This is a genomic window from Streptomyces sp. NPDC050759 (assembly GCF_044456945.1).
Lineage (GTDB): Bacteria > Actinomycetota > Actinomycetes > Streptomycetales > Streptomycetaceae > Streptomyces.
The window spans coordinates 229,400-287,070 of record NZ_JBITGI010000007.1 but is presented as its reverse complement, the minus strand read 5'-3'; the positions used below and the strand labels follow the sequence as shown (position 1 = coordinate 287,070).

At 71.8% G+C, this 57,671-nt stretch carries 45 protein-coding genes and 1 tRNA gene (2 of these 46 running past the window's edge); 32 read left to right on the top strand and 14 right to left on the bottom strand.

Annotated features, from left to right (window positions below; translation table 11 throughout):
* The 18 genes from ACIBJB_RS22690 to ACIBJB_RS22605 form a co-directional block, all read left to right on the top strand.
* Nucleotides 1-419 carry the final stretch of a hypothetical protein gene (locus tag ACIBJB_RS22690; RefSeq protein ID WP_398932901.1) on the top strand. 550 nt of this gene lie to the left of the window's left edge, so only the last 419 of its 969 coding nucleotides appear in the window; its start codon lies off the left edge, out of view; the stop codon is at nt 417-419.
* Nucleotides 412-1,134, top strand: coding sequence for a hypothetical protein (locus ACIBJB_RS22685; protein WP_398932900.1), 723 nt, complete (start codon nt 412-414; stop codon nt 1,132-1,134). The genes ACIBJB_RS22690 and ACIBJB_RS22685 overlap by 8 nt, the downstream gene beginning before the upstream one ends.
* A gap of 33 nt (nt 1,135-1,167) precedes the next feature.
* The gene (locus ACIBJB_RS22680; RefSeq protein ID WP_398932899.1) at nt 1,168-2,091 is read left to right on the top strand and encodes a DUF4255 domain-containing protein; all 924 of its coding nucleotides are present in this window, start codon (nt 1,168-1,170) and stop codon (nt 2,089-2,091) included.
* Nucleotides 2,092-2,124: 33 nt separating this feature from the next.
* A complete protein-coding gene (locus tag ACIBJB_RS22675; protein WP_398932898.1) occupies nt 2,125-4,149 on the top strand; it encodes an ATP-binding protein in 2,025 nt (674 codons plus the stop codon).
* On the top strand, nt 4,140-4,436 hold the full coding sequence (locus ACIBJB_RS22670) for a hypothetical protein (protein WP_398932897.1): 297 nt from the start codon (nt 4,140-4,142) through the stop codon (nt 4,434-4,436). Before ACIBJB_RS22675 ends, ACIBJB_RS22670 begins: the two co-directional genes overlap by 10 nt.
* The gene (locus ACIBJB_RS22665; RefSeq protein WP_398932896.1) at nt 4,433-10,960 is read left to right on the top strand and encodes a DUF4157 domain-containing protein; all 6,528 of its coding nucleotides are present in this window, start codon (nt 4,433-4,435) and stop codon (nt 10,958-10,960) included. Before ACIBJB_RS22670 ends, ACIBJB_RS22665 begins: the two co-directional genes overlap by 4 nt.
* Nucleotides 10,961-10,967: 7 nt before the next feature.
* On the top strand, nt 10,968-11,690 hold the full coding sequence (locus ACIBJB_RS22660) for a hypothetical protein (protein ID WP_398932895.1): 723 nt from the start codon (nt 10,968-10,970) through the stop codon (nt 11,688-11,690).
* Nucleotides 11,687-12,373 (top strand): hypothetical protein, encoded by a 687-nt coding sequence (locus tag ACIBJB_RS22655; RefSeq protein ID WP_398932894.1) that lies wholly within the window; start codon nt 11,687-11,689, stop codon nt 12,371-12,373. Before ACIBJB_RS22660 ends, ACIBJB_RS22655 begins: the two co-directional genes overlap by 4 nt.
* A gap of 2 nt (nt 12,374-12,375) precedes the next feature.
* Nucleotides 12,376-12,744: a hypothetical protein gene (locus ACIBJB_RS22650; RefSeq protein ID WP_398932893.1), complete on the top strand. Its 369-nt coding sequence runs from the start codon at nt 12,376-12,378 to the stop codon at nt 12,742-12,744.
* Nucleotides 12,745-12,787: 43 nt separating this feature from the next.
* Entirely contained in the window at nt 12,788-13,879 is a 1,092-nt protein-coding gene (locus ACIBJB_RS22645; protein ID WP_398933044.1) for a hypothetical protein, read from the top strand.
* A gap of 67 nt (nt 13,880-13,946) precedes the next feature.
* On the top strand, nt 13,947-14,480 hold the full coding sequence (locus ACIBJB_RS22640; RefSeq protein WP_398932892.1) for a phage baseplate assembly protein V: 534 nt from the start codon (nt 13,947-13,949) through the stop codon (nt 14,478-14,480).
* A gap of 19 nt (nt 14,481-14,499) precedes the next feature.
* Nucleotides 14,500-14,841: a hypothetical protein gene (locus ACIBJB_RS22635; RefSeq protein ID WP_398932891.1), complete on the top strand. Its 342-nt coding sequence runs from the start codon at nt 14,500-14,502 to the stop codon at nt 14,839-14,841.
* Nucleotides 14,838-15,221 carry a GPW/gp25 family protein gene (locus ACIBJB_RS22630; protein ID WP_398932890.1) on the top strand — a complete coding sequence of 128 codons (384 nt, stop codon included), beginning with the start codon at nt 14,838-14,840 and terminating at the stop codon, nt 15,219-15,221. Before ACIBJB_RS22635 ends, ACIBJB_RS22630 begins: the two co-directional genes overlap by 4 nt.
* Nucleotides 15,218-18,301 (top strand): putative baseplate assembly protein, encoded by a 3,084-nt coding sequence (locus ACIBJB_RS22625; protein WP_398932889.1) that lies wholly within the window; start codon nt 15,218-15,220, stop codon nt 18,299-18,301. Before ACIBJB_RS22630 ends, ACIBJB_RS22625 begins: the two co-directional genes overlap by 4 nt.
* Nucleotides 18,301-22,023 carry a putative baseplate assembly protein gene (locus ACIBJB_RS22620; RefSeq protein ID WP_398932888.1) on the top strand — a complete coding sequence of 1,241 codons (3,723 nt, stop codon included), beginning with the start codon at nt 18,301-18,303 and terminating at the stop codon, nt 22,021-22,023. The genes ACIBJB_RS22625 and ACIBJB_RS22620 overlap by 1 nt, the downstream gene beginning before the upstream one ends.
* Nucleotides 22,020-24,158, top strand: coding sequence for a hypothetical protein (locus ACIBJB_RS22615; protein ID WP_398932887.1), 2,139 nt, complete (start codon nt 22,020-22,022; stop codon nt 24,156-24,158). The genes ACIBJB_RS22620 and ACIBJB_RS22615 overlap by 4 nt, the downstream gene beginning before the upstream one ends.
* Nucleotides 24,159-24,238: 80 nt before the next feature.
* Nucleotides 24,239-25,816, top strand: coding sequence for a DUF6519 domain-containing protein (locus tag ACIBJB_RS22610; protein ID WP_398932886.1), 1,578 nt, complete (start codon nt 24,239-24,241; stop codon nt 25,814-25,816).
* Entirely contained in the window at nt 25,816-26,697 is an 882-nt protein-coding gene (locus ACIBJB_RS22605) for a peptidoglycan-binding protein (RefSeq protein ID WP_398932885.1), read from the top strand. Before ACIBJB_RS22610 ends, ACIBJB_RS22605 begins: the two co-directional genes overlap by 1 nt.
* A 50-nt stretch (nt 26,698-26,747) precedes the next feature.
* Here the strand turns inward: ACIBJB_RS22605 and ACIBJB_RS22600 are convergent, their stop codons facing one another.
* The 3 genes from ACIBJB_RS22600 to ACIBJB_RS22590 form a co-directional block, all read right to left on the bottom strand.
* Nucleotides 26,748-28,118: a M1 family metallopeptidase gene (locus ACIBJB_RS22600; protein ID WP_398932884.1), complete on the bottom strand. Its 1,371-nt coding sequence runs from the start codon at nt 28,116-28,118 to the stop codon at nt 26,748-26,750.
* Between the two features lie 77 nt (nt 28,119-28,195).
* A complete protein-coding gene (locus tag ACIBJB_RS22595; RefSeq protein ID WP_398932883.1) occupies nt 28,196-32,059 on the bottom strand; it encodes a Pls/PosA family non-ribosomal peptide synthetase in 3,864 nt (1,287 codons plus the stop codon).
* A gap of 280 nt (nt 32,060-32,339) precedes the next feature.
* Nucleotides 32,340-32,427 (bottom strand) — tRNA-Leu (locus ACIBJB_RS22590).
* Nucleotides 32,428-32,625: 198 nt separating this feature from the next.
* On the opposite strand from ACIBJB_RS22590, the gene ACIBJB_RS22585 reads away from it, so the two are divergent.
* The 3 genes from ACIBJB_RS22585 (at nt 32,626) to ACIBJB_RS22575 (ending at nt 35,344) form a co-directional block, all read left to right on the top strand.
* Nucleotides 32,626-33,951, top strand: a complete 1,326-nt coding sequence (locus tag ACIBJB_RS22585) for a M20/M25/M40 family metallo-hydrolase (RefSeq protein WP_266526397.1) — start codon at nt 32,626-32,628, stop codon at nt 33,949-33,951.
* Nucleotides 33,952-34,097: 146 nt separating this feature from the next.
* Nucleotides 34,098-34,331, top strand: a complete 234-nt coding sequence (gene chpH / locus ACIBJB_RS22580) for a chaplin ChpH (RefSeq protein ID WP_007380902.1) — start codon at nt 34,098-34,100, stop codon at nt 34,329-34,331.
* A 149-nt stretch (nt 34,332-34,480) separates the two neighbouring features.
* Nucleotides 34,481-35,344 (top strand): chaplin family protein, encoded by an 864-nt coding sequence (locus tag ACIBJB_RS22575; RefSeq protein ID WP_398932882.1) that lies wholly within the window; start codon nt 34,481-34,483, stop codon nt 35,342-35,344.
* A gap of 61 nt (nt 35,345-35,405) precedes the next feature.
* Here the strand turns inward: ACIBJB_RS22575 and ACIBJB_RS22570 are convergent, their stop codons facing one another.
* Nucleotides 35,406-35,594 (bottom strand): DUF5703 family protein, encoded by a 189-nt coding sequence (locus tag ACIBJB_RS22570; protein ID WP_007380901.1) that lies wholly within the window; start codon nt 35,592-35,594, stop codon nt 35,406-35,408.
* A gap of 47 nt (nt 35,595-35,641) precedes the next feature.
* Here ACIBJB_RS22570 and ACIBJB_RS22565 point away from each other — a divergent pair, with 47 nt between their 5' ends.
* Complete coding sequence (locus tag ACIBJB_RS22565) at nt 35,642-36,334, top strand: hypothetical protein (RefSeq protein ID WP_398932881.1); 693 nt, start codon at nt 35,642-35,644, stop codon at nt 36,332-36,334.
* 62 nt (nt 36,335-36,396) lie between these two features.
* On the opposite strand, the gene ACIBJB_RS22560 is transcribed toward ACIBJB_RS22565, so the two are convergent.
* Both ACIBJB_RS22560 and ACIBJB_RS22555 read right to left on the bottom strand, forming a co-directional pair.
* Nucleotides 36,397-39,063 carry a helix-hairpin-helix domain-containing protein gene (locus tag ACIBJB_RS22560; protein ID WP_398932880.1) on the bottom strand — a complete coding sequence of 889 codons (2,667 nt, stop codon included), beginning with the start codon at nt 39,061-39,063 and terminating at the stop codon, nt 36,397-36,399.
* Complete coding sequence (locus tag ACIBJB_RS22555; protein WP_398932879.1) at nt 39,060-40,043, bottom strand: aldo/keto reductase; 984 nt, start codon at nt 40,041-40,043, stop codon at nt 39,060-39,062. The genes ACIBJB_RS22560 and ACIBJB_RS22555 overlap by 4 nt, the downstream gene beginning before the upstream one ends.
* 175 nt (nt 40,044-40,218) lie before the next feature.
* On the opposite strand from ACIBJB_RS22555, the gene ACIBJB_RS22550 reads away from it, so the two are divergent.
* Both ACIBJB_RS22550 and ACIBJB_RS22545 read left to right on the top strand, forming a co-directional pair.
* Nucleotides 40,219-41,274, top strand: a complete 1,056-nt coding sequence (locus tag ACIBJB_RS22550; RefSeq protein ID WP_398932878.1) for an LLM class F420-dependent oxidoreductase — start codon at nt 40,219-40,221, stop codon at nt 41,272-41,274.
* 252 nt (nt 41,275-41,526) lie between these two features.
* Nucleotides 41,527-42,315, top strand: a complete 789-nt coding sequence (locus ACIBJB_RS22545; protein WP_398932877.1) for a ferritin-like domain-containing protein — start codon at nt 41,527-41,529, stop codon at nt 42,313-42,315.
* Between the two features lie 171 nt (nt 42,316-42,486).
* Here the strand turns inward: ACIBJB_RS22545 and corA are convergent, their stop codons facing one another.
* Complete coding sequence (gene corA, locus ACIBJB_RS22540; protein ID WP_398932876.1) at nt 42,487-43,482, bottom strand: magnesium/cobalt transporter CorA; 996 nt, start codon at nt 43,480-43,482, stop codon at nt 42,487-42,489.
* A 61-nt stretch (nt 43,483-43,543) separates the two neighbouring features.
* Here corA and ACIBJB_RS22535 point away from each other — a divergent pair, with 61 nt between their 5' ends.
* The 4 genes from ACIBJB_RS22535 to mshC all read left to right on the top strand — a co-directional run bounded on the left by ACIBJB_RS22535 (nt 43,544) and on the right by mshC (nt 47,021).
* Nucleotides 43,544-44,230, top strand: a complete 687-nt coding sequence (locus ACIBJB_RS22535) for a histidine phosphatase family protein (RefSeq protein WP_398932875.1) — start codon at nt 43,544-43,546, stop codon at nt 44,228-44,230.
* An 87-nt stretch (nt 44,231-44,317) separates the two neighbouring features.
* Complete coding sequence (locus ACIBJB_RS22530; protein WP_398932874.1) at nt 44,318-44,908, top strand: DUF3090 domain-containing protein; 591 nt, start codon at nt 44,318-44,320, stop codon at nt 44,906-44,908.
* Complete coding sequence (locus ACIBJB_RS22525; RefSeq protein WP_398932873.1) at nt 44,872-45,690, top strand: SCO1664 family protein; 819 nt, start codon at nt 44,872-44,874, stop codon at nt 45,688-45,690. Before ACIBJB_RS22530 ends, ACIBJB_RS22525 begins: the two co-directional genes overlap by 37 nt.
* A gap of 101 nt (nt 45,691-45,791) precedes the next feature.
* Complete coding sequence (gene mshC, locus ACIBJB_RS22520) at nt 45,792-47,021, top strand: cysteine--1-D-myo-inosityl 2-amino-2-deoxy-alpha-D-glucopyranoside ligase (protein ID WP_398932872.1); 1,230 nt, start codon at nt 45,792-45,794, stop codon at nt 47,019-47,021.
* Nucleotides 47,022-47,097: 76 nt separating this feature from the next.
* Here mshC and ACIBJB_RS22515 read toward each other — a convergent pair whose 3' ends face one another.
* Nucleotides 47,098-47,667 carry a hypothetical protein gene (locus ACIBJB_RS22515; RefSeq protein WP_398932871.1) on the bottom strand — a complete coding sequence of 190 codons (570 nt, stop codon included), beginning with the start codon at nt 47,665-47,667 and terminating at the stop codon, nt 47,098-47,100.
* Nucleotides 47,668-47,716: 49 nt separating this feature from the next.
* On the bottom strand, nt 47,717-49,435 hold the full coding sequence (locus tag ACIBJB_RS22510) for a S8 family peptidase (protein WP_398932870.1): 1,719 nt from the start codon (nt 49,433-49,435) through the stop codon (nt 47,717-47,719).
* 273 nt (nt 49,436-49,708) lie between these two features.
* Between ACIBJB_RS22510 and ACIBJB_RS22505 the strand changes: the two genes are divergently transcribed.
* Nucleotides 49,709-50,638, top strand: coding sequence for an SMP-30/gluconolactonase/LRE family protein (locus ACIBJB_RS22505; protein ID WP_398932869.1), 930 nt, complete (start codon nt 49,709-49,711; stop codon nt 50,636-50,638).
* A 78-nt stretch (nt 50,639-50,716) separates the two neighbouring features.
* On the opposite strand, the gene ACIBJB_RS22500 is transcribed toward ACIBJB_RS22505, so the two are convergent.
* Together ACIBJB_RS22500 and ACIBJB_RS22495 are read right to left on the bottom strand one after the other, a co-directional pair.
* Nucleotides 50,717-51,727 (bottom strand): PAC2 family protein, encoded by a 1,011-nt coding sequence (locus tag ACIBJB_RS22500; protein WP_266526368.1) that lies wholly within the window; start codon nt 51,725-51,727, stop codon nt 50,717-50,719.
* 266 nt (nt 51,728-51,993) lie between these two features.
* Nucleotides 51,994-52,665, bottom strand: a complete 672-nt coding sequence (locus ACIBJB_RS22495; protein WP_057614348.1) for a FadR/GntR family transcriptional regulator — start codon at nt 52,663-52,665, stop codon at nt 51,994-51,996.
* A gap of 205 nt (nt 52,666-52,870) precedes the next feature.
* Here ACIBJB_RS22495 and mtnA point away from each other — a divergent pair, with 205 nt between their 5' ends.
* Nucleotides 52,871-53,902 (top strand): S-methyl-5-thioribose-1-phosphate isomerase, encoded by a 1,032-nt coding sequence (gene mtnA, locus ACIBJB_RS22490; RefSeq protein WP_398932868.1) that lies wholly within the window; start codon nt 52,871-52,873, stop codon nt 53,900-53,902.
* 51 nt (nt 53,903-53,953) lie between these two features.
* Here the strand turns inward: mtnA and mtnB are convergent, their stop codons facing one another.
* The 3 genes from mtnB to ACIBJB_RS22475 are packed head-to-tail and all read right to left on the bottom strand — an operon-like array spanning nt 53,954 to nt 55,874.
* Nucleotides 53,954-54,562, bottom strand: coding sequence for a methylthioribulose 1-phosphate dehydratase (gene mtnB / locus ACIBJB_RS22485; protein ID WP_398932867.1), 609 nt, complete (start codon nt 54,560-54,562; stop codon nt 53,954-53,956).
* On the bottom strand, nt 54,559-55,278 hold the full coding sequence (mtnC, locus tag ACIBJB_RS22480; protein WP_398932866.1) for an acireductone synthase: 720 nt from the start codon (nt 55,276-55,278) through the stop codon (nt 54,559-54,561). The genes mtnB and mtnC overlap by 4 nt, the downstream gene beginning before the upstream one ends.
* Entirely contained in the window at nt 55,275-55,874 is a 600-nt protein-coding gene (locus tag ACIBJB_RS22475; protein ID WP_398932865.1) for a 1,2-dihydroxy-3-keto-5-methylthiopentene dioxygenase, read from the bottom strand. The genes mtnC and ACIBJB_RS22475 overlap by 4 nt, the downstream gene beginning before the upstream one ends.
* 552 nt (nt 55,875-56,426) lie before the next feature.
* Between ACIBJB_RS22475 and ACIBJB_RS22470 the strand changes: the two genes are divergently transcribed.
* Both ACIBJB_RS22470 and ACIBJB_RS22465 read left to right on the top strand, forming a co-directional pair.
* A complete protein-coding gene (locus ACIBJB_RS22470) occupies nt 56,427-57,524 on the top strand; it encodes a substrate-binding domain-containing protein (protein WP_398932864.1) in 1,098 nt (365 codons plus the stop codon).
* On the top strand, nt 57,511-57,671 hold the start of the coding sequence (locus tag ACIBJB_RS22465) for a sugar ABC transporter ATP-binding protein (RefSeq protein WP_398932863.1). Its footprint extends 1,372 nt past the window's final position; 161 of the gene's 1,533 nt are visible here — the first part of the coding sequence; it begins with the start codon at nt 57,511-57,513; its stop codon lies off the right edge, out of view. The genes ACIBJB_RS22470 and ACIBJB_RS22465 overlap by 14 nt, the downstream gene beginning before the upstream one ends.

Sequence of the window (57,671 nt, the reverse complement as noted above, 5' to 3'; positions counted from 1 at the left end):
ACGGCTGGGACGTGGAGTTCCGGCTTCCCGGCGTGGCCGACCTGACCGCGGCGGCCCGTTCCGGCGACCCGCGTGCGGCGCTGCTCGCCCGGTGCCTGGTCTCGGCGGTGCGTGACGGGACCGCCGTGTCCCACGCCGAACTGCCCGCCGCCGTCCAGCAGAGGATTGCCGAGGCGGTCGAGGCGGCCGACCCGGGCGCCGATCTGACGCTCGACGTGGCCTGCCCGGACTGCGGGCGGGCCACCCGGGCCGAACTCGACATCGCCTCCTACCTGTGGACCGAACTGGACTCCTGGGCCCGCGACGTGCTGCTTGACGTCCATCTGCTCGCCACCGCCTACGGCTGGAGCGAGCCGGAGATCCTGGCGCTCAGCCCCACGCGGCGCCGCTACTACCTGGAGCTGTGCGCGGATGTCTGACTCCCCGGCCCCCGAGGGGCCCGACTTTCTCGACCGGCTGATCGCCCGGCACACGGCACCGGGGCCGACGGCGGTACGGGTGCGGCCCCGGCTGCCCGGCCCCTTCGAGCGGATCGAGGCGGTCCGGGCCGCCACGCCGGGTCCCGACGAGGACACGCTGCTGTGGCCCTCGGCCACTCCGTCGGCCGCACCGCCGGCGCAGGCGCCCCGCCCGGCCACCGGACCGACGCGCACGCACACCGAACGGGAGCGGACCGTCGTACGGGAGGAGCGGGCGCCCGAGCAGCCGGCGTCGCGTCCCTCGGAGCAGGCGGCCCGCACCGAGGTGCCGCTGCTGCGGCCCGCCGCCCCCGTGGCGCCGGGGCCGCGGCCGCTGCCCGATGTCGTACGGCGCGCGCCGGGGCGTGGGCGGGAGGAGCCGTCACGGACCGCGGTGGCCGGGACCGCCCAGCGGGGTACGGACACCGCGCCCGTCGTCGTGGCTCCGGCACCGCGGCCCGATGCCGCCGACACGACGGCGGCTCGGGACGCCGTACGGCAGGCCGCGGCACGGCGTCCGGGCCGGGCCGCCGAGCAGGTCGTCCAGGTGCAGATCGGACGGCTCGAGGTGACCGCGGCATCCGGAGCGCCGGGGGACGGTTCCCGCAGGTCCGCGGGGTCGCGACCCGGAGCGACCGTGAGCCTGGCCGACTACCTGGCACGGGGGCGTGAGTGAGCGGCACGACGAGAGAAGCGAGGAACTGACGTCATGAGCAACGCCCTGGCCATCGCCCATGTCACCCAGGCCCTCGCCCTGTTGATCGAGAACAACGTGGGCCCGGAGTTCGGCGAGGCCGTCAAGGTCGAGCCCCGCAAGCCGCCGGCCGATCCGCAGCTGGAGCAGCCCACCATCTCCGTGTTCCTCTACCAGGTCACGCCCAACACCTCGCAGCGCAACAACGACCTGCCGACCCGCGCGGCCGACGGCACGCTGGTCAAGCGGCCCGCCGCCGCGCTCGACCTGCACTATGTGATCAGCGCGTACGGCGAGGAGACCGAGCTGGTGGGGCAGCGGTTGCTCGGCTCGGTGATCCGCACCCTGCACGAGATACCGATCCTCCCGAAGGACGTCATCGAACAGGCCGCCGAGCGGCCCTACTTGAACGGCAGCGACCTCGCCGAGGCGGCGCAGCGGGTGCGGTTCACGCCGACGGTGATGGACATCGACGAGACCTCCAAGCTCTGGGGGATGCTCTACCAGACCCCCTACGCCCTGTCGGTGGTCTACCAGGCGGCCCTCGTCTTCATCGACGGCCGGGAGAGCCCCGTGCCGGGCAGGCCGGTCGAGCGGCCCGAGGTGCGGGTGCTGCCGTTCGGGGCACCTGGGGCGCCGGTCCCTCCGGGGCCGGTCGACGGCGGGGCGGCTGGGACCGCGGTGCCGGAATCGGGACCCTCCGGCGGGGAGCCTGCCGTGGACGCCGCCGTGTCTCCGGCCAAAGCCGTGTCCCCGGCCAAGGCCGTGGCGAAGGCGCCTGCCAGGACCGCGGCCAAGGCGCCGACCCGGGTGCGGAAGCCCGCACAGCCGGCCAAGCCCGCGAAGACCGCAGGCACGACCGCCGCGAAGAAGACGACCCGGAGCAGGGGCGGCGGCTCCGGCGCGCCGAGGGGCGACGGCGAGAGCACGGAGAGCTGAGACCACATGGGAGCGACGGGGGTGGGTGAGGACATGGGGACACAGGGAACGCACGGAACGATCGGCGGCGGCGGTGCGCGCGACGGCGGCTCGACGCTGACCGGTGAGATCCGGCGCGTCCTCGCGTGCGTCGACGCCCACGCGGCACGCGCGGACGCGGCGCGTGGCGGAGAGACGGGGGCCCCTGCCTCCGGATCCACGGGTGCCCATGCCTCTGGATCCAATGGTGCTCCTGACCCCGCATCCACGGGAGCCCCCGCCCTCCTCGCCCCCGGCACCGCCCCCCTCGACGCCCTCGTGGCCTGCTTCGGGCTCACCGCCTTCGAGCGGGACCTCGTAGTGCTCACCGCCGCCCAGGAGTTGGAGCCCACGGCCGGCGCGCGCTGTGCCGCCGCCTGTGGTGATCCCGAGCGGGCCCACCCCACCTTCTCCCTCGCGCTGGCCGCGCTCGCGGACCCGCACTGGAGCGCGCTGACGCCGGTGGCCCCGCTGAGGCGCTGGCGAATCGTCGAGCCGGACGACGCCTCCGGGCTGACGACGTCCCGGCTGCGGCTGGACGAACGCGTCCTGCACTTCCTGCTGGGCTCGCCCTACCTGGACGCCCGGCTGCACGGCCAGCTGCGCCGCACTCCGGTGCCGGAGGCGTTGCCGCCGTCGTACGACCTGGCCGCGAGCCGGCTCGCCGAGGGCTGGACGAACGGGACGCTGGTGGAGGTGACCGGCGGTGACCTGCGCAGCCGGGCCGACATGGCCGCCGCCGCTGCCGCCCGCTCGGGGCTCGGGCTCTACTCGATGAGTGCCGAGGACGTCCCGACCGACCCCGTCGAGCGCGACCGGCTCTCGCGGCTGTGGCAGCGCGAGGCGATCCTGCTGCCCGCCGCGCTGCTCGTCGAGGCGGGCGAACTGGACCGCGACCAGCGGGCGTCGACGGAGGCGTTCCTGGCCGGGGCGGCCGTACCGGTGGTGGTGTCGAGCGAGGACCCGCTGCGCTCGGAGCGGTCGTACGCGGCCCGGGTGGCCGTGCCGCGGCTGGACGACGAGGAGCAGTTCGCGCTCTGGGGCGACGCGTTCGACGAGGTCGCCGAGCTCGCCGACGGTGAACTGCGTTCGTTGGTCGCCCAGTTCCAGCTGCCGCCGCACGTCGTACGCTCGGCCGCCGCGAGCGTACGGCGCCGCCTCCCGCACGAGGACGAGCTCGACGCCGCCCAGCTCGCCTGGCGGGCCGGCCTCGACGAGGCCCGGATCGGCATGGACGAGCTGGGCCGTCGTATCGAACCGCAGGCCGGCTGGGACGACCTCGTGCTGCACGAGCGGCAGACGAGTGTGCTGCGCGAGATCGTCGCGCATGTGCGGCAGCGGGCAACCGTCCACCAGGAATGGGGCTTTGGGGCGACCCTGCGCCGCGGCCTCGGCGTCACCGCCATGTTCGCCGGCGGCTCCGGCACCGGAAAGACGCTCGCCGCCGAGGTGATGGCGAAGGAACTCGGCCTCGACCTGTTCGTCATCGACCTCTCCCAGGTGGTCAGCAAGTACATCGGCGAGACGGAGAAGAACCTGCGCCGCGTCTTCGACGCCGCCGAACGCGGCGGCGCGCTCCTCCTGTTCGACGAGGCCGACGCCCTGTTCGGCAAGCGCAGCGAGGTCAAGGACAGTCACGACCGGTACGCCAACCTCGAGGTCAGCTACCTGCTGATGCGGATGGAGGCCTACCGCGGCCTCGCGATCCTCACCACCAACATGAAGAAGGCCCTCGACACCGCCTTCCTGCGCCGCATCCGCTTCGTCGTCGACTTCCCGTTCCCCGCCGAACACGAACGGGCCGAGATCTGGCGCCGGGTGCTGCCGCCGCAGGCCCCGATGAAGGGCATCGACCCCGCGCTGCTGGCCCAACTCACCGTGGCGGGCGGCTCGATCCGCAACATCGCGCTGTCCGGGGCCTTCCTCGCCGCGGAGGAGGGCGACCGGCTGCAGATGCGGCACATGCTCGCCGCCGCCCGTACCGAGTACCTGAAGCTGGAGCGCTCGCTCACTCCGGGGGAGGTTCGCGGATGGGTGTGAGTCCTTCCCGGGACCGGGAACCTTCGCAGATCCGCGTCGAGATCGGGGAGTTGGTTCTGGACGGCTTCCGGGCCGACCCGGAACGGGTCTCGGCCGCCTTCGAGCAGGAACTGACACGTCTGGTACGGCAGCACGGAGTGCCGTTGGCCGCGGCCGGACCCCTCGCCGTCGCCGCCCTCTCCGGCCTGCCCCCGCTGCCCGCCGGACTCTCGGCCCGACGCCTCGGGCAGGAGCTGGCCCGCGCCGTGCACGAAGGGCTCAGCGGGCACGGGGAGGTGAGCCGGTGAGCTCCCCGACCCAGGACGCGCGCGCGGAGCAGACCGCCGAGCAGCGCCGCCGTAAGCGCAAGGAACGGGCCGCCAAGTCCCGTACTCCCGAGCCTAAGAACATCGTCAGCGGCGCCGGCCAGCCCCTCGACCCGGGCGTCCGACGGGAGTTGGAGGAGCAGCTCGGCCACGACCTGAGCCGGGTCCGGCTGCACACCGGCCGCGACGCCGGACAGTTGACGCAGCTCCTCGGCGCGGACGCCGTCGCCGTCGGCCAGGACGTCTTCTTCCGCGAGGGCGCCTTCAAGCCCGGCACGGACGAGGGCCGCCGTCTTCTCGCCCACGAACTCCTGCACACCGTCCAGAACCCGACCGGCCTGGGCGCACTGCGAGCCGGTCGTGACCTCGGCGCGGTGAGCCTGCCGCAGCAGGCGATCGAGCGGGAGGCGGAGTCGGCGGCCCAGGCGCTCGTGCGGGCCGGGGAGACGGAGGCGGGCGTCCCGGGGGCCGGCGGCGAGGTCGCGGCCGCGGTGGAGGAAGGGCAGGCGACACCGGGCTGGCTGCGCTATGCCACCGTCGACGCCGAACGGATGCGGGCCGAGGCCATCGACCCCGCGGCCCTCGTGGACCGGCTCGCCGGTGGCGTGCTGCGCTCCCTGCGCGGCGACCCCACCGACGCCTCCGGTCGGGTGCGGCTCCAACTCGCCCAGATGTCCGACCAGTTGGCGGACTCGGTCATCGAACGGCTGGAAGCACGGCTGCTCACCCCGGAGTACGAGCGCCTCCTGGACCTCGCCGAACAGGCCGACGCGCCCGGCCCGTCGGAGCTGCGGCCGGCCGACGTACCGCTGCCCGAGCCCGACCTCTTCGACGCACTCGGTGTCGAACGCGTCCAGTGGAAGAAGAAGCAGGAGTCCGGCCACGGCGCCAAGGACAAACGTGCCGCCGACGCCCGCGAGGAACAGCAGGACGCCCGGGCCCGCGACGAGAAGAGCGGCGACCGCAGCCGGGCGCGCGCGGACCTGGCCACCGAGGACCAGGAGGCCGCCCGGCGCAAGGAGCAGGAGGACGAACGCAACGCCTCCCGGCAGCGGTCGGAGCAGGAGCAGCAGCAGGAGGACGAGAGGGCCGCCGCCGACCGTGAGCGCACCGACGAGGCCGCCGACGAGCGTGCCCAGGGGCAGCAGGAGGGCGTGGAGGAGGCCAAGGAGTCGCGCAAGGAACAGCGCGAACGCGAGGAGGCCGACCCCGAGCAGGCCAACGCGCCCGGTTCCGACAAGCGCAGGCGCAAGGACGCCCAGACCCAGCCGGCCGCCGGAGCCAGACGGGAGGAACTGGACCCGAAGCAGAAGGGCCAGCCCGGTCCCGTACGGCCGGAGAAGGTGGACGAGCGGGCGGAGCAGCCCGATTCGGCGCTGTCCGAGCACGGGCTGAACGAGAAGGACGAGGACGAGCGCGACCCCCGCGAGGAGGAGCAGCCACTCGGCCTCGAAGCGGGCGCCGATCGCGAGGTCGCGGGCGGCGAGGAGGAGGCCGCGCACGCGCCCGGCGCCGAGCCCGAGCCCGCCATCAAGCCCGAGGACCACCTGCCCGAGACCGACCTCGACCTGTCCGCCGTACCGACCGCGGACCAGGTTCAGCCGGGCGCCGCCGAGCCGTCGCCGCCCTCCTTTCCGACTCCGCCGCCGACGAAGGCGGAGAGGATCGAGCAGGAGCGGGAGAAGAGGGACGGGGAGGCGGACGAGGAAGCCGCCGGGCCTGAACCGAAGGCTCCCGGTCAGGACGAGGGCCCTGTCGAGGGCGAGGCGCCGCCGCCGGAGAACGGACCGGCCGCCCAGGCCCAGGACCGCGGTACCAAGGACCTCCAGGAGACCGAGAAACCGCTCGACCAGGAGGTCGGCCCGGACCCCGCCACCGAGGACAAGGAGCGGTCCGAGCCGGAGGCCGAGAAGCCCGACGCCGAGCAGCAGCAGGAGAAGGAACAGAACAAGGACGCCGATTCCGACTCCGACGACTCCGGCGACGCCGGGGCCGAGGAGCGGCCCGACGCCAGGGACGCGCAGGACGAGAAGAGCGAGCGGCAGGAGCGTACGAGGGCTCAGGCGCGGTCCGTGCCGGGCCCGGTGGCGACCGGGGCGGGCCCGTCCCCGGCCGCGGTCACCACGAGCATGGTGACGGCGGCCGCCGTGTCGCGGCCCGCCGGCGCCCAGACCCCCAGGACCCCCGTCGAGGACCGCGAGCCCTCGCCCGCCGCCCGGCGCGGGGCCGAACCGCCCAAGCCCGAGCGCGAAGCGCCCCAGGCCAAGAGCCGCATCCCCAAGGAAAGTGGGCCCGGCGCCGCGCCGCGCGGAGCGGTGGGCGCCGCCGAGAAGAGCGGGCCGACCACCGCGGCCGGTCCCGGTGCCGCGCCGTCCGTCGCGCAGGCGGCGGTGAGCCCGGCCGCCGAGCAGGCCGGGTCGCCCGGCCAGAACACGGAGAGCGGTACCCCGCAGCCCGAGGCGTCCCTGGAGAAGGACGGCGGCGGCTGCGCGCCGCCCGAGCCCGCCGCGGAGAAGGACGACGGCGGCAAGGGCGGTTGCGGGGGCGGCGGGGCGGCAGCACCCGAGGAGAAGGAGCAGGAGCCGCCGGACGTCTCGGGCCAGGACCCCAAGGCGGCCGTACGGACCGTGGGCAAACTGGCGCCCGACCAGGCGGCCGCCGCCATGCCCGGCGTCGACAGGGCCGCGGACAAGAAGGTCGGCGAGGAGCAGCAGCGGCTCGCCGCCGAGCCGCCCACACGGGAACGCCCTTCGGGGGCACCGCAGACGCGTTCGGCGCCGCCCGAGGCCGCCCCCGCGGCGGCCCAGGTCACCGGCAGGGTGGAGAAGCTCGGCCCCAAGGACCAGGGCGAGAAGCAGAAGGCCAAGGGCAGCGACAAGGCCGAGGGCAAGAAGCCCACCGACGACGTGCCTCCGCCGCCGCCCCCGGCCGTGCCGGACAAGGGGCTCAGCGAGGCCGAGGCCTCCAGTGTCGAGGCCGCTGCCGACGCCGTCCCGACCACCGACCCCGAACTGCGGAACAAGACGGTCGGCCCCGCCCCCAAGATCCGGCTGGAGGGCGCCAGCGACCCCACGCGCACCGACGACCAGGCCAGGGCGCTCAAGGACAAGCAGTCCGACATCCAGCGCACCGGCCGTGACGACGCGGCCAAGCCCATGGGTGAGGACCAGATCTTCCCCGACGCGCCGCAGGAACAGCTCACCGGCAAGGCGTCAGGCGGCGCCGGCAAGCGCGGCAAGGGCGGCGCGCTCAAGGCCGCCTCCAAGCCCAAGGACGGCGTCGGAGCCGTCGCCAAGCAGGAGAAGGGCTCCGAGATCCAGGGCGCCGCGGGTCAGGCGCAGGGTGATCTCGGCACCAAGGAGCAGGAGCACCAGCAGGGCGAGCAGCGGGCCAAGCAGGAGAAGCAGGCCGAGATCGACCGTGAGGTCGCCCAGAACACCGAGAAGCAGACCGCCGAACGCGGCCGGGTCGCCCGGGAGACGCAGAAGCAGCGCGAGGACTGGCGGGCCGAGCAGGACAAGAAGACCGAGGACGCGGACAAGCAGTCCGAGGAAGAGCACACCACCAAGAACAAGGAGATCGTCAAGGCGCGCGACGACAAGGACAAGGAAGTCGCCGAGCGCAAGGACAAGGACAACGCGCAGATCGACACCGAGCGCGAGAACGCCGAGAAGGAGGCCGAGAAGAAGAAGGAGGAGGAGAAACCCTCCGGCGGCTTCTTCGGCTGGGTCGCCGACAAGGTGGGCGACTTCTTCAAGGGCCTGCTCGAAGCGGTCACCAAGGTCTTCGAGGCCGCTCGCGCCCTCGTCAACGGCATCATCGACAAGTTCAAGGAGTGGGCCAACGCGGCGATCGACTTCGTCCGCGACCTGGCCATCACGGCGATCAACGCGCTCGCCGACGCCCTGATCGCGATCGGTGACGTACTGCTCGCGGCCTTCCCCGAACTCCGAGACAGGTTCCGCAAGGCGATCGAGGGCCTGCGGGACGCGGCCATCGCCACGGTCAACCGGCTGGCGGACGGCTTGAAGAAGGCCGTCAACACGCTGCTCGACGCCCTCGCGGCGGGCCTGAACACGTTGCTGGACGTCCTGGAAGCCGGGCTCAAGGGGGTCATCAAGGCTTTCCAGGCCGTCATCGAGGGGGCGATCAAGTTCGCCCAGGCGGCGATCGAGGCGCTGGGCAAGTTCGCGGCCCTGGTGGCGGACATCGCCCCCGACCCGGGCGGCTGGATCTCGAAAGCGGGCTCGTCCGCGAAGACGGGCATCACGGACCACCTGTGGGGCGCCATCAAGGTGGGCGTGAAGCGGTGGTTCGACACCAAGGTGGAGGGCATCCTCGGTCTCGGCAAGGCCGTCATCGACGTCCTGGTCAAGGGCTGTGTCTCGATCAAGCAGATAGGCAAGATGGCGTGGGACGCCATCATCGCGTCCCTCCCGATGATGATCGCGTCCCTGGTCATAGAGAAGGTCGTCTCGATGATCGTCCCGGCCGCCGGGGCGATCCTGACCATCGTCCAGGGCTTGATGGCGGCCTGGCAGAGCATCAGCTCCATCCTGTCGGCCTTCTCGAAGTTCTGGGCGTACCTGAAGGCGGTCAAGGCGGGCCCGGCCGCATGCCTCTTCGCCGAGGCAGTCGCCGCCGGCGTCGTCGCCCTCCTCGACTTCATCGCCAACTTCCTGATGATCCGCCTGTCCTCGGCGACCAAGGGCGTGGGCAAACGGCTCAAGGCGATGTCCCAGAAGATCATGGACGGCCTGAAGAAGACGGGTAAGGGAGCGCGGTCGGCGGCGGGATCGGCGGTCAACCGGGCGCGGGGGGCGTTGCGGGACGCCAAGCAGAGGGTGTCAGAGCCGGCGGTGGCGCCGAGGCCGAAGGGTGCCCCGTCCCCGGGCCCGAAGGCTCCGGTGAAGCCGAAGGACACCCCTACCCCGAAGGGGCCTGCGAAGCCGGACCCGAAGGCGGCGGCGAAGCCCAAGGACGCGCCGGCGGAGCGACCGGGCCGGGACAGGAACCCGGAGCGGGACCCGACGAAGAAGCGGACACCCGACCAGGACGAGGGTCCCGTGAAGGACCGGGTGCCCGACAAGGACCAGGCTCCCGCCAAGGCACAGGAGCAGACCCCGCCCAAGGGCAAGGCGTCCGACACGGCCCCCAAGAAGAAGAAGGAGATCGAGGGGCCCAAGCCGACCAAGCCCAAGAAGCCCAAGTCACCCGTCGGCAAAGTCCTCGCGAAGGCCAAGGGAGCAGTCAAGTCCGCGGTCAAGAAGGTCGCCAACGCGGCCAGGACGCTCGGCAGGAAGCTGAAGAAATCGAAGGTCGGAAAGGCCTTGAAGAACAGCGCGGCGAAACTCCGTGACTTCTTGAGGAAGAAGAAGGACCGGCTGCGCGACGACAAGAGGCGTCAGCACGAGCAGAAGAGGCAGCACCAGAACCGGCGGCAGAAGGAGGAGAAGTCGCAGGACTCGAAGCAGGAGCGACTCAACCGCATCATTCCGCGCGTGCGCCGGAACCTCGTCGCACGCCTCGCTCGGGGAATACCCGAGCGGGTCCTCGGCGCCACCCTCGACGGACTCCGCCGCCATTACCGTCTCACCAACCTGACGGCGAGCGGTGATCCGGTGGTGGACTTCGACGCCAAACTCAATCCCGAGCGAGACCTTGGAGCCGACGGATTCCGCGTGCAGCCGGCGGAAAAGGAAGCGCAGCCCACGGACATGGAGCGTCCGGAGTCGACCGATCAGGCCCTGGAGGAGTCGGAGGAGCAGTCCCAGGGCGGCAAACAGCAGCCCAAGGAAGCCGCGAAGTCGACCGGGACCTCCAAGCAAGGTGCCGTGGTCTACGACAAGAACAGGACCGAGAAGGAGGAAGAAGAGGACAAGAACCCGCCTCCTTACTCCCGTATGCGGGTGTACGCCAAGCGACCCACCGGCGGTTGGCACATCGGGCAGGTCGAAAGCGTGGCAAAGGAGACGTTCCGCTTCTACGGTCATGGCAAGGATGGTCCTGCCGAATTCGACGTGAGGATCAAAAGCAAGGCCGTCTGGAGCAAGATCTCCAACCCTGGGAATTTCAAGTACGGCAGGAGCTTCGAGCAGATCAGGAACGCCGACCCCTGGTCCCAGTACGACCCGGACGCACGTCAGTCGCTCAACTACCGAAATGCCTACCGGTTCACGAATCAGGGAGGCCGGAAGTGGAACTGGCATCACATCCACGAGCAGGTGGCAAACGGGCCGAACTCGGTCAATAACCTGGCGCGGTCCAGGGATTACGCAAACCAGGAATTCAATGTGTGGATGGCCAGGAAACAACCGGCAAAGTTGGCCCCGGACGGAACCTTCCTGCCCGATACGGGCAACAAATCGGTTCGCAAGTACCTTGAGGGGATCGGCGCTTCTGCGGAGACGCACCGGAGGTGGGGACTCACCTGCATCCGTGATCTCGGGTACCGGATAGAACAGATCGACAAGGGACGCGGGCTTTACCAGCAGATCAGAAAGTAGTCGGGTCATGCGAGCGATACACACCATCCTGACCATGCCGGGCGATGAGACAGAGGAGATCATGACGAGGAACGGCGTTTCCTCGCCCAGTCCCACTCGCTGGACCGGACCGGCGAAGGAAGTCCTGTCGGCATACGCCGAACTGCGACGGCGCGGCATCCAGTGTTACCTGCTCCACGATTTTGAACCGGGTGACAGTGATCGGCCGGAGAATTACGGAGCGCTCCTGTCGCTCATCCCGGAGGACGCGGTGGATCTCCGGGAGGACATCCCCCTCCTGATCGGCACCGAGGACGAAAGCTCCAGCCTGGCGAACCGTCCTCTGCTCGACCTGTTGGCGCCGGTAACCAAGGGTGTGGAGTGGACCCCGAGGGAAGACGGCATCCTGTGGGAGCTGCTCCGGGCACCGCGGCTTCCCGAACCGGTCTCGCTCCTCACCGTGTTCAGCAAGGAACAGGGAAGCACCGGTCGGTGGATGATCTCCCACGACGGGAGAAGGGTTCTCACAGCGCGCAATCTCGAATTTCTCCGAGAGTGCGGAATCGCCTGGACGGACAGTGAGGAAGTCGAGGGACAGGTCTATCCCGTCCCGTCCAGCCTGGTATTCGGGGGACGAGTCGTCGAGGTCCTCGTCTCCCACGGAGTGGAGTTCTCCGACCCGCCGATCCATTTGATCGACAGAGCGGCAGCGGATGCCGTGGCAACCGGTGAGGAGGAGGGCCGGTCATGACCCGCTACGCCGACATCCCCAAACCCATCCGCTCCGGCATAGTCGTAGTGAACCCCGACACCGGCACCCCCCAACGCATCATCATCCTCCAGTTCAACCCCGACACCCTGGAGCGCTCCCTCGCCCCCCAGTCCGCCGGCGGTCAGAACGCAGAAGGAGGGGGCGCCGGCGGAGGGGACCGGAACGAGGCCCTGCGGCTCAAGGGGCCCGCCGAGGAGACCTGGAAGTTCACCGCCGAGATCGATGCGACCGACCAGTTGGAGATCGCCGCTCCGGACGGGATCCACCCCCAACTGGCCACGTTGGAGATGCTCGTGCAGCCGACCACCGCCCAACTGCGCGAGGCGGCGCGGCAGACGAAGAACGGGACCATCGAGATCACCCCGATCGAGATGCCGTTGACCCTGTTCACCTGGGGCAGCAAGCGGGTGCTTCCCGTGCGGCTGACCGAGCTGTCGATCAACGAGTCCGCTTTCGACGTCGACCTCAACCCGATCCGGGCGAGCCTGGGCATCGGGCTCAAGGTGCTCAGCGTGAGCGACCTGCCCGCCGGTCACCGCGGCGCCGATCTGTACATGGCGCACCTCGCGCAGAAGGAACGGCTCGCCGCGGCCGCCCGCGGTGGCAGCCTCGGGGCGCTCGGGCTCGGCGGGCGCGACCTGACGACCCTGGGGAGGGGCTGAGGATGGCCGAGGGCATACAGCCGTACGAGAGCGCTCTGGACGCGATACCCGGGGCGCACCCGTATCCCCGGTCCAGTCGGTATCACGACGCGGAGATCGGCGTGCACACGGCAGCAGACGCGACCGAACACCGGTACACCAAGCGGCGGTTGCTGCCCCCGCTGGGCGCGCAGGAGACCGAGGAGCACGTCGTCGGCGCCGGGGAGCGGCCCGATCTGCTCGGGCAGCGTCTCTTCGGCGACCCGGGACAGTGGTGGCAGATCGCCGACGCCAACCCCGTCCTCGATCCACGGGAGCTGACCGACGAGCCGGGCCGGGTGGTCGACGTACCGCTGCCCGGAGGGTTCCCGCAGGGGGGCCGGCGTGCCTGAGGAACTGCCCGTCGGGGCGGGGCCCGTCCACATGACCCTGCACATGGGGCCCAAACTCCCGCGGCCCGTGCCCGCCGAGGTCATGGAGGCCCTGCTCTCCGCGCAGATCACCGTCACGGCGGGGGAGCGCAGCGGGTTCCAGCTGGCCTTCGACCTCACCAAGCGCGGGCTGATCCAGCGCAACCTGCTGCCCGAGGGGTTCTTCGACCCTAAGACCCGGGTGATCGTGACCGTGAGCGTCCGCGGCACACCGCAGGTGCTGTTCGACGGGCTGATCGTCCGTCAGGAGGTCGGCGCCAGCAACCAGCCGGGCCAGACCACCCTCACCGTCACCGGCGAGGACCTGACCCTCCTGATGGACCTGGAGGAGCGCACGGCGCCGTACCCGAACCTGGCACCGTCGCGCCGTGTGCTGGCGATCCTCGGCCGCTACCGCGACTACGGGATCCGGCCCGACATCAAGGACGAACAGATCCTCCAGCCGCCGCAGGAGCAGCTGCGCGTCCCCTACCAGACCAGCACCGATCTCCAGTACGTCACGGAGCTGGCCAGGGCGAACGGCTACGTCTTCTACCTGGAGCCCGGCCCCACCGCCGGCCAGTCCTCCGCCTACTGGGGACCCGAGGTGCGCCTCGGCGTCCGCCAGCACGCGCTCAGCGTCAACATGGACGCCAACTCGACCGTGGACCAGCTGACGTTCGCCTACGACGGAACCGCGCGCGAGGAGCCGCAGGCCCGCTGGCAGGACCCCGCGAACCGGCAGGCCACCCTGCTCGGCCAGCCCTCGATCAGCCCGCTGCGCCCGCCGCTCGGCCGCCGCCCCACCCCCGCGCTCAAACGCAGGACGCTGGCCGGCACCGCCAAGCAGCAGGTCCAGCAGGCGCAGGCCGAACTGCTCGCCCGCGCCGCGACGTCCGCCGACGCCATCACCGGCTCCGGCTCCCTGGACGTCACCCGGCACGGCTATCTGCTCCATCCGCGCAGCCTCGTCGGCGTACGCGGCTCCGGGGCGATGTACGACGGCGACTACTACGTCAAGTCGGTCACCCACAACCTCCGTCCCGGTTCCTTCACCCAGAACTTCACCCTCTCCCGGGAGGGCCTGGTCGCGCGCGGCGACACCGTACGGCCGTAGACCACCGCAGAACCACATCGAGCAGAACCACATCGAGCAGAACTACACCCACAGGAGCAGCCCCACCATGGCGGCACCCAGCAATCGCTATCTCGGCAAGTTCCGCGGCCGGGTGATCGACAACAACGACCCGCTGGGCATCGGCCGGATCACGGTCCAGGTCCCGGACGTGCTCGGCGACGAGCCCTCGACATGGGCGCTGCCCTGCCTGCCGTTCACCGGTCAGGAGGCGGGACACGTCGTGGTGCCGCCGAAGGACGCCGGTGTGTGGGTGGAGTTCGAGCAGGGCGATCCCAGCTTCCCCATCTGGACGGGCTGTTGGTACGGGGAGCGCACCGAGCTCCCGCCCGACGCGCAGCGGGAGCTCGCCCGGCCCTCCGCGCTCAAGCCCGTCGTCGTCCAGACCCAGCTGGCGCACAAGATCGTGATGAACGACGTGACCGGTGCCGACGAGGGGATTCTGCTCCAGGCCAAGAACGGGGCGTACATCCGGATCACGGAGGCGGCCATCGTCATCGCCGCCGGTGAGGCCCGCATCACCCTCCAGGACGGTCACGTCATCGTCAACGAGGGCCAGTTGACCGTACAGCCGAAGCGTTAGAAACGGGGGATCGACGAACGTGTCCGGGACATCAGGGAACCTGCTGGCCACCGATGCCGTGATCTGCTGCCCGCACGGGGGGCGCGCCGCAGCGGCGCAGACTTCGTCCCCGGCGGTGCTGATCGGGGGTCGGGCGGTGGCGACCTCCGCCACCTACCTCGTCACCGGCTGCACCCACACCGCCGCCGGTGTGCCGCAGCCGTGCACGTCCGTACGCTTCGCGGCCTCCGCGAGCGGTATCACCGTCGGCGGCGCCCCGGTACTGCTCGACACCTCCGCGGCCCAGTGCCTGACCGCGGCCTTCCTCCCGCAGGGACCGCCCGTCGTCCAGGCCGCACAGCGAAAGGTCACGGTCCGATGAGCCCACGCGCCCGCACGCGCTCCGACCTCGCGTTCCCCTTCCACGCCGACCGCCGGGGCCGCACCGCGCACGCCGGCCACGGTGAGCACGTCCACGACCTCATCGAACAGCTGCTGTTCACCAGCCCCGGCGAACGCGTGATGCGCCCCGACTTCGGCTGCGGACTGCTCGACCTGGTCTTCGCCCCGAACAGCCCGGAGCTCCTGAGCACCCTGGAACTGTCCGTACAGGCCTCACTCCAGCGCTGGCTCGGCGACCTCATCGAGGTGGTCGCGCTCGACATGGACAGCGAGGAGAACGTCGTACGGGTCCATCTGTCGTACGTCGTCCGCGCCACCGGCGCCCTGCGCGACGACCACTTCGAGGGGAGGGCGGCATGACCACGACCACCCGCCGGGCGAAGGTAAGGGCCGCCCAGCTCAACGGAGTCGACGCGGTCGAGGTGAGCGACGACGGGCTCCTCCTGACCGTCACCTTCCTCGGCAAGGCCCCGCACGGTCTCGGCCCCGAGAACGTGCGCATCGACGGCGGCCGCCGCGTCACCGGCATCACCGCGGTCGACATCAGTGTCGAACGCGAGGACGACCCGGAGCTCGACGACCTGCTCCACGTCACCCTCGACCGGGCCGGCGACACCTCCCGCTACCGGCTCTCGCTCGTCGAGACCGACCCCTATGGCCGCCCCGGCACCGAACCCTTCCGGGGCTTCGACCAGCGCTACCACAGCGCGGGCTTCTCCTTCCGCCCCGGCGGCCCGACCCCCTTCGACCGCAGGGACGACGGTCCCCGGGAGCACGACTTCCCGGACGCGCCGGTCATCGACTACACGGCCCGCGACTACGACAGCATCCGCAAGCTGCTCCTGGACCGCCTCGCCCTCACCACCCCCGACTGGGTCGAGCGCAACCCCGCCGACCTCGGCGTGACCCTCGTCGAACTCCTCGCGTACACCGGCGACCAGATCAGCTACCAGCAGGACGCCGTCGCCACCGAGGCCTACCTCGACACCGCGCGCCGCCGGGTCTCCGTACGCCGGCACCTCCGCCTCATCGACTACGCGATGCATGACGGCTGCACCGCGAGGGCCTACGTCACCGTCGAGACCGCCGGCGACACCACCCTCGCCCCGGGCACCTTCCGCTTCGCCTCCGTCGACGTCCGCACCCTGGACCCGCACGACCGCCCCCGACCCGGCACGGTCATCGACGAGAACGACCTCGGCGACCTGGACGAGCGCGGCTCGGTGGAGGTCTTCGAACCGGTCCTGGCCACCGACCCGTTGGAGCTCCGCGCAGCGCACAACGCCATCCGCCTGTGGACCTGGGGCGGCGAGGTCACCGCCCTGCCCAAGGGCGCCACGTCCGCCACCCTGCGCGACGAGTGGCGGGACCGGGAGACCTGCCAGGACCGCCGACTCGACCTGAAACCCGGCGACCTGCTGGTCCTGGAGGAGGTGAAGGGCCGCCGCACCGGCACCCCCGGCGACGCCGACCCCGCCCACCGCCAGGCCGTGCGCCTGACCTCCGTCCGCCCGGCCGTCGACCGTATCGAGGACCAGCCCGTCCTGGAGGTCACCTGGGCCGCAGAGGACGCCCTCCGCTTCTCCCTCTGCCTCACCACCCGGGCCGGCCGCGACTGTCTGCCCGTCGAGGACGTGACCCTCGCCCGCGGCAACGTCGTCCTCGTCGACCACGGCCGCACCCTCTACGGACTCCCCGAGACGGTCACCGTCCCGCCCGAGCCCGCCGTTGTCGCCCCCTGCGCCCCGCCCGCCTTCGGCTGCGGCGACCGCGACGAGGGCAACGCTCCCGCCCGGCTCATCAACTTCCTCACAGACAAAGCGAGTTCGGGCGAGGCACTGGTACCCGACGACATCCGCGAGCTGTTCACCACGGTCGGCGAGGCCGCCACCGTGCGCGCGGGACTGGGTCTGGAACGCGCCGGGCAGCGGCATGAGCGCGTGGTGCCGGGGACGTCGTACGCCCAGGCCGCCGCCCTGCGCACCCTGCTCGCCCAGTCGGTCTACCCGGGCATCGCGCCGCGCTTCCGGCCCGTCCTGGGCCGCTCCCCGGTCGTCCAGGCCGTCCCGTACCCGGAGCCGGCCACGGTCGCCGCCGGTCAGGCCGAGCGCATCGCCGCGATCCCGGGACGCATCCGGCAGCGGCTCGTCGAACTGTGGCGCAGCGCCCGCGACCGCGACGGCCTGAGCCAGGAGGAGATCGCCGAACTGGCCATCGTCTACGGCCTTCACGTCCTCGAACGCCTCGAACTGCGCCGCCATCCGGTGCGCGCGCTGCGTGAACTCCTGCACCGCAGCGACCGGTTGCTCGACGGCAAGCTGCGCCGCGTCGAGATCCTCGCGGCCCGTGCCCGCGCGGGCACGATCCTCGGCCCGCACATCGCCTGGGAGATCGCGCACAGTTGGGGCCCGCCCTACGCGGCCGGACTCCACCCCGACGAGCCGGTGCTGCGCGGCCCGGCGACCGCCGCGCTCACCCAGGACCCGCGCCGGGCCCTGCCCGCCGTACGCCTCCACGACGAAGACGTCGGGTGGGCGCCGCGCCGCGACCTCCTCGACAGCGGCCCCCGTGACCGGCACTTCGTCGGCGAACTCGAGGACGACGGCCGTCTCGCCCTGCGCTTCGGCGACGGCCGGCACGGCGCCCGGCCCGCCCCCGGCAGCCGCCTCGCGCTGCACTACCGGCTCGGTGGCGGTCACGCGGGCAACGTCGGCGCGGAGGCCATCAACCACCTCGTCGTCCAGGGCGATCCGCAGGCTCGGGTGGCCGTCGTACGCAACCCCCTGCCCGCCGTCGGCGGCACCGAACCGGAACCCGTCGATCAGGCACGCCAGTTGGCCCCCCTCGACCTGCGCCGCACCCGGCTGCGCGCGGTCACCGCCGACGACTACGCGGCCCTCGCGGGCCAACTGCCCGGTGTGCAACGGGCCGCCGCCGCACTCCGCTGGACGGGCAGCGTCCAGGAGGCGCACATCGCGATCGACGCGTACGGCGACGCCGAGCCGTCGGCCGACCTTCTCGCGCACGTCGAGCAGTCCCTGGAGGCCTACCGGCGCATCGGCCACGACTTGGTCGTCGGCCCCGCCAGGCTCGTGCCGCTGGACATCGCGCTGACCGTCTGCGCGGCCCCCGGCCACCAGCACGGGCAGATCCTCGCCGAGCTGTACCGCGTGCTCGGCAACGGACGGCACGGCTTCTTCCACCCCGACGCGCTGACCTTCGGTGGACCCGTCCGGCTCAGCCGGCTGGTCGCCGCCGCGGCAGCCGTCCCCGGGGTGACAGGCGTCCACGTCACACGGCTGCAAAGGCTGTTCGAGCAAGATCGAGGAGAGAGGGAGGACGGCGTGCTGCGGCTCGGCCCGCTGGAGATCGCCATCTGCGACAACGACCCCGACCGGCCGGAGAACGGCCTGCTGGCGATATCCCTGGGAGGTGCCTGATGTGCGCGTCCGAAGAATGCGGCTGCGGCGGCCACGACGAGCGTCTCGCGCCCGCCCCGATCCACAACCCACCCGGCCGCACCGCCCTCGACTACCGCGTCGGCGACTACGGCTCGTTCCTGGCCGCCCTCCTGGACCGGCTCGCCTCACCCGCGTACCCGGCCCTGAACGGCCTCACCGTCCGCACCCCGGACGACCCGGTGATCGGCCTGCTCGACGCCACCGCCGTCCTCGGTGACCTGCTCACCTTCCACTCCGAGCGGATCGCCGACGAGGCCTACGTCCGGACGGCGAACGAGCACCGGTCACTGGTGCTGCTGGGCAGACTGGTGGGCCACCGGCCGCGTCCGGGAGTCGCGGCGTCCACGTATCTGGCGTACACCCTGGAACGTGATCCGCGCGCCGAGACACTGCCGGTCCTCATCCCGCGCGGTGCGCTCAGTCACAGCGTGCCCGCGTCCGCCGACGAGCAGTCCCTGACGTTCGAGACGAGCCGGGATCTCAGCGCCCGGTGGGACTGGAACGAGCTGAAGGTACGCAGGCGTCGGCCCTCTCTGGTGACCCCGGCGGACCTGGAACGCCGGTCGGAACTGTTCGTGGAGGGCACGGCGAACTCCCTTCGGACCGGCGACCAGTTGCTCTTCGTCTTCGGTGAACAGGCCGGTGGCCAGCGGATGTTGCTGCCGGTCGCCGGGACGCGGATCGACCGGGACGACGACATAACCGCGATCTCGTTGCCCAAGTCCGCGCCGCCGACGCTGAAGGAGCTCGTCGACGAAGTGCGGCGGTGGATCGCGGAGCCTTCGGCGCCGGGGGAGCCGGGGGACGAGCCGCCGACGCCCGAGGTACCCAATCCGCGGCCGGTGAGCCGGTTGATCGACGACATCGACGACCAGGTGCTTGCCCCGCTCCGGGACGACCTGGACGACATCAGGACGCCCGAGCGTCTTGCGGGCCACCTGGCGGAGCCCATCGCGCGTCTCGGTGAGGCGCAGGTACTGGCTGAGCCCTACGAAGATGTCGCCGCGTGGTTCGAGCAGTTGGAGGCGGTGCTCGGTGAACTCGCCGAGCGGGCACTGGCGTTGGCTCCTGCGCAGACCGAAGGCAATCGGTCGTCCGCCGCGCCGACGGAGCCGGTCGCGCCCCTGAAAGACAACCCCCGTACCGCTGCTCTGCAAGCCCTCAGCGCCCTCCTTCCCGCCCTCCGCGCCACCACCCCCACCCCGGGACCCGGCGCCGCCCACCCCACCACCGACCCCGCCCACCTCCTCACCGCCCTCAACCCGTCCCTGCGCACCCTCTATCCGGCCTGGCGCACAACGGCCGTACCCGGTGCCGCGCCGCTTCTCCGCGAGCTGCTCGCCCTGCGTGTCACCGCCGCGCCCTTCGGGGCCACCGCGCCCCTCAAGCCGGTCCAGGACGATCGCGGGCGGGTCATCCGCACCGCGGACTGGCCGCTCACCGGGTCTGTGCTGACCGGGGTGCGGGTCGCCTACGACACCGCGGGCAAGGTGCCGGTGCGGGCGGACTTCCAGTACATCGAGGGGAGCAGTTCCGACCAGCGGGCCGTGCCCCTGCCGCTCGACGGGCCGGTGTCCTTCGCGCTCGGCGCGGGGCAGGTCGATCTGTCGACCGGGGCCACGCAGGACCGTGCCCGTCGCCCGGCGGCCGCCCAGGACCCCGGTGTCACCGTCCGGCTCCGTGACGGCCTGCCCGACCGCACCCTGCTGGTGTCCCGGCCCGACGACGACGGCGTGGTCCGCGTGAGCATCGACAACGGCACCGCCGAGGAGATCGCCCTGCGCCCGGGCACCAACGAACAGTTCACCCACGGCGAGTACGAGGTCAGCCTGCGCTACACGATCGGCAGCACCGAGCCCAACGTCGAGGTCGTCATCGCGAGCAAGCCGGAGCCGGTCAACCGCCGCATCCTCCAGCTCGACACCGTCCACGACGGCATCACCGTCGGCAGCTGGGTCGCCGTCCAGCGGCCCGCCAAGGGCGACACGATCCCCGGCGATCCCGCGCTGGCCTTCGTCACCACCCAGGTCAGGGCGAAGCGTACGACGGCCTACACCAATTACGGCATCACCGGCCGCGGCACCGAACTCACCCTGGCCGAGGACTGGTTGGACGAGTTCGACGTCCTCCTCTCCCACATCCGCGACACCACCGTGCACGCGGCGGGCGAGCCCCTGCGCCTGGCCGACGAACCGCTCGGCGAGGACGTGCACGGCAACGAGATCGAACTCGCCGAGCTGTACGACGGGCCGGCCCCAGGCCGCACCCTCGTCGTCAGCGGTGAGCGCAGCGACCTGCCGGGAGCCGTCCCCGCCACCGAGATCGTCACCGTCGCCGCCGCCGACGCCGCCGTGGACCCCCGCCTCCCCGGCGACCGCGTCCACACCCGGCTCACTCTGACCGCCGACCTCGCGCACCGCTACCGCCGCGAGAGCGTCCGCATCCTCGGCAACGTCGTCCAGGTCACCCACGGCGAGAGCCGGGACGAGGCCATCGGCAGCGGTGACTCGGACCGGGTCGGCCAGACCTTCGTGCTCTGGCAGTCCCCGCTCACCTGGCTCGCCGACGACAACCCCCTCGGTGCCACACCGGTGCTGGAGATCCGGGTCGACGGCGTGCTCTGGCACGAGGTCGACAGCCTCGCGGGACGCGGACCGCGTGACCGCGTCTACATCAGCGGCTCCACCGCCGACGGCCGCACCACGGTCACCTTCGGCGACGGCGTCCACGGAGCCCGGCTGCCCACCGGACACGACAACGTCCACGCCCGCTACCGCTTCGGCACCGGCCGGGCCGCCAACGTCGCCGCCGACCGGATCACCCAGCCCCTCACCCGCCCGCTCGGCGTCACCGCGGTCACCAACCCGCGCCCGGCCACCGGCGGCGCGGACGCGGACGGGCCCGGCCTGACCCGCCGTACGATCCCGCTCGCCGTCTCCGCCCTCGACCGGCTGGTCTCCGAGGCCGACTACGAGGACTTCGCCCGCTCCCGCGCCGGCATCGGCCGGGCCGCCGCGCGCGAACTCTTCGACGGGCGGCGCCGCGTGCTCCACGTGACGGTCGCGGGCACCGACGACGTGCCCCTCGCCGAGGAGACCCTGCGGCCCCTGCGCGGCGCCCTCACCGAGTACGGCGACCCGGGCCTCCCCGTCCGTGTCGACGTACGCGAACTGGTCCTGCTGCTCGTCGCCGCCAAGGTGAAGGTGGCCCCCGACCACGCCTGGGAGACGGTGGAGCCGCGCCTGCGCCAAGCCCTCCTGCGCCGACTCGGCTACGACGGAAGGGAGTTGGGCCGACCGGCCCGCCTCTCGGAACTCCTGGCCACCGCCCACACCGTGCCCGGCGTCGACTACGTGGACGTGGACGTCTTCACCGGCGTCCCCGCCTCCGCCACCCCGCAGCAGCTGACCGAGTTGCTGACCAACCCGGGCGAGCCCCGATCCCAGGTCGCCGCGCACCCGGCGACGTACGACGAGAACACCCACACCGTCCGGGCCGACGGCGGCGAGAGCCTCACAGAGATCTCCGCCCGCTACGGCATCCCGCTCGCCGAACTCCTGCGCCTCAACCCCGACATCACCGACACCCGGCGCCTCGCCAAGGGCCGGACCGTGTTCGTCTTCCGCGGCATCCGCCCGGCGCAGCTCGCGCTGCTGTCCCCGAAGGCCGCCGACACCCTGATCCTGACGGAGGTCAAGTGAGCTCCCCGGACGTCCAGTTGGACACGACAGCCCCGGCGACCACCCGTGAGCCCGACGGCCTCGCCGCCCTCCTGCCCCGCTGGCACCTGCTCCGCGACGCCGAGGAGGGCGAGCCCCTGCGGGCCCTCCTCGCGGTGATCGCCGAGCAGCTCGACCGCGTCCGCGACGGCGTCCAGCAGGGCTACGAGGACCTCTTCGTGGAGACGGCCGCCCCCTGGGTGCTGCCGTACCTCGGCGACCTGGTCGGCTACCGCACGCTCCCCGGCTACGAACGTGTCCTGACCACCGGCCTGCACGAGGGTGGCCGCGAGGCGCTCGCCGAGGCCGTCGCGCCGCGCGCCGACGTGGCCGCGACCGTCGCGAGCCGCCGCCGCAAGGGCACCCTGCACCTCCTGGAGGAGATCTCCGAACAGGTCGCCGGCTGGCCGGCCCGGGCCGTCGAGCTGTCGCGGCTGGTCGCCCAGAACCAGTCCGTCAAGCTCGGCCGCGAGAGGGGCCGCCTCCTCGACCTCCGCGACGGCTCCGCGCTCGCCCTCGGAGGCAGCCCCTTCGACACCGCGGCCCGCACGGTCGACGTACGCCGCGCCGAGTCCCGTAAGCGGCAAGGAGGTTGGAGCCCGGCGGGAGTCGCCCTGTTCGTCTGGCGGCTGAAGGCGTACTCCCTGACGTCCTCCCCGGCCTACTGCGTCGACCGCGCCCGCAACCTCTACACCTTCTCGATCCTCGGCAATGACAGCCCCCTGGTGACCAAACCGGTCCCGGAACCCTCGCCCACCAACATCGCCGCCGCCGACCACGTCCCGGCGTTCATCACCCGGCGCCTGCTCCACGACCGGCTCCTCGACTACTACGGCCCCGGCAAGAGCCTCGTCATCCGGCGCGACGGCGAGGACCGGCCCGTACCGCCGTCCGACATCGTGGTCGCCGACCTCTCCGACTGGCGCTACCGCCCCAAGCGCGGGCAGGTCGCCGTCGATCCGGAGCTCGGACGGATCGCGTTCGGGTCCCGGTCGGCGCCCCGGCAGGGCGTGTGGGTGGACCACCACTACGCGTACGGCGCCGACCTGGGAGGCGGCGAGTACGAGCGGCCCGACCGCGTGGCCCGTCCCGACGCGGCCTGCTACCGGGTCGGCCCGGGACAGCCGTACCGCCAGATCATGGACGCCTACCGGGCCTGGCAGCACGACCGGCGCGCGGACCGCTCCGGGCCCGAGGGCATCATCGAGATCACCCACAGCGGCGCCCACCAGGAGCAGCTGGACTTCGACCTCGACCCCGGCGACCGCCTCGAACTGCGCGCGGCCGAGGGCACCCGGCCGGTCATCCGCCTCCTCGACTGGTACAGCAACCGCCCCGACGCCCTCAACATCCGTGCCGTGGACGGCGATTGCGCCCCGCACGAGCGGCCGCGGATCGTCCTCGACGGGCTGCTCGTCGCCGGCCGCGGCATCAACGTCACCGGTCCGATGGGCGCCGTGGTCCTCCGCCACAGCACCCTCGTGCCCGGCTGGTCCCTGGAGCCCGAGTGCGAACCGCACTCGCCCGACGAACCAAGCATCGTCCTGGAACGCACCACCGCCTGCCTCCAGATCGAGCACAGCATCCTCGGCACGATCGAGGTCATCGGCGACGAGGTGAGCGAGGACCCCCTCGACATCCACCTCCGCGACAGCGTCCTCGACGCCACCGGCCACGACCGCGAGGCACTCTCCGCCCCGGACTGCCGCCACGCCCACGCGGTGCTCCACGTCCACCGCTCGACGGTCATCGGCGAAGTCCACACGCACGCCGTGGAGATCGCCGAGAACTCGGTCTTCACCGGCCGGCTGCACGTGGCCCGGCGCGGCATCGGCTGCCTGCGCCACACGTACGTCCCCGCGGGATCCCGTACGCCCCGCAGGCACCGCAGCCCCTCGCAGCCGAGCCCGTTGTTCACCTCCGTGCGCTACGGGACGCCCTGGTACGCCCAGTTGGCCGACCGCTGCCCCGAGGAACTCCGGCGCGGCGCCGACGACGGGGCCGAACTCGGTGCCTTCCACGACCTGTACCGGCCGCAGCGCGAGGACGGCCTGAGGGCACGGCTCGCCGAGTACACGCCCGCGGGCACGGACGCCGGGATCTTCTTCGTCACCTGAGCGCACGAGCACACGAGGCACGCACGCACGAGCGCGCCCACAGACCTACGCACACTTCCTGAACCAGGGGGACCCCTTCCATGCACGCTGACCTCTCCCGCCTCACGTTCCGCCCGGAACGGCACTACTCGGCGGTGATCGCCCAGCAGGGCCGCGTCCAGCTCGACGCCGACGCCAACGAACAGTCCGCGATCCAGCTCCACCAGGCCCGCACCCTCGCCGCCGACCTGATCGGCCGGCACGGCGGGCCGCGCGACGCCGCGGGCTTCCGCATCGAGTACGTGGGCGGCAGGCACGAGATCGACACCCTGCACATCCACGGCGGCCGCTATTACGTCGACGGCATCCTCCTCGACGCGAACCGCCCCGCGCCCGGCGTGCCGGTGCCCGACGAGGAAGACTCCGAGAAGACGGCGGACACGGCGGAGACGCCGGACACCGCGGGCACGGCGGAGCCGCCCGCCTTCTGGACCTACTGGGACCAGCCCGACGCCTTCCGGGACCCGGAGAAGCCCGGCGACCGGCTGCCCTCGCCCGCCCAGTCGCCGTTCGTCGCCTACCTCACGGTGTGGGAGCGGGCGGTGAGCGCGGCCGAGGACCCCGCGCTGCGCGAGGTCGCCCTGGGCGCCGCGATGCCCGACACGGCCGCCCGCATGAAGGTCGTCTGGCAGGTGCTGTCGCTGTCCCTGGCCGACCTGGCGATCGACGAGACCGACCCGTCCAAGGACGTCGTCCGCACCGCCTTCGACAAGTGGGCCGAGGCGCAGGCCCCCACCGCCCGCCTCGCCGCCCGCAGTGAACGCCCCGACCACGCCGACGAGGACCCCTGCCTGGTCAAGCCCGACGCCCGCTACCGAGGCCCGGAGAACCAGCTCTACCGGGTCGAGATCCACGCCGGCGGCGAGGCCGCGGACGCCACCTTCAAGTGGTCCCGCGAGAACGGCTCGGTGGTCTTCCCGGTCGACGAACTCGACGGCACCTGGGTGCAGTTGGCCTCCCTCGGCCACGACGACAAGCTGGACCTGGACGTCGGCGACTTCGTGGAGTTCACGGACACCGCCTACACCTCCCGCCTGGAAGCCCTGCCCCTGCTGCGCGTCGAGGAACTGGACCTGCCCGGCCGCCGCGTCCGCCTGTCCGCCGAGCCGGACCCCGGCGTCGGCCGCCTGCCCCACCTGAACCCGTTCCTGCGGCGCTGGGACCACCACGAGGGACCCAGGCGGAAGGGCCGTACATCAGCCCTCAAGGGCGGGGCCGTAAAACTCGAGGAAGGCGAGTGGCTCCCCCTGGAGGACGGCGTCGAGGTGTACTTCGCCAAGGGCGCCCGCTACCGCACCGGGGACCACTGGATCATCCCCGCCCGCACCGCCACCGGCAGCGTCGAATGGCCCGCCGACCCGGCCCGCCGCCCCCTCCTCCAGGCGCCCTTCGGCATCGTCCGCAGTTATGCCCCGCTCGCCCTGGTCAAGGGCGAGGGCAGCACCGTGGACCTGCGGCTCGCCTTCGGCCCGCTGGCCGGCGGCATCCCGGCCGCGGACGAGGCCACGCTCGCGGCGGAGGAGCATGCCCGCAGGCAGGAACAGGCAGCCGAAGACCCCTCGCACGGACGGTCCCAGACCACCGCGGAAGCGGAGGCGGCGGCGGAAGGATACAAGTGATGGCCAAGCCGATCAGCGCGTCCAAGATGGTCGAACTCCTGCGCGCGGAGGGCCTGACGGTCCACGAGGTCCGCAACTGGCGCACCCACAACCGCAACACCAAGGGCCCCTGGGGCCCGGTGAACGGCGTGATGATCCACCACACCGTCACCTCGGGCACCGCCGCCTCCGTGGACATCTGCTACAACGGCTACTCCGGGTTGCCCGGCCCGCTCTGCCACGGCGTCATCGACAAGAAGGGCGAGATCCACCTCGTCGGCAACGGCCGCGCCAACCATGCCGGGTTGGGCGACAGCGACGTCCTGCGTGCCGTCATCAACGAGTCGAAGCTGCCCGGCGACAACGAGGCCGACACCGACGGCAACCGGCACTTCTACGGCTTCGAGTGCATCAACCTCGGCAACGGCAAGGACCCTTGGCCCGAAGCGCAGAAGGAGGCCATCGAGAAGGTCGCCGCCGCGATCTGCCGCCACCACGGCTGGAGCGAGCGCTCGGTGATCGGACACAAGGAGTGGCAGCCCGGCAAGCAGGACCCGCGCGGCTTCACCATGGACGGCATGCGCAAGCGGATCGCCGACCGTCTCGGCGGCAAGGATCCCAAGCCCGACCCGAAACCGACACCGTCGAGACCCTCGTACGTCCCGTTCCCGGGCGCGGACTTCTTCCACCTCGGGCAGAAGTCCCCGATCATCACCGCGATGGGCCGCCGCCTGGTCGCCGAGGGCTGCGGCCACTACGAGGAGGGCCCGGGCCCCGAGTGGACCGAGGCCGACCGCACGTCCTACCAGGCCTGGCAGCACAAGCTGCACTTCCGGGGCAAGGACGCCGACGGCATCCCGGGCAAGGCCAGCTGGGACAAGCTGAAGGTGCCGGTCAGCTGAGACGGGAAGGCCCCGCCCGCCGGTCAGCTGCGACCGGAAGCCCCGCCCGCCTACGCCGGTCCGGCGTTGGTGGGCGGATGCGCCGGCCGCGCCGGAATCGCCGTCGGCAACGACGGCAGCGCCGTCCCGTACACCCACGCGTCGAACAGCCCGTTCAGCGGCTCGTCCGCGAACCGGTTGACATGGGCCGTGAACGTCGTCGTGGTCACGGCCCCGCCCCGGTGCAGCCCGGCCCAGCCGCGCAGCATCCGGAAGAACGCCTCGTCGCCCATCGCGCAGCGCACCGCGTGCACGGTGAGCCCGCCGCGTTCATAGAGCCGGTCGTCGAACATCGACTTGCGGCCCGGGTCGGCCAGCCGCAGGTCCTGCGGGAGCGAGGACAGCAACCGGTGTGCCGCACCGGCCAGTTGCTGGGCGGTACGGCCCCCCGAGCGCTCCGACCACAGCCACTCGGCGTACTTCGCGAACCCCTCGTTCAGCCAGATGTGCCGCCAGTCCGCGATGGACACACTGTTGCCGAACCACTGGTGCGCCAGCTCGTGCGCGACCAGCCGCTCCCAACCCCGGGCGCCGTCCACGTGGTTGGCGCCGAACAGCGACAGCCCCTGGGCCTCCACGGGCACATCGAGCTCCTCCTCCGTGACGACGACCGCGTACTCGTCGAACGGATACGGCCCGAACAGCTCCTGGAACAGCTCCATCATCTGCGGCTGCCGCGCGAAGTCCCGGGAGAACTCCGGCAGCAGATGCGCCGGGATGTGCCCGTGCTGCGGCACCCCGCCAGGACCCGGGTCACCGAGCAGCACCGTCTGGTACTTGCCGATCGACAGCCCGACGAGATAGCTGGACGTGGGCGCCGCCTGCTCGTACACCCAGGTCGTCGTGGACGCCTTGGTCGTCCGGGTCAGCAGCCTGCCGCCCGCCACCACCGCGTACGCCGACGGCGTGGTGATCGAGATCTGGTACGACGCCTTGTCCGCGGGCCGGTCGTTGCACGGGTACCAGGACGGCGCCCCGATCGGCTGGCTCGCGACCAGCGCCCCGTCCTCCAGCTCCTCCCAGCCGAGCCCGCCCCAGGGGCTGCCGACCGGCTTGGGATTGCCCGACCAGTGCACCTCGACCGTGAACGCGGCCCCCGGCCGCACCGGCTTCGCGGGCCGGACCCGCAGCTTCCCGCCCCGGTGCGTGTAGTGCGCCGGCCGGCCGTCCACCCGCACCCGGCCGATCTTGAAGGGGGACAGGTTGAGCATGAATTCGGCGAGCGGCGAGCGCCCCGCTATCGCGTTGATCCGGGCGCTCCCGGCCAGCCGGTTCGGGCCCGGGCGGTAGTCCAGGGCGAGCTCGTAGCGGTGCACCCGGTACCGGGCGTCACCGTGGTCCGGGAAGTACGGGTCCGAACCCGCCGCCTGCTGAACTGCCACTGCCGCTTCTGCTCCCTGCGCTGCGTTCCCACTCGGATCCACCGGTGCACCGCCCACCGACTCCGAGTGGCCCGCGTTCAGGGCCGCCATGCCTCGATCGGGTTGCCGAGCCAGCGGGTGTCGTCCGGGACGGACTCCGCGGCCATGACGAGCGACGCGGGGCCCAGCGTGGTGCGGGCCCCGATCGTGCTGCCGGGCAGCACGATCCCGCCAGGGCCCAGCGTGGCACCCTCACGGAGCACCACAGTATCCGTCCGCAAGATCCGGTCGTGGAAGAGGTGGGTCTGGAGCACACAGCCGCGGTTCACGGTCGCCGCGTCCTCCAGGGTCACCAGATCGGTCTCCGGCAGCCAGTAGCTCTCCACCCAGACGCCCTTGCCGATCCGCGCGCCGAGGCCCCTGAGCCACGCCGTCAGCACCGGCGTGCCGGGCACGGAACCCGCCAGCCACGGCACCGCGAGCACCTCGACGAAGGTGTCCGCGAGCTCGTTGCGCCACACGAAGCCGCTCCACAGCGGGTGCTCCCCACTGCGGTGCCGCCCCACGAGCAGCCACTTCGCGACGATCGACACCAGCCCCGCCGCCGCACCGGCCGCGAGCAGCACCACTCCCGCCAGCAGCCAGGCCCACGGCCCGAGCACACACAGCGCGGCCACCGTCAGCACGGCCAGCCAGGCCGAGCAGAACACGGGCACGATCCGGCACAGCTCCACCAGACCGCGCGCCCACAGCAGCCCCGCCGAGGGCTCGTACGTCCGGCTCTGGTCGCTGTCGGCCGCGCTGCGCGGCAGCTTCACCGGCGGCAGCCCCAGATACGACGTGCCCTTCTTCGCCTTCTTCGGCGTGGCCGACAGCACGCCCACCAGCCCGCCGTCCGGCACGCTCCGCCCCGGCGCGGTCATCCCGGAGTTCCCGAGGAACGCCCGCCGCCCGATCTCCGCGCGCCCGACCCTGATCCAGCCGCCACCCAGCTCGTACGGCGCGGTCAGCGTGTCGTCGGCCAGGAACGCGCCCTCGCCGACCGTCGTCAGGCTCGGCAGCGCGAGCACCGTCGACACCTCCGCACCGCGCCCGATCCGCATCCCGAGCAGCCGCAGCCACACCGGCGTGACCAGCCCGGCGTACAGCGGGAACAGCGTCTCGCGCGAGCGGTCCATCAGCTGGGTGACGGTCCACGCCTGCCACCCGACCCGGCTGTGCGTCGGATACGTCCCCTCGCGCAGCCCCAGGCTCAGCAGCCGTACGGCGACCAGGATCAGCAGCGCGTACGCCAGCCCGAAGGCGAGCGTGGCCGGGACGAGGGCCAGCGCGGCGCCCTTCAGCGGTGCGTAGGCGGCGAGGAACGGACGGGCGACCAGGAAGGCCGCACCACCCGCCAGGACCGGGAACATGCTCATCGAGAAGCCGGCCAGGCCGTACATCACCCGCCAGTACGTGCCCCGCGCCGGCCGCTCCTTCGGCCAGTTGCGCTTGGCCTTGCCCAGCTTGACCGCGGGCGCGCCCGCCCAGCGCTGACCGGTCGGGATCTGACCGGTGACCGCCGAACCCGGGGCCACCTCGGCCCGCTTGCCGACCCGGGCGCCGGGGAAGAGGATGCTGCGCGTGCCGACGACGGCGTGCGCGCCCACCTTGACCTGGCCGATCTCCAGCCGGTCGCCGTCCAGCCACCAGCCGGACAGGTCCACCTCGGACTCGACGGCCGCACCCCGGCCCAGCTTGAGCATGCCGGTGACCGGCGGCAGCGAGTGCAGGTCCACGTCCGGGCCGATCCTGGCGCCCAGCGCCCGCGCGTACCGCTCCAGCCAGGAGCCGGTCAGCGAGGTCGCCCCGGTGAATTCGGCGAGCCGCTCGGCCGTCCACAGCCGCAGGTGGACGCCGCCACCGCGCGGGTAGCGGCCTGGCTGCACCTTGCGCAGCAGCACACGCGCCCCGCCCGCCGCGATCGCCAGCCGTCCGGGCGGGCTGAACAGCAGCAGGGCACCCGCCCCGACCAGCCACCAGGAGGTGCTCGGCAGCCAGGAGTACGGCAGGACGTTCCCGAGCGCGGCGAGCGGCACCAGCCAGCGCAGCCCGAGCAGCGTGAACAGGGGGAGCAGGACGAGGAGTTGGATCACCTGAGCCTTGAGCGGCACCGGTGGGATCACCCGCGCGGCCCCGTCGTCCTGCGCGGACTTCTCGAGGTGCCGGGCCAGCTTCCGCAGGGTGGGCTGCTGGTAGATGTCGAGGACGGCCGCGCTCGGGTAGCGGGTGCGCAGCCGCGTGGTCAGCTGGGCGGCGGCCAGGCTGCTGCCGCCGATCGCGAAGAAGTCGTCACGGGCACGGGAGACCGGGATGCCGAGGACATCCGCCCACTGCTCCGCGAGCCAGGCCTCGGTGCCGTACAACTCCTCCGCGGGGCCGCCGGTCTCGAGCCCCTCGAGCGGCCAGGGCAGCGCGTTGCGGTCCACCTTGCCGGAGGTCCGCGTCGGCAGGTCGTCGACGGGAGCGAGCAACGGCACGAGCGCGGCGGGCAGTTCGGCCCGCAGCTTCTCCACGGCCGCGGCGTGGTCCCAGCCGTCCTGCGTGACGACGTACCCGACGAGGAGCTGGTTGCCGCTGCGGGCGGTGCGGACGGCGGCGGCCGCTCCCGCGACCCCCGGCAGGGCCTGGAGAGCCGCGTCGACCTCACCCAGCTCGATCCGCCGGCCCCCGAGCTTGATCTGCTCGTCGGCCCGGCCCAGGAAGACGAGGCCCTCGGGCTCCGCCTTCACGAGGTCACCGCTGCGGTACGCCCGCTCCCAGCCCAGCGACTTCAGCGGCGCGTACTTCTCCGCGTCCTTCTCGGCGTCCAAGTACCGGGCGAGACCGACCCCGCCGATCACCAGCTGCCCGCTCGCGCCCATCGGCACGGGTTCCCCGGCCTCGTCGACGACGGCCAGTTCCCAGCCGTCCAGCGGCAGCCCGATCCGGATCGGCTCCTCGCCGCTCATCAGCGAGGCACAGGCCACGACGGTCGCCTCGGTGGGCCCGTAGGTGTTCCACACCTCGCGCCCCTCCGTCACCAGCCGCTGCGTCAGCTCGGGCGGACAGGCCTCACCGCCGAAGATCAGCAGCCGTACGTCGCTCAGGGCCTCGGGCTCCCACAGCGCGGCGAGCGTCGGCACCGTGGAGACGACGGTGATCTCCTGCTCGACCAGCCAGGGCCCGAGATCGGCCCCGCTCCTGACCTGCGCACGTGGCACCGGCACCAGACACGCCCCGTACCGCCAGGCCAGCCACATCTCCTCGCAGGACGCGTCGAAGGCGACCGACAGCCCCGCCATGACCCTGTCAGCAGGACCGATGGGATCGTCGGTGAGGAACAGGGCGGCCTCGGCGTCGACGAAGGCGGCCGCGCTCCGGTGCGAGACGGCGACACCCTTGGGCTTGCCGGTGGAGCCCGAGGTGAAGATGATCCACGCGTCGTGCTCGGTGCCGGGCCGGGCGGCGGGGGAGTCGCAGCGCCCGTTGACGGTCAGCTCGTGCCCGGCGCCGACCACGGCCCGGACCTCCGCCTCCCCGAACACCAGCTCGGCCCGCTCGTCGGGGTCCTCGGCGTCGACGGGGACGTACGCGGCGCCCGCGGCCAGTACGGCGAGGATCGCGACGTACAGGTCATTGGTGCCGGACGGGACCCGGATGCCGACCCGGTCACCGAGTCCGACCCCGGCGTCGGCGAGCCGCCGCCGCAGCCGCTCCACCTCGACCGCCAGCGCACGGTAGGTGAGCCGGGTGGTCCCGTCGTCCAGGGCGAGCTCGTCGGGGTAGGACCGTACCGACGCGTCGAAGACGTCGACGAGCGTGCGCGGGGAGGCGGCCGGGCCCCCGGAAAAACGGGCGGTGTCGCCGAACTGTTCGCGGATCTCTGCGCTGAGCTCTTCGTTGAGCAGGCCGAGAGCGCTGCTCTCGTGTATCGCTGCCATCGGTCCTCGCGTCTCGATCCCGGAGCCCTCCGGGGCGCTGGTGGGCCGCAGGTCTGCCTGGGGTTGTCCGGCACCAGCACGTAACAAGCCGGAAATTTTAGTACGACGCTAGGTTCGAACCCCCGAAACGGCCACCGGGGAAGGCCGTTGGAGGAGTGCGGCAGCTCTGTCGCGCGCCTGTGACCTGGTGATCTTCACGCCGAGCGAGAGATGTCCCACATACGGCGAACAGGCTGTATACGACGAATCCCCCGGCCGCTGAGCGGCCGGGGGATTCGGCTGGTGTCCGAGGGGGGACTTGAACCCCCACGCCCGATAAAGGGCACTAGCACCTCAAGCTAGCGCGTCTGCCATTCCGCCACCCGGACAAGGTGTCTGTCGCGCGGGGTTCCCCTCGCGGCGACGAAGGAAACATTACCAGGCTTTCGAGGGGCCCCGATCACCCCCCGTCCCCCTCCCCGGCCCCGCGTGAACGGCATGTGACGGGCCGGGCCCGGTCTTGGGGAGGACCGGTCCGCGGGGGGAGGATGAGGGGAACCACCAGCAGTGACAGCGGGAGGAACAGCGTGAGCGACACGGACACGGCCAGGGGCGTCACCGGCGAGGACGAGGTCGTGGACCTCTGCCGCGAGCTGATCCGGATCGACACCAGCAACTACGGCGACCACTCGGGACCGGGTGAGCGCAAGGCGGCCGAGTACGTCGCGGAGAAGCTCGCCGAGGTGGGTCTCGAACCGCAGATCTTCGAGTCGCACCCCGGCCGCGCCTCCACGGTCGCCCGGATCGCGGGCGAGGACCCGTCCAGGCCCGCGCTGCTGATCCACGGACACACCGACGTGGTACCGGCCAACGCGCAGGACTGGACCCACCATCCCTTCTCCGGCGAGGTCGCCGACGGGTGCGTGTGGGGGCGGGGCGCCGTCGACATGAAGGACATGGACGCGATGACCCTGGCGGTCGTCCGTGACCGACTGCGCAGTGGGCGCAGGCCGCCCCGCGACATCGTCCTCGCGTTCCTCGCCGACGAGGAGGCGGGCGGCAAGTTCGGCGCCCGGTACCTCGTCGACCACCACCCGGAGCTCTTCGAGGGCGTGACCGAGGCGATCAGCGAGGTCGGCGGCTTCTCCTTCACGGTGAGCGAGCAGCGGCGGCTCTACCTGATCCAGACGGCCGAGAAGGGCATGCACTGGATGAAGCTGACGGTGGCCGGCACCGCAGGGCACGGCTCGATGATCCACCGGGACAACGCCATCACCGAACTCTCGGAGGCGGTCGCGCGGCTCGGACGGCACACGTTCCCGGTCCGGGTCACCAAGACCACCCGCGCCTTCCTCGACGAGCTCGGCGACGCGCTCGGCACCGAGCTGGACCCCGAGGACATGGAGGGCACGCTCGCCAGGCTCGGCGGCATCGCCAAGCTCATCGGCGCGACCCTCAGCAACACCGCCAACCCCACCCAGCTCGGCGCCGGCTACAAGGTCAACGTCATCCCGGGCGAGGCCACCGCACACGTCGACGGGCGCTTCCTGCCCGGCTTCGAGGAGGAGTTCCTCACCGACCTCGACAAGATCCTCGGGCCCAAGGTCAAGCGGGAGGACGTGCACTCCGACAAGGCCGTGGAGACCACCTTCGACGGGGCGCTGGTGGACGCCATGCAGTCCGCGCTGGTCGCCGAGGACCCCGCCGCCAAGGCGATCCCGTACATGCTCTCCGGCGGCACCGACGCCAAGTCCTTCGACGAGCTCGGCATCCGCGGGTTCGGCTTCGCGCCGCTGAAGCTGCCCCCGGAGCTGGACTTCGCCGGGATGTTCCACGGTGTCGACGAGCGGGTGCCCGTGGACGGGCTGAAGTTCGGCGTGCGGGTGCTCGACCGGTTCATCGACGCGAGCTGACGCGAGTTGACGCGGCAATTCGGCCGCCCGTGCGACATCGGTCGGGAAGAGTGAATGTGCTCATAAGCTCGTATCCCCATTACTCCCTCCTCGTTACAGGTGATGCGATCCGCTACTTGGGGTCGCTTTGCCAACAAGGAGGAATAATGATCAAGAAGGTCGTCGCCGCTGCGGCTGCCACTGGTGGCCTGGTTCTCGCGGGCGCGGGCCTTGCCGTCGCCGATGCGGGTGCTCAGGGTGCCGCTGTGGGCTCCCCGGGTGTTCTGTCCGGCAACGTCGTCCAGGTTCCCGTGCATGTCCCGGTGAACGTCTGCGGCAACACGGTCTCCGTGATCGGCCTGCTGAACCCCGCCTTCGGCAACACCTGCATCAACAAGTGACGTTGTGCCTCGCCCTCGGTAAAGAGGGTTGAGCCCGTCGGCCCCGGAGCGCACGCCATGCGTTCCGGGGCCGACCGGCCTTTTCGAAAAGAAACAGAACCGCGATGCGGCGGTATTTCGAGGCAAGGTCGAAAGCAGGGATTCAGGAAATGCGACAAGTCACCCGCAAGGGCCTGATGACAGTGGCGGCCGCGACCGGCGTGATCGCCGCGGCAGGAGGCGCCGCCCACGCCGACTCGGGCGCGAGCGGATCAAGCGCGAACTCCCCCGGCGTACTGTCGGGCAACACGGTGTCGGTGCCGGTGCACGTGCCGGTGAACGCGTGCGGCAACACCGTGGACGTCGTCGGGGTACTCAACCCCGCGATGGGCAACAGCTGCGCCAACAAGGGCGGCGGCTCCGGAGCACACAGCGGCGGTCACCGGGGTCACGGACACGGCGGACACAGCGGACACGGCGGCTCAGGCTCAGGCTCCAGCGGCTCCGGGGGTTCGCACGCCGGCGGACACACCGGTGGCTCACCCGGCGTGGGCTCGGGCAACCACGTGGAGGCGCCGATCGACGTTCCGGTGAACGTCTGCGGCAACAGCGTCGACCTCATCGGCATCGGCAACCCCGCCATGGACAACGACTGCGCAAACGGCTCCGGAAACGGCTCCGGCGGCGGGCGGCACACCCCGCCCGGTGGCGGCCACCAGACACCGCCCGGATCGCCGGAACAGCCAGGCAGCCCGGGAGCCCCGGGCAATCCCATGGAGCCCGGCCACCCCGGCCACCCCGGCAACCCGGTGGAGCCCGGCCACCCCGGCTCCCCGGCCACTCCGCCCGGCGCGGGCCACCAGACGCCGGTCGGCGGCAACCACCCCGGTACCCAGACGGTCACCCAGCCCCTGGGCAGCGCGCAGCTCGCCCGGACCGGCAGCGACCTGCCGATCGGCGTGGCCCTCCCGGTGGGCGCCGGGGCGCTCCTGGCGGGCACGGTGCTCTACCGCAGGGCACGGGCCTCGGCCTAGCGCACACCGCGTGAAACGGAGCGGGCCCCGCCGCGGCGGGGCCCGCTCCGTCCGGCCTGTCTCACCACGTGGCACGCACCTGGCGGATGATCCGCCGGCGCAACCGCACCCTGCGGCTGCCATCGCGCATCAGGCTCAGTCGGTCCAACTCCCAGTGTCCGTACTCGGCATGGTCCGTCAGCAGACGTGTGGCGTCCTTGCGGGAGACCCCCCGCGGTACGTACACGTCGACAAATTCGTATTCCGGCATCGCATCTATTGTGCGGGCCGGGGCCCGGTACGGATAGCGTCTGCACTATGTCTGATGCTGTGCAGCCCACCGCTGCCGAGGTACGTGCCGCCGCCGAGGCGGTCAAGACCGCGCTCGACCGCCACCTGGCCGCGGTCGAACGGAGGTCGGGGGAGGACGACCCCGGCGTCTACGAGGCCTTCAACGAGCTGGCCGCGGCCGCCGAGGTGTACGACGAGCTGCTCTACGACCGTTACGACGAGGTCACCCCCTTCGAGATCCCCGGCGCCGAGGACGCCGTGCCGTACACGGGCCCGGAGGAGCCGAACGCGCTGAGCGTGCTGATCCGCCGTGACTACGCCGTGGCGGAGCCGCAGCGGTTGCTGGCGCAGGCCCAGCGGGTCGAGGCGGCCGACGACGCGGTCGCAACGGAGGCCTCCGGCACGGTGCACGGCGCGCTGGGGGTGCTGTTCGGCGAGTTCGAGCCCGATGAGATCGCCTCCCGGCACAAGGAGTTCGGCCTCGAGGAGGGCGACTCCACGCTGTGGGTCACCGCGGCCGACGAACCGGCCGAGCCGGGGGAGTGGCTGGAGGCGCCGTTCGAGCAGGTCGACGTGGAACGGGTGGTGTGCCGGTTCGATGTCAGCGCGGTCTTCGACGAAGACCTGGACGACGACCTCGACGACGACGTCGATGACGAGGCCGACGGGGCCGACCTCGAGGACGAGGACCTGGAACCGCTGGACGTGGATCGTCGCTGAGACGCATGAGGCGCGGCCCCGGAGGAATGATCTCCGGGGCCGCGCCCCTTGTGCGGGCGGGGTCAGCCGGCCGTCGGTGTCTGGGTCCTGAGGAGGACGGGCAGCCGAGTCGTGCGCGGCTTCGCCGGAATCTCGGCCACCGCCCTCGGGAGGGCCTGTTCCGCGCCCTGGACCACGGACAGGTGGCGGTCCGCCCTGCCGAACGCCGTGTAGACCCAGGGGCGGGAAAGCGCCTGGGTGGCGTCACCCGGCAGTACCGCGACCACCGCGGGCCAGCGGCAACCCACCGCCTGGTGCGCGGTCAGGGCCCAGCCGTGACGCACGGACTGCTCCACACGCTCCTTCGGTACGACGACGGGCTCGCCGGCGCAGGTCAGGTGCAGGCCGTCCGCGTCGGCCCCGACCACGCGGCCCGGGAGAGTACGGCCCGGAGCGGGGGAGTAGGCGATGCGGTCACCGGCGTCGAATCCGCCGAAGCGGCCGGGGCCGGGGCTGAGGCGCTCCTTCAGGGCCGCGTTGAGGGCACGGGTGCCGACGGCGCCGCCGTGGCCCGGTGTGATCACCTGGGTCTCCTCGGGGGGCACCCCGAGCGCCCGTGGCACCGAGTCCGCGACCAGCTGCACGGTCCGGTGCACGGCCTCGCCCGCGTCCCGCACCGGCACGATCACGACCTCCTTGCCAGGGGCCTCGACCTGGTTCAGCTCCCCGATGCCGATACCGGAGACCAGCTCGCCCAGGGGGCCGGGGTCCGGCGTGCGCGAGGCGACCTGCGGACAGATCCGCGCGGCGAGCAGATCCGCGAACACCCGTCCCGGCCCCGCCGACCACAGCACGGCCGGATCTCCGCCCAGCACCAGCCGCGCCCCGTCCGGCAGCGACTCCACGAGCAGCGCGGCCGTCTCGACGTCCAGCTGAGGCGCGTCGAGCACCACGAGCAGGTCGAGGTCGAACGCCCCGTCTCCATCCCGACCGGGCCCTTCGGCACCGGAGAGGAGGCCGGCGACGGTCGCGACGGGCCGGATGCGGTGTGGTGCGTCGGGGGTGCCGGCCGAGGGCGCGGAGTCGGCCGGGATGCCGCCTGCCGGGCCTGCCACCGGGGCGAAGTCGTCCGGAGGGACTGAGGCATCGCGTGTACGGCCGCTCCGTCGGTCGGGGCCGCCGTCCGCGGGGTCGTCCTGCCGCGCGGCGACTTGGAGCAGGGCGCCGAAGCGGTCGCGGCCCAGTGGGCTGTGCGTGGCCGCCCATGCCCGCAGCCCCAGCCCCCGCGCCGCTGTCAGCAGCGCCGCGGGTTCCGTCAGGGACGCCTGGCCGCCGGTGTGCAGGACCAGACCGCCCGCCGCGACCGCGCGGATCAGCTCGGCGGCCGAACCCTCGGCCGACGCGGCGGCACGCTCCCAGTCCTCGGCCGAACCGTCCTCCTTGGGCACGGAGTTGATCAGCCGGGCCAGACCGTCGGCGAGGCTCTCCTCCGCGAGGGCGTAGCGCTCGAGCCCGACCAGGACCCGGACCGGCCGCTCCGCGCCCTCCTCGTCGTCCTCCGCGGGTTCCGGGGCCGCCGGGTCGAGGGCGTCCTGGAAGACCAGGGCCTCGGCCTCGGCGATCGTGCTCTGTACGGCCGCGTCGGCGTCCGGCACGCCCCGCTGGGCCAGCGCGGCGGTGAGTGCCGGCATCTCCAGCGCGGTGTGCCCGGCGAGCGCCGCCTGCTCCAGGAGCCAGACGGTGACCGCCCGCCCCCGCCGATCGTCGTCCGGCGCGCACTCCGCGCCGAGCAGCTCCCGCGCGAACCCGTCGGCCTGCTCGGGCCGTACGCCCGTGACCCGCAGCAACTGCCAGGGATCTGCCCGCAACTCCTCGTCGGCCCCTTCGCCGAGGACCGCGGCGACCTGTGACGCGAGGGCCTTGGGCGCCCCGCCCTCGGCCAGCACACGCTGTACGGCCTCCACGGTCTCCGGCGCGGGCCCGCCGAGGGAACCGGCGACACCGACCGCACCGCCGGCCCCGGGCGCCTGCGCCGACGCCGGCCGGGGCCGCACCGGCTCCTGGGCGGGCCGGCGCGGCGGCTCGGGCTCGCTGAAGACGGCGGCCACGGGCTTCGCCCCGCTCTCCACCGCCCGCACGGCCGCGAGGAGATCGGCCGCCTTCCCGCTGAGTTTGGCTCCGCTGTCGACGGGCCGCTCCTTCTCGGCCTTCCGCCGTGCGATCCGCTCCCGCTCGAGCCGCTGGGCCGCCAACTCGGCCTCGGCCTCGGACAGCTGGGCCTTCGCAGCGCCCTCTGCGTCACCGCCGGCGGAGTCACCACTCCCACCTTCGGCCGCCCCGGGGTCGCCGCTGCCGGCATCATCCCCGCTCGGTCCTGTCCCACCGGCGCCGGCCCGCCCAGGAGCCGGCCCTGTCCCACCGCCGTCGGCAGAAGCCCTCTCGAGGCCCTGGTCGCCCCCGCCCGCATCGCCTCCGCCCGGCCCCGTCTCACGGCCGCCCGCAGAAGCCCTCTCGACGGCCTCGTCGCCCCCGCCGCTTCGGCCTGCCCCCGCAGCCCCCCGACCCGTCGATTCGTCACTGCCGGCGTCCGACTCCCCGGCCGACCCCGCCGACCCCACTTCGCCGCCCCCGGCGCTCGCCCCGGCGCCGTCGGCCTCCGAGCCCGGCGCTTCCCCCGTGCCCTCCGGCTCCGGCGCGGCGCCCCGCGGGCCCGGCTCGGTCTTCTCCGTGGGCTCCGGCTCCGTGCTCACAGCGTGCTCCAGTCGTGATCGGGATAGCGGTGCACGGGCACCGACACATCGTCGAGCGCCCGGCAGATCTCGTCAGGAAGACTAAGGGCCTCCACTGACAATGCCGCCGTGAGCTGCTGCGAGTTGCGCGCGCCGACGACCGGCGCGGCCACTCCCGGCCGGTCCCGGACCCACGCGAGGGCCACCTGGAGCGGCGTCACCGCGAGCCCGTCGGCCGCCGTGGTCACCGCGTCCACGATGCGGCTCGCGGTGTCGTCGAGGTACGGCGCGACGAACGGCGCGAGATGCTCCGAGGCACCCCGCGAGTCGGCCGGAGTGGAGTTGCGGTACTTGCCCGTCAGGACCCCACGGCCCAGCGGCGAGGAGGGCAGCAGCCCGATGCCCAGATCGAGCGCGGCCGGCAGTACCTCCCGCTCGATCCCGCGCTGCAGCAGCGAGTACTCCAGCTGCGTGGCGGCCAGCCGGGTGCGCGTCCCGGGCGCCGCCAGCTGCCAGGTGCCCGCCTTGGCGAGCTGCCAGCCGCAGAAGTTGGAAACTCCGGCATAGCGGGCGCGGCCGCTGCTGACGGCCAGGTCGAGGGCCTGAAGCGTCTCCTCCAGCGGGGTGCAGGGGTCGTAGGAATGGATCTGCCAGATGTCGACGTAGTCCGTGCCGAGCCGGGCCAGCGAGTCGTCCAGCGCGGAGAGCAGGTGCCCGCGCGAGCAGTCGACGCGGATGTCCGGGTCGGGCACGCTGCCCGCCTTGGTGGAGATGACCAGGTCCCGGCGGGGGACCAGGCCTTCTATGAGACGTCCGAGCAGATACTCGGCCTCCCCGTCGCCGTACACGTCCGCCGTGTCGACCAGCGTCCCGCCCGCCTCCCAGAAGGTTTTCAGGAGGTCCGCCGCGTCGTGTTCGTCGGTGTCCCTGCCCCAGGTGAGGGTGCCGAGTCCGATGCGGGACACGCGCAGGCCGGTACGGCCGAGATGCCTCTGCTCCATGAACGCCGAGATTACTGGCCAGAACCTGTCGCGTGGGGGCCTGTGGACAACGGATTCCGACAGGTGCGCGAGATCGCCGCCCGCTCATCGGCAGGGGCCGCGACCTGCCCCGGCACGCCCTGCCGCGCTAAGGTCTGCCGACAAGGACGTTACTGATCGGTAAGGGGAATCGGCCATGCAGCTCGGGATCAACCTCGGCTACTGGGGCGCCGGAATGGACGCGGACAATCTCGCCGTCGCCCAGGAGGCCGACCGGCTCGGATACGCCGTCTGCTGGGCCGCCGAGGCCTACGGCTCGGACGCGGCCACCGTGCTCACCTGGGTCGCCGCCCAGACCGAGCGCATCGACGTCGGCTCGGCCATCTTCCAGATCCCGGCCCGCCAGCCGGCGATGACCGCGATGACCGCCGCCACCCTCGACTCCCTCTCCGGCGGCCGCTTCCGGCTCGGCCTCGGCGTCTCGGGACCGCAGGTCTCCGAGGGCTGGTACGGCGTCAAGTTCGACAAGCCGCTGGCACGCACGCGTGAGTACGTCGAGATCGTACGCAAGGCCATGTCGCGCGAACGCCTCTCCTACGAGGGACAGCACTGGACGCTGCCCCTGCCCGGCGGCCCCGGCAAGCCGATCAAGCTGACCGTGCACCCCGAGCGCGAGCACATCCCGCTGTACATCGCCGCGATCGGGCCGAAGAACCTGGAGCAGACCGGCGAGATCGCCGACGGCGCCCTGCTGATCTTCCCCTCCGCCGAGCACCTGGAGGACACCGCGATCCGGTATCTGCGCGCCGGGCGGGAGAAGGCGGGCAAGACCCTCGACGGGTTCGACATCGCCCCGACCCTCCCGCTCGCCCTCGGCGAGGACAAGGACGTGACCACGCTCGCCGACACCTTCCGCCCCTACACCGCGCTGTACGTGGGCGGCATGGGCAGCCGCAAGCAGAACTTCTACAACCAGCTCGCCCAGCGCATGGGCTTCGAGGCGGCGGCCGCCGAGATCCAGGACAAGTACCTGGGCGGCGACAAGGACGGCGCCGCGGCCGCCATCCCGCACGACCTGATCGACAAGACGACGCTGCTCGGCTCCGTGGACCGCATCGCGGACCGGATGACGCAGTACGCGGCGGCCGGCGTCACCACTCTCACCCTGGCCCCCGCCGGCTTCACCCTCGACGAGCGGCTCGCCTCGCTCAGGGCCGGCACCGAGGCCCTGGAGCGGGCCGGGCTCGCATAACGGCGCCTGCGCACGGACACAAGGCTCGGCCACCGGAGGTTTCCGCGGCCGTGGTGGGGGCTCGGGGGTCTTCCCCGCCACGGCCGTCATGAAGTTCAACGCGCGCGTGCCCTGTGCGGTTACGCCCCTCTCGTGACCCCGGAGGTCATCCTTTCGGCGGAGTTGTCCGCCGCAGCTGTTGCCGCACCCCTCGCGCCGCATTTGACTCTTTCTTTGCGGATTGCCGCGAGTCCGGCAGAGAGGTGCCCCACGATGCTTTCGGCCAAGAGTCTGTTCCAGGAGATCCTCGACAACGACGAGTCCTTCCGGCTGTTCTGCTCCATCGCGGCCAGCGGGGAGTCGCAGGGCGGCTGGGAGAACGCCCGCATCGCGGCGCTGGTACCGCCGGCCGAGCGTGAACTCGCCCCCAAGATCACCCGGCACGGCGCCGACGAGGACAAGCACGGGCGGATCTTCAACGCCCTGATGAGGAAACGCGGCCTCGAACCCGTGCCCGTCCCGCCCGAGACGGACTACACGATGCTCCTGGAGAAGCACGGCATCGGCCTCGCCCACGAGAAGCTCAGGAGCGACGAGCCGCTCACAGTGGAGGACATCGTCACGTACCTCGCCCACAGCCGGGTGACCGAACAGCGTGCCGCGGACCAGATGGTGATGCTGCGGAAGTTCTTCGCGGACCACCCTCAGGTCGGCAACGCCGTCAAGATGATCTCCAACGACGAGGACAACCACCTCGCGTACACCCACGAGGAGCTCCTGCGTTTCGCGGCCGCCGGGCACGGCCGGTACATCCGGAGCACCTTGCGGAAGTGCGCGCTCGCCGAGATCCGCGTCTACCGGGACGTCAGCCTCGCGGTCATGGCCCACATGGGCAGCATCCTCGGCTGGCCGAAGGCCAAGTCCGCGGTGCTCGCGGCCGGCATCCACGCGATGTACGCCTACGAGCGGCTCGGCGGCTGGCACCGCATGGTCTCCCTGAAGGCGCCCGACCGCCGCAACGCCCTCGGCGGCCCCGCCACGGCGGCCCCGGAGCTCGCCTAGGGCCTGTTGCGAAAGTGGCCTCGTCGCCCGGAGGGCGGCCGCGCGGCGTCCGGTGCGTGCTCTCGGTGCGCCGCTCGGAAGCCCTCGTACTGGGCGTACTTGGGCTTTCGGGCGGTGCGGCGAGAGTGCGTGCCGGGCGTCGCGCGGCAGAGGCCACTTTCGCAACAGGCCCTAGAGCCAGCCCCGGCGTTTGAAGGTCCGGTACAGCAGCACCTCCAGGACACCCATCAGCGCGATCACCGCCGGATACGCCCACAGCCAGTGCAGCTCCGGCATGTGGTCGAAGTTCATGCCGTAGATCCCCGCGATCATCGTGGGGACCGCCGCCATGGCCGCCCACGCGGAGATCTTCCGCATGTCGTCGTTCTGCCGGACGCTCATCTGCGCGAGATGCGCCGACAGGACGTCCGACACCAGCCGGTCCAGGCCCTCCACCGACTCGTTCACGCGCGCGAGATGGTCGTTGACGTCCCGGAAGAAGGGCCGCGCCCTGTCGTTCACGAACGGCACCGTCCCGCCGTACGCCCCCACGCCCGCGAGCCGGGTCAACGGCACCGAGAGCGGGACGGTGGCGCGCCGGAACTCCAGGATCTGCCGCTTGAAGGTGTAGATCCGGGACGCGGTGTGCCGCGAGCCGCCGTCGTCCGGCGAGAACACCTCCGCCTCCAGTTCCTCCAGGTCGGTCGCCAGCTCCGTCGCCACGTCCAGGTAGTGGTCCACGACGGCGTCGGCGACCGCGTACAACACCGAGGTGGGCCCCTTGCCGAGCAACTGCGGCTCCTGCTCGAGGCGCTCCCGTACGGCCTTGAGCGGTGAGCCCACGCCATGACGGACCGTCACCACGAAGGCGTCGCCGAGGAAGAGCATGACCTCGCCGGCGGAGACGGTGTCGCTCTCCGGCTCGTACACCACCGGCTTGAGGACCACGAACAGCGAGTCGTCGTACACCTCCAGCTTGGGCCGCTGATGTGCCTTGAGGGCGTCCTCCACCGCCAGCGGGTGGAGTCCGAACTCCCGGGTGACCAGGTCGAACTCCTTCTCCGTCGGCTCGTGCAGCCCGATCCAGACGAACCCGCCCGCCGATCGCGCCTCGTCCAGCGCGTCGGACAGGTCCTCGGGCCCCTCCGAACGGTGCCCCTCCCGATAGATGGCACAGTCAACGATCACGGAGTGTGACTCCCGTCGCTCGAAGGACGCCGTGGTCCGGCGTACGCCTACCCTGGGCCGCATGCCCACGTTGATCCTTGTCAGGCACGGACGATCCACCGCGAACACCGAGGGACTGCTCGCCGGGTGGACGCCCGGGGTGGCCCTCGACGAGCGCGGCACCGCACAGGCCGCCTCGCTGCCCGGACGGCTCGAGGGAGTGCCGATCTCCGAAGTCGTCGCCAGCCCCCTGCAGCGCTGTCAGGAAACGATTCAGCCGCTGCTCGACGCCCGGCCCGGCCTCCCGGCGCACAGCGAGGAACGCATCGGGGAGTGCCATTACGGCGACTGGTCCGGCCGCAAGCTCGCCGAGCTCATGGACGAGCCGCTCATGGAGGTCGTCCAGGCGCATCCGTCGGCAGCCGCGTTTCCCGGCGGCGAGTCCATGCGAGCGATGCAGACGCGCGCGGCGGAGGCCGTACGCGAGTGGAACGCGCGCGTGGAGCGCGATCACGGAGCCGACGCCGTCTATCTGATGTGCTCGCACGGCGACATCATCAAGTCGCTCGTCGCGGACGCACTGGGACTTCATCTCGACCTCTTCCAGAGGATCTCTGTCGAACCGTGTTCCATCACTGTCATCCGGTACACACGGCTGAGGCCGTTTCTCCTCCGCCTCGGCGACACCGGTGACTTCGCGTCCCTGGTGCCGCGCGAGGAGGCCGCGGGCGGTGACGCCCCCGTCGGTGGTGGTGCGGGCGCACCGTGATCGTCGGGCGCAGTAGGGTGAAGCGGTTCACACAAGCGCGTTCACGCATGGACGTTCCCGTACTCACGAATCCAATGGAGACAGGACGTGTCCCGTCAGGTGTTCCTCTATGACCCGCCGGACCGCTTCGTGGCCGGCACGGTCGGACTGCCCGGGCGCCGTACGTTCTTCCTCCAGGCCACGGCCGGCCCCCGAGTGACCAGCGTGGCCCTGGAGAAGACGCAGGTGGCCGCTCTCGCCGAGCGGATGGAAGAACTCCTCGACGAGGTCGTGCGCCGCAGCGGCGGCAGCGCCCCGGTACCGGCGGTGTTGCCCACCGAGGTCGCCGACACCGCCCCCCTCGACACCCCCATCGAGGAGGAGTTCCGGGTCGGCACCATGGCCCTCGCCTGGGACGGCGAGGAGCAGCGCATGATCGTCGAGGCGCAGGCCCTCGTGGAGCTCGAGGCCGAGTCCGAGGAGGACCTCGCCGAGGCCGAGGAGAAACTCCTCCAGGACGAGGAGAACGGACCCCCGATGCTGCGGGTCCGGCTCACCGGCGCGCAGGCCAGAGCCTTCGCCAAGCGTGCCCTGGACGTCGTCAACGCCGGGCGGCCGCCGTGCCCGCTGTGCAGCCTCCCGCTCGACCCGGAAGGACACGTATGTCCGCGCCAGAACGGATACCGCCGCGGAGCGTGACCACGGCAGAGCTGCTCGCCAGGGGTGAGCTGACGGTTCGCGGACAGATCCGGGACGCGTCCAACGCGGTGCTGCACTGCTCCGTCTCCCACGACGGCCAGGAGGTTCTCTGCGTCTACAAGCCGGTCCGCGGCGAGAGGCCCCTCTGGGACTTCCCGGACGGCACCCTCGCCCAGCGCGAGGTCGCCGCGTACGAGGTGTCCGAGGCGACCGGCTGGGGCCTGGTGCCGCCCACCGTCCTGCGGGACGGACCCTACGGCGAGGGCATGTGCCAGTTGTGGATCGAGGGCGTCCCGGGCAGCGAGCTGCTCGCCCTGGTCGACGCCGAGGAACCCGAGCCCGGCTGGAAGGCCATCGGCCTCGCCGAGGTCGGCGAAGGCAGGACCGCCCTCCTGGTGCACGCGGACGACGAGCGGCTGCGCCGGCTCGCGGTCCTCGACGCGGTGATCAACAACGCGGACCGCAAGGGCGGCCATCTGCTGCCCGCCGAGGACGGCCGTCTCTACGGCATCGACCACGGAGTGACCTTCAACACCGAGAACAAGCTCCGCACGCTCCTGTGGGGCTGGGCCGGGGAACCCCTGACGGGAGAGGCGGTCGACGTCCTCAAGGGCCTCAAGGAGACGCTCGGCCCCTCGGGAGCGCTCGCCCGGCGTCTCGCCGTACTGATCACCGCCGCCGAACTCGACGCCACACGCGCGCGTGTCGACGCGCTGCTGGACTCCGGGAAGCACCCGGAACCGAGCGGTGAGTGGCCGGCCATTCCCTGGCCGCCCGTTTAGCAGCACACTGCACACAGGCCCGTACCGCGCAAGAAGGCCTTACCGGCCATCCGGCCCGGTCCGGTTCGTATACGGAACATCCGTCCGGTTAGGCTCATGACATGCATGCCTGGCCCGCTTCCGAGGTCCCCGCCCTGCCTGGTCAGGGCCGCGACCTGAGGATCCACGACACCGCGACCGGTGGCTTGGTCTCCCTCGACCCTGGTCCCGTCGCCCGTCTCTACGTCTGCGGCATCACGCCGTACGACGCGACCCACATCGGTCACGCGGCGACCTACAACGCGTTCGACCTCGTACAGCGCGTGTGGCTCGACACCAAGCGGCAGGTTCACTACGTCCAGAACGTCACCGACGTCGACGATCCGCTCCTGGAGCGGGCCCAGCGCGACGACATCGACTGGGCCGCCCTCGCCGAGAAGGAGACGGCCCTCTTCCGCGAGGACATGACCGCCCTGCGGATGCTGCCCCCGCGGCACTACATCGGCGCGGTCGAGGCGATACCCGGGATCGTGCCGCTCGTCGAGCGGCTGCGGGACGCCGGTGCCGCCTACGAGCTCGAGGGGGACGTCTACTTCTCCGTCGAGTCCGACCCGAACTTCGGCAAGGTCTCGAACCTCGACGCGGCCGCCATGCGGCTGCTGTCCGCCGAGCGCGGCGGCGACCCGGACCGTCCGGGCAAGAAGAACCCGCTGGACCCGATGCTCTGGATGGCCGCCCGCGAGGGCGAGCCGAGCTGGGACGGCGCCTCGCTCGGCCGGGGGCGCCCCGGCTGGCACATCGAGTGCGTCGCGATCGCCCTCGACCACCTCGGCATGACCTTCGACGTCCAGGGCGGTGGCTCCGACCTCGCCTTCCCGCACCACGAGATGGGCGCCTCCCACGCCCAGGTGCTGACCGGCGAGTTCCCCATGGCCAAGGCGTACGTCCACGCCGGCATGGTCGCCCTCGACGGCGAGAAGATGTCCAAGTCCAAGGGCAACCTGGTCTTCGTGTCGCAGCTGCGGCGCGAGGGTGTCGACCCCGCCGCCATCCGGCTGGCGCTGCTCGCCCACCACTACCGGGCCGACTGGGAGTGGACCGACCAGGTCCTCCAGGACGCCGTGGACCGGCTGGGCCGCTGGCGTGCCGCCGTCTCCCGGCCCGACGGGCCGTCCGCCGAGACGCTCGTCGAGGAGATCCGCGAGGCCCTCGCGAACGACCTGGACGCCCCCACCGCGCTGCTCGCCGTCGACCGTTGGGCCGCCGCGCAGGAGGAGCGGGGAGGAGCCGACATGGGCGCGCCCGGCGTGGTGACACGTGCGGTGGACGCGCTGCTCGGCGTGGCGCTGTAAGGCCGTACGGCTGTACGAAGGGGCGCTCCCCGCGCGGGGAAGCGCCCCTTCGTCTGTCACGTGCCGGTCGTGCCGGTCAGATCCGCTGGATCCGCACGCTGCGCAGGACGTTCGGGGACTGGGTGTCCCAGACGCCGATCACCTGGTGACCGAACGCGAAGGCCTCCTGGATCTGCTGGTGGATCTGCGGGCCCGGGTTGTTCAGGACCCGGAACTGGCCGTTGATCCGCAGGAAGATCTGCTGCGGCTGCCCCTGGAGCGGGTGCACGATGTCGATGAAGCCGTTCGCCACGCCGGAGGCGAGCGCCTGCGCCTGCACCTGCTGGACGATCTGCTGGACCACCTGCTGCGCGAGCTGCGTCAGCTCCTGCTGGACTTGACGCTCCATCTGCTGGGCCTGCTGGGCCTGCTGCTGTGCCTGACCGAAGGGCTGCTGCTGTTGCTGCTGGCCGCCCAGCTGCTGCAACAGCTGCTGGAACGGCTGCTGCTGACCGAGCTGCTGGAGCTGCTCCATGGAGCCGGCACCCATGCCGAAGCCCTGCTGGCCGCCCTGCGGTCCGAAGCCCTGCTGCTGGTAGGGCGAGGTCGTCGGGAACTGCTGACCCTGTTGCTGTCCCTGCTGGCCCATCTGCGGGGTGATGCTCATGCGGATGTCACCTTCCGTTTGATGTGACGGGACGTGCCGTGCCGGACCATCAACCGGTGATCACCAGGCCGACGATCTCGTCGTCCGAGAACCACACCCGGACGTCGGGCCGTCCGCCCGCGAAGGCGGTGTGCACCGCCTGCCGGATGTCGGGGGACGGGTGGTTGAGGTTGCGCCATGCGCCGGCCACGAACAGCCTCAGGCGCGGCGGGAGTTCACGGGGATAGGGCAGGAGCTCGTCCCAGTACCGCTCGGCCGGGCCCGAGCCGACCGCCTCCGGCAGCAGCCGGGTGACCGCCGCCTTGATGTCGGGACGGTTGCCGATCCGCTGCGAGGCGGGACGGCCCGGTGCGTCCTGCTGCGGGGAGCCCGTGGCGCGCAGCACCGCACGGGCGCGCTCCGGGGACATCGGCGGCTGGCCGGCCGCCTTGAGCATGCCCTGCAGCGCGGCCAGCGCGCCGACCACCACCGGGGAGGCGGAGGAGGTCCCGGAGAACGTGTCCGTGTACCAGGCGATCTCCTCGGGCCCGCCCTGAAGGTCGCCGGGCCTGTCCCAGAAGCCGCCGGTGGTCGTGACCTCGCGTCCCCAGCCCTGCGCGTCCACGCGCGCGCCGTAGTTGGAGAACGCCAGGCGAGAGCGGTCCGGGCCGTGGTCGCGTCCGTGGGTGCCGGGCGGCGGGGCGCCCGCGCCGACCAGGACGGCGCCGGAGGACTGGTTGGAGGGGTTGAACGGGTTGCGCCACCACCCGGGGAACGCGTCGGGGCGGCGCTCGTAGACGGCGTCGTCGAGGGAGTCGCCGCCGTTGCCCGCGGCCGCCACGACGAGAACGCCCTTGGCGGTCGCGTACCGGACGGCCGCGTAGTCGTCCGGCCACCACTCGAGCGCGATGTAGCCCCTCTGGTCGTCACGGATCTCGTGGTCGAACCGCGGTCCGGGGCGGTGCAGTTCGACCAGGACGACGTCACCGGGGCCGAGCCGGTCGGCCGCCGCCTGGATCGCGGCGGCCGTGCCGATGCCCTGGAAGGACGCGGCCGCGGTCACCGCCTCCGGCACGATCCCGGTCACGCCGCGCTCGCCCGGGTCACCGCCGATGACGCCGATCACGGCGGTGCCGTGGTTGCGCCAGGCCAGGTCGGTCAGTGGGGTGCCGACGACCACGCCGGCGAGCTTGGCCGCCAGGTCCTCGTGGCCCAGCTGCCAGGCGCCCTCGACGTCGATCACGGTCACCCCCTGACCCGTCCCACCGGGGCGCTGCCAGGCCCAGTGGGCGTCGATCCCCTCGGGCGCGGCACGCAGATAGCCCTGCCTGCTGGTGAAGTCGGGTGTGACGGGCGCGCCCTCCTTCAGCCGGCGGTCGTCGTCCACCGTCGCGGGCACGGCGGGCGGTTTGACGTACGCCGTGTCGATGCCCGGCAGCGCGGCGATCCGCGCCCGCAGTTCCTCCGCCCGGTCCGCTCCGCCGCGCACCCGGTAGAACCGTGCGAGATCGGGCACGTCCTCGGCGCCCGGGACGGCCGACTGCTGCAGTCGCTCCTCGCTGCCGAACAGCGGCTCCAGGGCCAGCTGTTCGTCGCTGAGGAACATGTTGAGGGCCGACACGTCCGCGCCCGCCGCGGAGCGGACACCCTCGGCCCCGGCACGCAGCCGGGCCTCGGGGCGGGCGACGACGATCAGTTCCTGTTCGGCTCCCCGGTAGGTGAATCCCGCTCCGTCGGGGCCCGGCCCGGCGGCTCCCGGGCCCTGTGGCGGCTGTACCTGCTCGGTCATCGGGTACCGCTCCCTTCGTCCGTGCGGGTTCTGCGGGTGCCTTCAGTGCCTTCCGGGGGACAACCAAGCACCGCAACGGCGGCTCGTCCAGCCCTGATTCGCCAACTCGGTTTAGAAACAAGTTGATTGGGTAACGTGTGCAATCCGTCCGGAAACCGATGTCACGCCACAATCCGGCCAAAGGCTGTGGAGACAGCCGTCATGTGATGGGGTGGGAGCCTCGCTCACCCGTTCGGCCGGCCGTGTGCCGGCCCCCTTGCGGAAGGACGCACCGTGGCACTCGCAGACCGCTCCTTCGCACGTCGCACACTCCTGACCACGACCACCGCGCTGACCGGAGCGGCCCTGCTCGGCGGCACCGCGCACGCGGCCGAGACCCGGCAGGCCGCGTGGCCCGCGCAGTTCCCCCTGCCCGACGGCTTCCAGCCCGAGGGCATCACCATCGGCTCCCAGCCGTACGCCTACTTCGGCTCCCTGGCGAACGGAGACATCTACCGGGCGAGCCTCGCCACCGGCCGCGGCAAGATCGTCGCCAAGGGCGCCGGACGCCCGACGGTCGGCCTGAAGATCGACCGGCACGGCAGACTCTTCCTCGCCGGCGGCGACAGCGGCGAGATACGGACCGTCGACGCCCGCTCCGGCGAGACCGAGCAGGTGTACGCCACCGGCGGCACCTTCGTGAACGACGTGATCCTCACCCCGGGCGCCGCCTGGTTCACCGACTCCTTCAAGCCGGTGCTCTACAAGCTGGCCAAGGGCGCGGTGACGACCGTACCGCTGACCGGGGACTGGCAGCAGGGGCCCGACTTCACCGCCAACGGCATCGAGCGCACCCCCGACGGCCGCGCCCTGCTCGTGGTGAACGACTTCGCGAACGGCGGCGGTCTCATGCGGGTCGACCCGCGCACCGGCGCCGCCCGCGCCGTCGACCTGGGCGCGGCGAAACTCCCCAACGGCGACGGCCTGCTCCTGCTCGGCCGGATCCTCTACGCCGTCCAGCAGCAGCAGAACGCGATCGACGTGTTCCGGCTGAACGACGCCGGCACCCGGGGCACCGCGATCACCCGCATCACCGACCCGCGCTTCCGCATCCCGACGACGGTGGCGGCCTGGGGCGGGCGCCTGTATCTGCCCAACGCGCGCTTCGACGTGGAGCCGACGCCCACCACCGATTACGACGCCGTGGCGGTGCGGCAGGTCTGACACGGCTGAGGGCGGTGCGCATCCCGCGCACCGCCCTCACGCCCCTGTCCTGGCCCGGCCCTCGGTCCCGTCCTCGGCTCAGTCCTCCGACGACGAGTCCTCGTCGTCCGTCTCCGGTTCCGTCTCGGCCTCGGCCTCCGGCTTCGGCGGCTTGGGAGGCTTCGCCCGACCGCCGGGGCTGTCCCGCAGATAGGCCGCGCTGTCACTGCCGTCCGCGGTCGCGTGACCGCCCGGCTGCCCCGGCTGGCCGCCGTCCCGGCGCCGCAGATACCGCTCGAACTCCCGGGCGATCGCCTCGCCCGAGGCCTCCGGCAGCTCCGCGGTGTCCCGGGCCTCCTCCAGCGTCTGGACGTACTCCGCGACCTCGGTGTCCTCGGCGGCCAGCTGGTCCACGCCCACCTGCCAGGCGCGCGCGTCCTCGGCCAGCTCGCCCAGCGGGATCCGTACGTCGATCAGGTCCTCCAGACGGTTCAGGAGGGCCAGCGTCGCCTTCGGGTTCGGCGGCTGCGACACGTAGTGCGGTACGGCCGCCCACAGCGACACCGCGGGCACGCCCGCGTGGGTGCAGGCCTCCTGGAGGATGCCGACGATGCCCGTGGGGCCCTCGTACTTGGTCTCCTCCAGGTCCATCCGCTGGGCCAGGTCCGCATCGGACGTGGTCCCGCTGATCGGAACCGGACGGGTGTGCGGGGTGTCGCCGAGCAGCGCGCCCAGGATCACCACCAGCTCCACGCCCAGTTCGTGGGCGAAGCCCAGCAGCTCGTTGCAGAACGAGCGCCATCGCATCGACGGTTCGATGCCCCGGACGAGTACCAGGTCACGCGGCTTGTCACCGCCGACGCGGACCACCGACAACCTTGTCGTCGGCCACGTGATCTTGCGCACTCCGCCGTCCAGCCACACGGTGGGGCGGTTCACCTGGAAGTCGTAGTAGTCCTCGGCGTCGAGCGCCGCGAACACCTCGCCCTTCCACTCCTTGTCCAGATGTGCGACCGCGGTGGAGGCGGCGTCGCCGGCGTCGTTCCAGCCCTCGAACGCGGCCACCATGACCGGGTCGATCAGCTCGGGAACCCCCTCGAGCTCGATCACCCAGCGCCTCCTTCCGACGTGCCCTCGCTTAACGCACCAACCTTACGGCGTCCGGCGGGGGCGCCCGCAGCCCCCTTGCACGGGGGAGTGAACGGATCACTGCCCCGTTCGCCCCCCTGAAACACCCGGGCCTTCCACCCGGCAAGCCGTCCCGGCCCCGGGGTGCGGGCCGTGTCGACATGCGACTCCGCCGCGTGGGCGCGACCGGCCGCAACGAGTCGGCACCCGCACAAGGACGCGCACCCCTGCCGTCCCCGCCGCGACACTCACAGAGTGGATCGCAGCCACTGCTCCACGCTCGCGATGTGCACCGTCGCCCACGACCGGGCCGCCTCGCCGTCCCGGTCGCGCAGGGCGGCGAGGATCGCGCGGTGCTCGTGCAGGGTGCGGCTGACCGCGTCCTCCTGGGTCAGTCCGCGCCAGATACGGGCCCGGGTGGTGGGACCTGACAGCCCGTCAAGAAGCGAGCAGAGTACGGAGTTTCCGGAGCTCTGGACGATCCCGCGGTGGAAGTCCAGGTCGCAGGCCACCAGCTCCTCCACCGACGGGCTGTCGCCGAGCTTGTCCAACTGGGCGGAGAGCGCGTCGATCTGCTGCTCGCTGATCCGGGAGGCGGCCATCGCCGTGGCGGCCGGCTCCAGGATGCGGCGCACGGCCAGGAACTCCAGGACCGTGTCGTCGCGGTGGAAGTCGACGACGAAGCTCATCGCCTCCAGCAGGAGTTGCGGGTCCAGGCTGGTCACATACGTGCCGTCGCCCTGCCGTACGTCCAGGATGCGGATCAGGGACAGCGCCCGCACGGCCTCGCGCAGCGAGTTGCGGGACAGCCCCAGCTCGGAGGCGAGCTCGCTCTCCTTGGGGAGCCGGTCGCCGGGGCGCAGCGCGCCAGAGACGATCATGCCCTTGATTTTCTCGATCGCCTCGTCGGTGACAGCCATGTCCGGCCTCCTTCTCGCCCCGCATTGCGCTGAGACGTCGGATGTCTCAGCTCATTATGAGGTCACCTCAGACGAGCGCCTCCGGATCGGCGATCACGGTCCTGTGAACCCCACTTTTCAAACACTTGTACGACTATCTCGAACAATGGTTCCCCCAGGTCATGTACGGTGACAAGACTCACCGGAACACCAGGAGTATCCCGAAATGCCCCAGGAACTGCGCGCTGTCGAATGGACCGGATCCGGCCTCGCGCTCATCGATCAGACGCTGCTTCCGCACCGCGCCGAGACGAGGGATGTCCGCGATGTGGACACCTTGGTCGATGCGGTCCAGCGCCTCGTGGTGCGGGGCGCGCCCGCGATCGGGGCGGCGGGGGCCTACGGTGTCGCGCTGGCTCTCCTGCAGGGGGAGCGGGAGGGATGGTCGGACGCCGAGGTGCGGGCGGCCGTCGCCCGCGTCCGGGAGGCCCGGCCCACCGCCGTCAACCTCATGGTGTGCGTGGACCGGGTCATGACCCGGTTCGGCGAGGGGCTCGACGCGGTGCTCGAGGAGGCCGCGGCGGTGCAGCGCGAGGACGTCTCGGCGAACCGCGCGATGGGCGCCTACGGCGCGGACTGGCTGCTGGAACGGGTCGGTGGGGACCGCCCGTTGAGGATCCTGACGCACTGCAACACGGGCGCCCTGGCAACGGCCGGGTGGGGGACGGCGCTCGGCGTCATCCGTGAACTGCACGCGCGCGGACTCCTGGAGGTCGTCTACGCCGACGAGACGCGTCCCCTGCTGCAGGGATCGCGGCTGACCGCCTGGGAGTTGGTCCAGGAGGGCATCCCGCACTACGTCCAGGCGGACGGGGCCGCGGCAGGAACGATCCTGCGCGGGGAGGTCGACGCGGCGATCGTCGGGGCGGACCGCATCGCGGCGAACGGTGACACGGCGAACAAGGTGGGCACCGTGGGCGTCGCCCTGGCCTGCGCCGACGCGGGCATCCCATTCCTGGTGGCGGCACCGACGACCACGGTGGACCTTTCCACCGCGACCGGCGACGAGATCCACATCGAACTCCGCGGCGAGGCGGAGGTGCTGGAGTGGGGTGGGATACGGACGGCTCCGGCACAGTCCCGCGGCCACAACCCGGCCTTCGACGTGACCCCGGGGCGCCTGGTGACGGGGCTGGTGACCGAGCGGGGCGTGCTGGAGGTCTCGGCGGGCGAACTCCCGGGCGACCGGCTGAAGTAGCCCCCCGGACAGCGGCAGGGATCCCCGGCACCGGGGATCCCTTCTCCCGTGTCAGCGGCCCGTCAGCTCCAACTCCAGCAGCCACTCCACCACTTCGGTGTGATGCCGGGCCTGCCGGGGATCCGCACCCCACACGTACAGCCCGTGCCCGGCCACGACTACCGCCGGCATCCGGGGGTCCCGCGCCGCCTCCAGGCGGTCCCCGAGCACCTTCATGTCCTGGCTGTTGGCGATGACCGGCAGGGTCACCTCGACGTCGTGGGCCGGCTGGCCGACGCCCTTCAGCATCTCCAGGTCCTTGAAGACGATCCCGCCCGGGTGCCGGTGCCCCATCGCGACGGAGGCGACCGTGTGGACGTGCACCACGGCACCCGCCCCGGTCAACGCGGCGACCCGCGCGTGCAGTTCGGCCTCCGCCGACGGCTTGCCGCCGTGCACCGCGGCACCCCGGCCGTCCACCAGCACCACGTCCGCGGGCGTCAGTTCACCCTTGTCGTGGCCGCTGGCGGTGACGGCGAGCCGCAGCGGATCACGGGAGAGCACCACCGACAGGTTCCCGGACGTCCCCCGCATCCAGCCGAACGAGGCGAAACGGGCGGACTCGGCGGCGAGGACCGCCCCCGCCTCCTCGAGGTCGAGTGCGCTGATGTCGGCGGTCACGAAGTGCTCCTTGAAACGGTGATCTCGTCGAACGTCCCCACCGCAGCGTGGTCGCCGACGCCTTGCTCGAAGTACGGCTCCCCGGGCCGCCGTATCCCGACGGCATGCCAGCCCGCCGCACGGGCCGCGTCCAACTCGCCGGGGCGGTCGGAGAGGAAGAGGAGCTTCGCGGGCTCGATGCCCGTCGACCCGGAGATACGGCGGTACGACTCCGCCTCCTGCTTGGGCCCGGCGTTCTCGGTGTCGTAGAGGCCGGAGAGCAGCGACGTGAGGTCGCCCTCGGGACTGTGGGTGAACCAGGCCCGCTGCGCGGCGACGGACCCGGACGAGTAGACGTAGAGCCGCACGCCCGAGGAGTGCCAGGCGCGCAACTCCGGTACGACGTCGTCGTAGAAGTGCGAGACGAGGTCGCCGCGGGCGAAGCCCTCGGCCCAGACGAGGCCCTGCAGGGTCTTGAGCGGGGTCGCCTTGCGGTCCTCGTCGAGCCAGGCGTTCAGCGCCTTCTCGACCCGTACGGCGTCGGCCCCGGGTTCGCCGATCGCCTCGCGTACCTGGGCGACGGCCCGCGCCACCTCGGGGTCGCCGGACCGCTCGGAGAGCAGTGCGGCGAACCGTGAGCGCGCGTACGGGTAGAGCACGTCGACGACGAACCCCGTGGCGCTCGTGGTGCCCTCGATGTCGAGCACCACGGCGTCGACGGTGTGGCGCAACGTCATGCGGCGGCCCTGTCGGCCTCGTAGCCCGCCGCGATGGTGTCGTAGTCCGGGAAGCGGGAGGCGATGGTGGAGCCGGTGAAGGTGCCGATCCAGCCGTCCTCCTCGTGGAAGAAGCGGATCGCGGTGAAGGACGGGTTGGTGCCCATGTCGAACCAGTGGGTGGTGCCGCGCGGGACGCCGAGGAGATCGCCCTTCTCGCAGAAGACCGCGTGCACCTCGCCGCCCACGTGCAGGTAGAAGATGCCCGAGCCGGAGACGAAGAAGCGGACCTCGTCATCGTCGTCGTGCGTGTGCTCCTGGAGGAACTTCTCGCGGGCCGCCTTGGCCTTCGCCGGGAACTCCGGGTCCTCGCTGGGGTGCAGACCGAGGACGTCGACGGTGGTGAAGCCCTCCTCGGCGTTCAGCTTGTCGATCTCGGGGCGGTAGGCGGCGAACACCGTCTCGCTGTCGGCGTCGAACGGAACGTCCGCACGGACCGGCCACTGCTCGTAGCGCACACCGATCGGCTTCAGCGCCGCCGCGATCTCGGCGGGGTCCGAGGTGCGGCGGACCAGGGTCTCGGGGCCGGACTCGGACCAGGTGGTCAGTAGCGTCATGGGAGCAACTCCAGGATTCTGGAAGGAAAGTCCGGATACCGAGACAAGCACCGGACGGGCGGGGCAGGAAGAGGGGGCGGCGGAAGACGGTCGGCGGCGGTCGGTCAGCCGCGACAGGGCGCGCCGGGACAGCGGTGCATGCGGGGCATACACGTCGCTTTCGCGCCATGGGGGTGCCCCCGCTCGAGCGAAGTCGAGAGTGGGGGAGTCGTCATCGGGCCTCACGGTGCCGGGTCGGGTGCCGGTCCTGCGATGGTAACTCCAGGCAGGAAGGCGGCCCGGTGTGACCTAGTCGTCGTCTCACCTGCTGAGAAAGCGGTTCCATATCTTTGACGTGTGGCTGAAAACGTTCTCATGATCTGCGTATGAAGACGCTGCTGCTCGTGCGGCGGCTGTACGTGGACTTGCTCCGGTCGACCACAGCCAGCTGTCGCTGACCCCTCCCGGAGCCCTCGCGCGCCCACGCCACCCTGACATCGGTGGCGCATTCCTTTCGCTCGCTCCGGGACCCGCACTCCCGCTGTCTTCCTCATCCCGTACCTGGAGCCCCTCATGTCCCGTGCCCGCCTCCCGCTCGCCGCGCTCTCGCTGGCCTCCGTCTTCGCCCTCGTGCTCTCCGGCTGCTCGCAGTCCTCGGACGCGTCGACGAACACCGGCGACACCGCCGCCTCCGCCTCGGCCGCCACCGGCAAGAAGCCCGCCCCCTTCAGCGCGGGCGCGGTCAAGGTGGCCCTGGTCCGGCAGAGCGGCGCCGGCGACTACTTCGAGCAGTGGGGCAACGGCGCCAAGGCCCAGGCCAAGGCCCTCGGCATCGACCTCACCGTGTACGACGCCCAGGCCGACAACGCCAAGCAGGCCACCGACCTGTCCTCGGCGATCAACTCCGGCGCCAAGGCGATCATCATCGACCACGGCTTCCCGGCGACGATCCAGCCGGAGATCGACAAGGCCGTGAAGAAGGGCATCAAGGTCGTCGTCTACGACGTCGAGACGCCCACCAAGGGCGTGGTGAGCACCGAGCAGGACGACGCGAGCATGGCCCAGGCCGTCCTCGACGTGATGGCGAAGGACCTCGGCAAGAACGCCAAGGTCGGCTACGTCAACGTCGCCGGCTACGCCGCCCTCGACAAGCGGAACACCGTCTGGGCGAAGGAACTCGCCGCGCAGGGCTGGAAGCAGCAGTTCAAGGTCGGCAAGGTCACCGACTCCACGGCCACCGACAACGTTCCCCTGGTCTCCGCCGCGCTCACCCAGCACTCGGACGTGACCGGCGTGTTCGCCCCCTACGACGAACTCGCCAAGGGCACGGTCCTCGCCGTCCAGAACAAGAAGCTCCAGGACAAGGTGAAGGTCTTCGGCGCCGACGTCTCCAACGCCGACATCCAGCAGATGACCGCCGCCGACAGCCCCTGGGTCGCCACCGCGGGCACCGACCCGTCCGCGGTCGGCGCCGCCGTCGTCCGCACGGCCGCCCTGGAGCTGGCCGGTCAACTGAACAAGACCTCGGTGGAGTTCCCGGCCGTCGCCATCACCCAGGACTTCCTGCGCGAGAAGAAGATCGAGAACATGGACCAGCTGCGTCAGGCACTGCCCGCGCTGAATCTGTCGCAGGTGTCGACCGCCGACTGGATCTCGAATGTCGCCCACTGAGCGGCCTTATGAGGAGGTTCCCGCGGTCGGTCTCACCGACGTCAGCATGGCCTTCGGCGGCAAGACCGTCCTCGCCTCCGTCACCCTCGACATCGCCCCGGGCAGCGTGACCGCGCTGCTCGGCGCGAACGGCGCAGGCAAGTCCAC

What these genes read in the sequence shown, in the direction of transcription:
- ACIBJB_RS22685 (WP_398932900.1), top strand. Translation starts at nt 412, where the DNA reads ATGTCTGACTCCCCGGCCCCCGAGGGGCCCGACTTTCTCGACCGGCTG.
- ACIBJB_RS22680 (WP_398932899.1), top strand. Translation starts at nt 1,168, where the DNA reads ATGAGCAACGCCCTGGCCATCGCCCATGTCACCCAGGCCCTCGCCCTG.
- ACIBJB_RS22675 (WP_398932898.1), top strand. Translation starts at nt 2,125, where the DNA reads ATGGGGACACAGGGAACGCACGGAACGATCGGCGGCGGCGGTGCGCGC.
- ACIBJB_RS22670 (WP_398932897.1), top strand. Translation starts at nt 4,140, where the DNA reads ATGGGTGTGAGTCCTTCCCGGGACCGGGAACCTTCGCAGATCCGCGTC.
- ACIBJB_RS22660 (WP_398932895.1), top strand. Translation starts at nt 10,968, where the DNA reads ATGCGAGCGATACACACCATCCTGACCATGCCGGGCGATGAGACAGAG.
- ACIBJB_RS22655 (WP_398932894.1), top strand. Translation starts at nt 11,687, where the DNA reads ATGACCCGCTACGCCGACATCCCCAAACCCATCCGCTCCGGCATAGTC.
- ACIBJB_RS22650 (WP_398932893.1), top strand. Translation starts at nt 12,376, where the DNA reads ATGGCCGAGGGCATACAGCCGTACGAGAGCGCTCTGGACGCGATACCC.
- ACIBJB_RS22645 (WP_398933044.1), top strand. Translation starts at nt 12,788, where the DNA reads ATGGGGCCCAAACTCCCGCGGCCCGTGCCCGCCGAGGTCATGGAGGCC.
- ACIBJB_RS22640 (WP_398932892.1), top strand. Translation starts at nt 13,947, where the DNA reads ATGGCGGCACCCAGCAATCGCTATCTCGGCAAGTTCCGCGGCCGGGTG.
- ACIBJB_RS22630 (WP_398932890.1), top strand. Translation starts at nt 14,838, where the DNA reads ATGAGCCCACGCGCCCGCACGCGCTCCGACCTCGCGTTCCCCTTCCAC.
- ACIBJB_RS22625 (WP_398932889.1), top strand. Translation starts at nt 15,218, where the DNA reads ATGACCACGACCACCCGCCGGGCGAAGGTAAGGGCCGCCCAGCTCAAC.
- ACIBJB_RS22620 (WP_398932888.1), top strand. Translation starts at nt 18,301, where the DNA reads ATGTGCGCGTCCGAAGAATGCGGCTGCGGCGGCCACGACGAGCGTCTC.
- ACIBJB_RS22610 (WP_398932886.1), top strand. Translation starts at nt 24,239, where the DNA reads ATGCACGCTGACCTCTCCCGCCTCACGTTCCGCCCGGAACGGCACTAC.
- ACIBJB_RS22605 (WP_398932885.1), top strand. Translation starts at nt 25,816, where the DNA reads ATGGCCAAGCCGATCAGCGCGTCCAAGATGGTCGAACTCCTGCGCGCG.
- ACIBJB_RS22595 (WP_398932883.1), bottom strand. Translation starts at nt 32,059, where the DNA reads ATGGCAGCGATACACGAGAGCAGCGCTCTCGGCCTGCTCAACGAAGAG.
- chpH (WP_007380902.1), top strand. Translation starts at nt 34,098, where the DNA reads ATGATCAAGAAGGTCGTCGCCGCTGCGGCTGCCACTGGTGGCCTGGTT.
- ACIBJB_RS22575 (WP_398932882.1), top strand. Translation starts at nt 34,481, where the DNA reads ATGCGACAAGTCACCCGCAAGGGCCTGATGACAGTGGCGGCCGCGACC.
- ACIBJB_RS22570 (WP_007380901.1), bottom strand. Translation starts at nt 35,594, where the DNA reads ATGCCGGAATACGAATTTGTCGACGTGTACGTACCGCGGGGGGTCTCC.
- ACIBJB_RS22565 (WP_398932881.1), top strand. Translation starts at nt 35,642, where the DNA reads ATGTCTGATGCTGTGCAGCCCACCGCTGCCGAGGTACGTGCCGCCGCC.
- ACIBJB_RS22555 (WP_398932879.1), bottom strand. Translation starts at nt 40,043, where the DNA reads ATGGAGCAGAGGCATCTCGGCCGTACCGGCCTGCGCGTGTCCCGCATC.
- ACIBJB_RS22550 (WP_398932878.1), top strand. Translation starts at nt 40,219, where the DNA reads ATGCAGCTCGGGATCAACCTCGGCTACTGGGGCGCCGGAATGGACGCG.
- ACIBJB_RS22545 (WP_398932877.1), top strand. Translation starts at nt 41,527, where the DNA reads ATGCTTTCGGCCAAGAGTCTGTTCCAGGAGATCCTCGACAACGACGAG.
- ACIBJB_RS22535 (WP_398932875.1), top strand. Translation starts at nt 43,544, where the DNA reads ATGCCCACGTTGATCCTTGTCAGGCACGGACGATCCACCGCGAACACC.
- ACIBJB_RS22525 (WP_398932873.1), top strand. Translation starts at nt 44,872, where the DNA reads ATGTCCGCGCCAGAACGGATACCGCCGCGGAGCGTGACCACGGCAGAG.
- mshC (WP_398932872.1), top strand. Translation starts at nt 45,792, where the DNA reads ATGCATGCCTGGCCCGCTTCCGAGGTCCCCGCCCTGCCTGGTCAGGGC.
- ACIBJB_RS22515 (WP_398932871.1), bottom strand. Translation starts at nt 47,667, where the DNA reads ATGAGCATCACCCCGCAGATGGGCCAGCAGGGACAGCAACAGGGTCAG.
- ACIBJB_RS22510 (WP_398932870.1), bottom strand. Translation starts at nt 49,435, where the DNA reads ATGACCGAGCAGGTACAGCCGCCACAGGGCCCGGGAGCCGCCGGGCCG.
- ACIBJB_RS22495 (WP_057614348.1), bottom strand. Translation starts at nt 52,665, where the DNA reads ATGGCTGTCACCGACGAGGCGATCGAGAAAATCAAGGGCATGATCGTC.
- mtnA (WP_398932868.1), top strand. Translation starts at nt 52,871, where the DNA reads ATGCCCCAGGAACTGCGCGCTGTCGAATGGACCGGATCCGGCCTCGCG.
- mtnC (WP_398932866.1), bottom strand. Translation starts at nt 55,278, where the DNA reads ATGACGTTGCGCCACACCGTCGACGCCGTGGTGCTCGACATCGAGGGC.
- ACIBJB_RS22475 (WP_398932865.1), bottom strand. Translation starts at nt 55,874, where the DNA reads ATGACGCTACTGACCACCTGGTCCGAGTCCGGCCCCGAGACCCTGGTC.
- ACIBJB_RS22470 (WP_398932864.1), top strand. Translation starts at nt 56,427, where the DNA reads ATGTCCCGTGCCCGCCTCCCGCTCGCCGCGCTCTCGCTGGCCTCCGTC.